Annotated in this window: 45 protein-coding genes; 9 read left to right on the top strand and 36 right to left on the bottom strand. The window is 32.1% G+C overall.

The window, feature by feature from the left end:
* Positions 1-869, top strand: an 869-nt coding sequence (locus tag ACI313_RS03720) for an NYN domain-containing protein (protein ID WP_439755293.1), incomplete at its 5' end; no start/stop codon positions are given.
* A 20-nt stretch (positions 870-889) separates the two neighbouring features.
* Here ACI313_RS03720 and ACI313_RS03715 read toward each other — a convergent pair.
* Positions 890-1711 carry a DegV family protein gene (locus tag ACI313_RS03715; RefSeq protein WP_439755292.1) on the bottom strand — a complete coding sequence of 274 codons (822 nt, stop codon included), beginning with the start codon at positions 1709-1711 and terminating at the stop codon, positions 890-892.
* Positions 1712-1820: 109 nt separating this feature from the next.
* Here ACI313_RS03715 and ACI313_RS03710 point away from each other — a divergent pair, with 109 nt between their 5' ends.
* Positions 1821-2342 (top strand): DUF1836 domain-containing protein, encoded by a 522-nt coding sequence (locus ACI313_RS03710; protein ID WP_320609005.1) that lies wholly within the window; start codon positions 1821-1823, stop codon positions 2340-2342.
* Here ACI313_RS03710 and ACI313_RS03705 read toward each other — a convergent pair.
* The 18 genes from ACI313_RS03705 to hrcA all read right to left on the bottom strand — a co-directional run bounded on the left by ACI313_RS03705 (position 2325) and on the right by hrcA (position 17758).
* Positions 2325-2783 (bottom strand): threonine/serine exporter family protein, encoded by a 459-nt coding sequence (locus tag ACI313_RS03705; RefSeq protein ID WP_320609006.1) that lies wholly within the window; start codon positions 2781-2783, stop codon positions 2325-2327. The two genes, ACI313_RS03710 and ACI313_RS03705, sit on opposite strands and share 18 nt — an antisense overlap.
* 1 nt (position 2784) lies before the next feature.
* Positions 2785-3531 carry a threonine/serine exporter family protein gene (locus tag ACI313_RS03700; RefSeq protein ID WP_320609007.1) on the bottom strand — a complete coding sequence of 249 codons (747 nt, stop codon included), beginning with the start codon at positions 3529-3531 and terminating at the stop codon, positions 2785-2787.
* Between the two features lie 40 nt (positions 3532-3571).
* On the bottom strand, positions 3572-4069 hold the full coding sequence (locus ACI313_RS03695; RefSeq protein WP_320609008.1) for a dUTP pyrophosphatase: 498 nt from the start codon (positions 4067-4069) through the stop codon (positions 3572-3574).
* On the bottom strand, positions 4066-4533 hold the full coding sequence (locus ACI313_RS03690; protein WP_439755291.1) for a DNA-deoxyinosine glycosylase: 468 nt from the start codon (positions 4531-4533) through the stop codon (positions 4066-4068). The genes ACI313_RS03695 and ACI313_RS03690 overlap by 4 nt, the downstream gene beginning before the upstream one ends.
* Positions 4518-5816 (bottom strand): 30S ribosomal protein S12 methylthiotransferase RimO, encoded by a 1299-nt coding sequence (gene rimO / locus ACI313_RS03685; RefSeq protein WP_439755290.1) that lies wholly within the window; start codon positions 5814-5816, stop codon positions 4518-4520. Before rimO ends, ACI313_RS03690 begins: the two co-directional genes overlap by 16 nt.
* On the bottom strand, positions 5813-6742 hold the full coding sequence (locus ACI313_RS03680; protein WP_320609011.1) for a 3'-5' exoribonuclease YhaM family protein: 930 nt from the start codon (positions 6740-6742) through the stop codon (positions 5813-5815). The genes rimO and ACI313_RS03680 overlap by 4 nt, the downstream gene beginning before the upstream one ends.
* On the bottom strand, positions 6735-8699 hold the full coding sequence (locus tag ACI313_RS03675; protein WP_320609012.1) for a glycosyltransferase: 1965 nt from the start codon (positions 8697-8699) through the stop codon (positions 6735-6737). Before ACI313_RS03675 ends, ACI313_RS03680 begins: the two co-directional genes overlap by 8 nt.
* 242 nt (positions 8700-8941) lie before the next feature.
* Positions 8942-9280 (bottom strand): hypothetical protein, encoded by a 339-nt coding sequence (locus ACI313_RS03670; RefSeq protein ID WP_320609013.1) that lies wholly within the window; start codon positions 9278-9280, stop codon positions 8942-8944.
* A gap of 73 nt (positions 9281-9353) precedes the next feature.
* Positions 9354-10169, bottom strand: coding sequence for a PTS system mannose/fructose/sorbose family transporter subunit IID (locus tag ACI313_RS03665; protein WP_320609014.1), 816 nt, complete (start codon positions 10167-10169; stop codon positions 9354-9356).
* A gap of 2 nt (positions 10170-10171) precedes the next feature.
* Positions 10172-11002 (bottom strand): PTS sugar transporter subunit IIC, encoded by an 831-nt coding sequence (locus ACI313_RS03660; protein WP_320609015.1) that lies wholly within the window; start codon positions 11000-11002, stop codon positions 10172-10174.
* 94 nt (positions 11003-11096) lie between these two features.
* Positions 11097-11588 (bottom strand): PTS system mannose/fructose/N-acetylgalactosamine-transporter subunit IIB, encoded by a 492-nt coding sequence (locus ACI313_RS03655; protein ID WP_439755289.1) that lies wholly within the window; start codon positions 11586-11588, stop codon positions 11097-11099.
* 49 nt (positions 11589-11637) lie between these two features.
* Entirely contained in the window at positions 11638-12066 is a 429-nt protein-coding gene (locus ACI313_RS03650; RefSeq protein WP_320609017.1) for a PTS sugar transporter subunit IIA, read from the bottom strand.
* A 148-nt stretch (positions 12067-12214) separates the two neighbouring features.
* Positions 12215-12544 (bottom strand): hypothetical protein, encoded by a 330-nt coding sequence (locus ACI313_RS03645; protein ID WP_320609018.1) that lies wholly within the window; start codon positions 12542-12544, stop codon positions 12215-12217.
* The gene (locus ACI313_RS03640) at positions 12537-13088 is read right to left on the bottom strand and encodes a hypothetical protein (RefSeq protein WP_320609019.1); all 552 of its coding nucleotides are present in this window, start codon (positions 13086-13088) and stop codon (positions 12537-12539) included. The genes ACI313_RS03645 and ACI313_RS03640 overlap by 8 nt, the downstream gene beginning before the upstream one ends.
* Positions 13089-13204: 116 nt before the next feature.
* Entirely contained in the window at positions 13205-14314 is a 1110-nt protein-coding gene (gene dnaJ, locus ACI313_RS03635) for a molecular chaperone DnaJ (protein WP_320609020.1), read from the bottom strand.
* A 60-nt stretch (positions 14315-14374) separates the two neighbouring features.
* Positions 14375-16165 (bottom strand): molecular chaperone DnaK, encoded by a 1791-nt coding sequence (gene dnaK, locus ACI313_RS03630; protein ID WP_439755288.1) that lies wholly within the window; start codon positions 16163-16165, stop codon positions 14375-14377.
* 14 nt (positions 16166-16179) lie between these two features.
* Positions 16180-16725, bottom strand: coding sequence for a nucleotide exchange factor GrpE (gene grpE / locus ACI313_RS03625; protein ID WP_320609022.1), 546 nt, complete (start codon positions 16723-16725; stop codon positions 16180-16182).
* Entirely contained in the window at positions 16718-17758 is a 1041-nt protein-coding gene (gene hrcA, locus ACI313_RS03620; protein ID WP_439755287.1) for a heat-inducible transcriptional repressor HrcA, read from the bottom strand. The genes grpE and hrcA overlap by 8 nt, the downstream gene beginning before the upstream one ends.
* 139 nt (positions 17759-17897) lie before the next feature.
* On the opposite strand from hrcA, the gene ACI313_RS03615 reads away from it, so the two are divergent.
* From ACI313_RS03615 to ACI313_RS03605, 3 genes are read left to right on the top strand one after another with little or no spacing between them, the layout of a single operon-like run.
* The gene (locus ACI313_RS03615; RefSeq protein WP_439755286.1) at positions 17898-18398 is read left to right on the top strand and encodes a flavin reductase; all 501 of its coding nucleotides are present in this window, start codon (positions 17898-17900) and stop codon (positions 18396-18398) included.
* The gene (locus tag ACI313_RS03610; RefSeq protein WP_320609025.1) at positions 18391-19143 is read left to right on the top strand and encodes a polyphenol oxidase family protein; all 753 of its coding nucleotides are present in this window, start codon (positions 18391-18393) and stop codon (positions 19141-19143) included. Before ACI313_RS03615 ends, ACI313_RS03610 begins: the two co-directional genes overlap by 8 nt.
* Positions 19144-19145: 2 nt before the next feature.
* Complete coding sequence (locus ACI313_RS03605) at positions 19146-19910, top strand: DeoR/GlpR family DNA-binding transcription regulator (RefSeq protein ID WP_439755285.1); 765 nt, start codon at positions 19146-19148, stop codon at positions 19908-19910.
* Here ACI313_RS03605 and ACI313_RS03600 read toward each other — a convergent pair.
* The 16 genes from ACI313_RS03600 to ACI313_RS03525 form a co-directional block, all read right to left on the bottom strand.
* The gene (locus ACI313_RS03600; RefSeq protein ID WP_320609027.1) at positions 19907-20731 is read right to left on the bottom strand and encodes a DMT family transporter; all 825 of its coding nucleotides are present in this window, start codon (positions 20729-20731) and stop codon (positions 19907-19909) included. The two genes, ACI313_RS03605 and ACI313_RS03600, sit on opposite strands and share 4 nt — an antisense overlap.
* 26 nt (positions 20732-20757) lie before the next feature.
* Positions 20758-21345 (bottom strand): class I SAM-dependent methyltransferase, encoded by a 588-nt coding sequence (locus ACI313_RS03595; RefSeq protein WP_320609028.1) that lies wholly within the window; start codon positions 21343-21345, stop codon positions 20758-20760.
* A 41-nt stretch (positions 21346-21386) separates the two neighbouring features.
* On the bottom strand, positions 21387-23384 hold the full coding sequence (gene glgB, locus ACI313_RS03590) for a 1,4-alpha-glucan branching protein GlgB (RefSeq protein ID WP_320609029.1): 1998 nt from the start codon (positions 23382-23384) through the stop codon (positions 21387-21389).
* Between the two features lie 65 nt (positions 23385-23449).
* On the bottom strand, positions 23450-24412 hold the full coding sequence (dusB, locus tag ACI313_RS03585) for a tRNA dihydrouridine synthase DusB (protein ID WP_320608407.1): 963 nt from the start codon (positions 24410-24412) through the stop codon (positions 23450-23452).
* On the bottom strand, positions 24405-25289 hold the full coding sequence (hslO, locus tag ACI313_RS03580; protein ID WP_320608408.1) for an Hsp33 family molecular chaperone HslO: 885 nt from the start codon (positions 25287-25289) through the stop codon (positions 24405-24407). Before hslO ends, dusB begins: the two co-directional genes overlap by 8 nt.
* A 25-nt stretch (positions 25290-25314) precedes the next feature.
* Positions 25315-27267, bottom strand: a complete 1953-nt coding sequence (gene ftsH / locus ACI313_RS03575; protein WP_320608409.1) for an ATP-dependent zinc metalloprotease FtsH — start codon at positions 27265-27267, stop codon at positions 25315-25317.
* A gap of 16 nt (positions 27268-27283) precedes the next feature.
* Positions 27284-27826, bottom strand: a complete 543-nt coding sequence (gene hpt, locus ACI313_RS03570) for a hypoxanthine phosphoribosyltransferase (RefSeq protein WP_439755284.1) — start codon at positions 27824-27826, stop codon at positions 27284-27286.
* Positions 27827-27840: 14 nt separating this feature from the next.
* Complete coding sequence (gene tilS / locus ACI313_RS03565) at positions 27841-29022, bottom strand: tRNA lysidine(34) synthetase TilS (protein ID WP_320608411.1); 1182 nt, start codon at positions 29020-29022, stop codon at positions 27841-27843.
* Between the two features lie 28 nt (positions 29023-29050).
* Entirely contained in the window at positions 29051-29578 is a 528-nt protein-coding gene (locus ACI313_RS03560) for a hypothetical protein (protein ID WP_320608412.1), read from the bottom strand.
* Positions 29579-29621: 43 nt separating this feature from the next.
* Positions 29622-30692: an MraY family glycosyltransferase gene (locus tag ACI313_RS03555; protein ID WP_320608413.1), complete on the bottom strand. Its 1071-nt coding sequence runs from the start codon at positions 30690-30692 to the stop codon at positions 29622-29624.
* Positions 30685-31605, bottom strand: coding sequence for a rod shape-determining protein (locus ACI313_RS03550; protein ID WP_439755283.1), 921 nt, complete (start codon positions 31603-31605; stop codon positions 30685-30687). Before ACI313_RS03550 ends, ACI313_RS03555 begins: the two co-directional genes overlap by 8 nt.
* A 2-nt stretch (positions 31606-31607) precedes the next feature.
* The gene (locus ACI313_RS03545) at positions 31608-31817 is read right to left on the bottom strand and encodes a DUF1146 family protein (RefSeq protein ID WP_320104473.1); all 210 of its coding nucleotides are present in this window, start codon (positions 31815-31817) and stop codon (positions 31608-31610) included.
* The gene (gene ispE / locus ACI313_RS03540; RefSeq protein ID WP_439755282.1) at positions 31814-32653 is read right to left on the bottom strand and encodes a 4-(cytidine 5'-diphospho)-2-C-methyl-D-erythritol kinase; all 840 of its coding nucleotides are present in this window, start codon (positions 32651-32653) and stop codon (positions 31814-31816) included. Before ispE ends, ACI313_RS03545 begins: the two co-directional genes overlap by 4 nt.
* Positions 32643-33503: a 16S rRNA (adenine(1518)-N(6)/adenine(1519)-N(6))-dimethyltransferase RsmA gene (gene rsmA / locus ACI313_RS03535; RefSeq protein ID WP_320608416.1), complete on the bottom strand. Its 861-nt coding sequence runs from the start codon at positions 33501-33503 to the stop codon at positions 32643-32645. Before rsmA ends, ispE begins: the two co-directional genes overlap by 11 nt.
* The gene (rnmV, locus tag ACI313_RS03530) at positions 33478-34026 is read right to left on the bottom strand and encodes a ribonuclease M5 (RefSeq protein ID WP_320608417.1); all 549 of its coding nucleotides are present in this window, start codon (positions 34024-34026) and stop codon (positions 33478-33480) included. Before rnmV ends, rsmA begins: the two co-directional genes overlap by 26 nt.
* A complete protein-coding gene (locus ACI313_RS03525; RefSeq protein WP_439755281.1) occupies positions 34013-34876 on the bottom strand; it encodes a YitT family protein in 864 nt (287 codons plus the stop codon). The genes rnmV and ACI313_RS03525 overlap by 14 nt, the downstream gene beginning before the upstream one ends.
* 72 nt (positions 34877-34948) lie before the next feature.
* Between ACI313_RS03525 and deoD the strand changes: the two genes are divergently transcribed.
* Entirely contained in the window at positions 34949-35653 is a 705-nt protein-coding gene (deoD, locus tag ACI313_RS03520) for a purine-nucleoside phosphorylase (RefSeq protein ID WP_320608419.1), read from the top strand.
* A gap of 42 nt (positions 35654-35695) precedes the next feature.
* Here the strand turns inward: deoD and deoC are convergent, their stop codons facing one another.
* Complete coding sequence (gene deoC / locus ACI313_RS03515) at positions 35696-36331, bottom strand: deoxyribose-phosphate aldolase (protein ID WP_320608420.1); 636 nt, start codon at positions 36329-36331, stop codon at positions 35696-35698.
* 134 nt (positions 36332-36465) lie between these two features.
* Here deoC and ACI313_RS03510 point away from each other — a divergent pair, with 134 nt between their 5' ends.
* Genes ACI313_RS03510 through ACI313_RS03500 form a run of 3 tightly spaced genes read left to right on the top strand, consistent with a single transcriptional unit; the run spans position 36466 to position 43483 of the window.
* Positions 36466-38961 (top strand): PD-(D/E)XK nuclease family protein, encoded by a 2496-nt coding sequence (locus ACI313_RS03510; RefSeq protein WP_439755280.1) that lies wholly within the window; start codon positions 36466-36468, stop codon positions 38959-38961.
* Positions 38961-42107, top strand: a complete 3147-nt coding sequence (locus ACI313_RS03505) for a UvrD-helicase domain-containing protein (RefSeq protein ID WP_439755279.1) — start codon at positions 38961-38963, stop codon at positions 42105-42107. The genes ACI313_RS03510 and ACI313_RS03505 overlap by 1 nt, the downstream gene beginning before the upstream one ends.
* A 50-nt stretch (positions 42108-42157) precedes the next feature.
* Positions 42158-43483 (top strand): NCS2 family permease, encoded by a 1326-nt coding sequence (locus tag ACI313_RS03500; RefSeq protein ID WP_439755278.1) that lies wholly within the window; start codon positions 42158-42160, stop codon positions 43481-43483.
* Positions 43484-43529 lie beyond the last annotated feature (46 nt).

Genomic DNA, 43529 nt, shown 5'->3' with positions numbered 1-43529 from the left:
TAGATGGAACTTTCACTGTATCAGGTAGAGGTCCTGTGCGTCTATTGATGAATTATCAAAATGATGTAGTTGCGATGACAAAAGGAAAAGGTGTCTTTACTTGTCAGTTAGATGGCTATGATGAATGTGTTGATGCCGATAAAATCATTGAAGAAATTGGTTATGATAGTGAACAAGACTTTAAAAATCCTACGGGATCCGTTTTCTGTACCCATGGTTCTGGTTTCTATGTTCCTTATGATGAAGTTGAAGAATACATGCACATAAAACCAAAAAGTGAAAGTACAAGTCAATCGTATTCAAGTCGTAAATATACAATTGATGAACAAGAAGTACAGCGTGTTTTTAATATGATTTCGGGTCAGAATAAGAAAAAGGAAGAAAAGAAACCAAAAAAGAAAACCGATATTTCATATCAATCTGTTACGGTTAAGGAAAAACTACCTGAGTGTTTAATTGTAGATGGCTATAATCAAATATATGGATGGTATTCTTTAAAAGAATATGCTCATAGTGAAATTGACTATGCCCGTTCGGTTTTAATTAGTGCTCTACAAAATTATCAAGGATATAAAAATATAAAAGTAATCTTAGTATTTGATGCGTATCGTGTTAAAGATTCTACAAGTCGTAATTCTAAATATGGAGATATGGAAGTCATTTATACAAAATATGGACAAAGTGCTGATAGTTATATTGAAAAGCTAGTTCATGACTACAAAGGAAAATATAAAATGGTTGTTGCCAGTTCCGATGGTTTAATTCAAAATTCTATTCTTGCCAGTGGTGCCATTCGCATGAGTGCAAGAGAATTAGAGTGTCGAGTCAATAGTGTCAACCAACAAGCATTTAACTCATTAAAAAAATAAGGCCTGCGCCTTATTTTTTTTTATAGATCTTCAAAACCAATAATTAATCCACCTGCTTCAGCATAGAAACTACATAATCCTTTACATGTTCCTATTTCAATTTGTGCTGATGGGAATTCATTTAAAATTGCTTCCTTTAATTGATTTGCCAATTCTTCATTATATACATGATCAATTCGAAGTTTCTTTCCTTTATATCCTAATTCACTAATTGTTGATACTAAAGTTTTAATTGTTTTCTTTTGTCCTCTTGCCTTAGAAATAACTTCGATTGTTCCTTGATCGCTTGCTTTTCCGATAAGACGAATTCCAATTAAACCAAGTCCTTTAGCTAATATAGGATTAATACGACCATTGTTTGCTAAGTTTGTCACAGATTCAAGAGCAAATAATAAATGAGTATGTTTTTGATATTCATGAACACTATCCACAACTTGTTCAAAAGTTATTCCTGATTCAGCGCATTCAATGATTTTTTGAATAATCAACATCATTTCTGCTCCTGTACTTAAAGAATCAAAGATTTCAATTTTTTTATCTGGGAAATCTTGCTTGGCAATACAAGCTGCATTATAGCTTCCTGATAAATTGGAACTAATTGTTACACCAAAACCATAGTCAGCTCCTTCAAAAGCTTCCATCCATTCTCCTGCATTTGGACATGATGTTGAACTTTTACTTGTTAAGGATTTTAAGTCATCCACCATTTCTTTTACATTTAAATCAGGATTATCAATATACTCTTTATTTTCTGTACGAATGCGTAAAGGAACACTTTGATAAGGAACATCTTTTAGAAAATACTCATTTGATGATGAATCCGATACAATTTTATAATTCATATTTAATACCTCTCACCATCATATTAAAAGTTATTGATTATGTTGTCAAGAGTTTTTGAAAAACCTTTAAAAAGATATTCAATAGTGTTATAATTGATATGGTGATAACATGAATCAAAAAATTCAAGATGAAATAAGAAACTTTTATTTTCCTTCTTATCAGGAAATACCTGATGTTGGTTTATATTTAGAACAAACAACAGATTACATTAATGCGATTTTATTTCCCTTAACAAATGAAAAAATCACAAAATCAATGATTAGTAATTACGTAAAAAAAGGACTAATTTCTAGTCCTATAAAGAAAAAATATAATCGCGATCAAATCGCTATTTTAATTTATTTAGCATTAGCCAAGACCATTGTTTCATTAGAAGACATTCAATTATTACTTGAATTAAAAGATTTATCTTATGACAATCAAACGGCTTTTGATTATTTTAAAGTTGAATTTGAAAATGTTTTACATTATGTATTTGGAATTAAAGACTCGCTTGATAGTGTTGGAAAAGATGATACGTATCCTAAGTCTTTACTTCGTAGTACCATTATTGCCTTTGCGCATAAAATATATCTTAATAAGAGTTTTAAACTTCTTCATGAACAAATGGAATCATCCTCTAAATTGTAAGGCTTTTCGCTTAGCTTGTGAGTAAATACGAAATATCGTTGAAACAATTAAGATACCCACTGCCAAGCTTGCAGCTACTCCAATTAAATGACAAAAATGTTCCATTGATTTTAATAATGATCCTCTTATCGCATATAACATCATTCGATAAATAGAAGCTCCCGGTACTAGCGGAATTAAAGCCGCTACTAAATATGTTGTAACGGGGCTTTTATATTGTCTTGCCAGAATTTCAGCACAAATTGATATTCCTACCGCTCCTAAAAAATTACAAATATAATCGTTTACTTCAAAGAAGCATCCTGTCTTATATACAAGTCCTCCAATAGCTCCGGTAATACTTGCCAAAATTAAGTTTTTACCTTTTATATTAAATAAAATTCCAAATCCAAGTGTCGCAAAAAAACTGGACACAAATCCTTTTATCATTGCTTCTATCATATTACACCACACTAAATACCACAAACACACCCAAGGCAATCGCTCCAGCACACACAAATGTTTCCATAATTCTTGATACTCCTGATAAATAGTCTCCAGCAATGGTATCTCGAATCGCGTTGGTAAAAGCTAATCCTGGCACCAACAACATAATTCCGGAAACAATTAAAATATTCACATCCATTGATGGTACTAGATCCACCGCAACGATGGAAAGAAATGCCAATACGATTGATGCCAATACGTTATTAATAAAGTCATTCATTTTCATCATACTTAAAAAACTAATTAATAAACGAACCACAACTCCAATTAAAAAAGAAGTAATAATTTCTAAAAGTCCACCTTCAAAGAATAAAGCAAAGCCTGCGGCTCCAATTCCTCCAAATAATGTTGTCATCCAAATTGAATATTTAGGTTCTTTTTCAATTCGGTCTAAGTAAGAAGAAATTTCATCTAATGTATAATCATGTTTTTGAACATCTCGACTCAGCGCATTAATACGAACCACACAGTTTAAATTCACATTACGACTACGAACACGACAAATCTTAGAGAAAACTTGTCCTTCATATCCAATCGATAACATAATTCCTGTTGAAGTCACATAGCTATCTACTTCTTGGGTATTGGCTAAAGCTGTACAAATACGAATCATCGTATCTTCTACACGATAAACTTCAGCTCCACTTTCTAATAATAAACGCCCTGCTCTCGTTCCAATATCTAATAATTTTTCTATTTCCATGCGACTAGTATAACATAAAAAACACATAAAAAAAGAAGTTCTATTTTCCAGAACTTCCTAATCTTCCATCCATTCGTTTAGATTCAATTTGTTGTAGCTGATCATATGAAAGTGTTTCACATTCTAATTGTGGCATTTGTACTAAAACACCTTGGCATACAGCTTTTTCATATGGATAAATGATAAATTGTGCTTTTTGTGTTTCATCCCATTGTGCTAATATTTCTTTTTTCACAATACGAATGGGTTTGTCATTTACATTTGTGATAGGAGCCATATATTCCCCACGATAACCAGAATCAATAACACCCGCTCTTTGTGCCATTCCTTTGGTTCCCGTTGAACCTCTTTCCTTCAACAACATTACATAGTGTTCATCAAAAGCACTAGCAACCCCCAAAGGTACTAAGACAGTGTGTAGTGGTTGAATTTCTAAGTAGTCTTGTTCAAAACATGGATATAAATCATATCCCGCATCTTCGTTTCGTTTACTTGGGATAATGGCTTGTTCTTTTACTTTTGCCCAATATAATTTCATTTCAATACCTCTTTATATATTTTCACTAAATCATCTAAGCGCATACTTGCGTTTGCACTTGAAGTAGATGGACAACTAATCGCATCTAAATCAAAATACTTTTTTAATAATTTATAGCTTGTTTTCCCATTACATATAATACGTTCAATCGATGGATTTTCTTTTAATAGCGATACAATATCATTGGGAACAATTTCTTTAATATGACTATCCAAGCTACCTGGTCGAATACATGAATGACATATATCCCATAGGGCAATATGATTTTTTTCTAGTATTTGTTTCTTTTGTTCATTGGTTTCTATGGGCATATGATAAATTGCTTGCAACATAGGCCAAAACCGATTATTAGGATTGGCATAATACATTTGTTCTTGTAGACTTTTTACACTTGGCATTGATCCCAATATCAATACTTTATCGTTTTTATGTACAATGGCATCAAAGCCTATAATGCGACACATGTTCCCATCAAATCATACGCATTGGCATCTTCAATCAACACTTGTACAAACGATCCTAATTCAATGTCTTCATCGCATTTAAAAATGACTTTTCCATCGATTTCATCGGGTGCATCTGCTTTTGATCTTCCACGATATACATTGCGTAATCCTTCTTTTTCTTCCACAAGAACTTCAATTGTTTTTCCAATTTTATTTTGATTTAATTCAAGGGAAATTTGATTTTGAAGCTGCATTAAACGAGCTAAACGATCATCCATGACTTCTTGATCAATTTCTGGTTTCATATCATAGGCTTTTGTATCTTCTTCTTTTGAATACGTGAAAGCTCCCATACGATCCCATTTCACATTTTTAATAAATTCTTCTAATTCTAAGTATTCTTCTTCTGTTTCGGATGGGAATCCTACAATCATTGTTGTACGTAATGTTACATCATCAAACATTGAACGAATTTTATCAATGATTTCATATGCATGTTCTTTTGTTCCTCTTCGATTCATCGCTTTTAATAAACGATTATTCGCATGTTGCATAGGAATATCAAAATAAGGAACAACTTTTTTACTTTGTTGCATCGCAACTAATACATCATCCACAATTTCATCTGGATACATATATAAAATACGAATCCAATGAATTCCATCAATTTTATCGATTTCACGAATTAAGTCCCCTAATCTTAGTTCTCCATATAAATCCAATCCATATTTTGTTGTATCTTGAGCAATCAAAGTAAGTTCTTTTACGCCATAACTTGCCAATTGTTTTGCCTCAGCAACAAGATCTTCAATTGGACGCGATACTTGATCTCCTCGAATTAGAGGAATGGCACAGTATGTACAATGATTTGAACATCCATCACTAATTTTAAGATATGCACGCCATGGTTGAGTAGAAATTACTCGATCAAATTTTTGATAAGACATCGGTGTATTTAATACTTGTTCTAAGTGTTGAGCAAAATGGTCATAATCTTTAATAGGAATAATCGCATCAATTTCCGGAATTTCTTCTTCTAATTCTTTTTGATAGCGTTGAGCTAGACATCCGCATACAATTAATTTTTCTAGGTTTCTTTCTTTATATTGTGCCATTTCAAAAATGGTATTAATGGATTCTTCTTTGGCACTGGTAATAAATCCACATGTGTTAATAATAATGGCTTGAGCTTGACGAGGATCAGATACAATTTCATGGTTATTTCTTTTAAGCATCCCCATAATTTGTTCTGAATCCACTAAGTTTTTACAACACCCAAGTGATACAAATCCTATTTTCATTGTTCGTCCTTTCTGTGATATATCATTCGATTTTCTAAGGCAAAGATACGTGGTCCAAATTCTCCTGGTTGTGTGGCATCAATGCTTTGTTTCATCATAAATAAACGCGAATCTAAATTATCAACCATTGATAATACTTCAGCTTCTGGAATCATTGGTAATACCGGTGAACCGTATTCATTTTTACCATGATGTGATAGAATCATGTGTTTTAATAATAAAATAGATTCTTTATCTTGTAAGCCCAATTCATAGCTTATACGATCTAAGTATGAAGCAAATATACTAATGTGTCCAATTAAATTTCCTTTAGCCGTGTATTCAGGTAAAACCGGTGAAGAGAATTCTTCAATTTTACCAATGTCATGTAATAAACAAGCACTTATTAATAAATCAGCATCTAAATATGGATACAATTCACATATTCTTAATGATAAACGTACCATTGAAAGCGAATGAAAAGCCAATCCTCCTACATAATTATGATGATTTTTCTTAGCTGCCGAATATGAATAATATTCATCTTCCACGTTTTCTAGAATTGTTTGTGTGATAAGAAATAGGTCTTCATTTTTAATTTGAGATACATAGCCATCAATTTCTTCTTTCATTTGTTCAACACTCATAGGTGCTTGACGTACATAATCCGTAATTTTTTCGTTTTCTAATTCTTTTAGCGTACGAACTTTTAATTGAATCGCATTTTTATGAATGATAATATCTCCTACAGCTTGTACGATCATTCCTACTTTATAGGATTCGACTTGTTCATCTGTTAAATTCCAAAACTTCGCATCTAATACTCCACTTGCATCTTCTAATGTCAATGATAAGTAAGGCGTTCCTTTTACCGTTTTCGCTTTATCACATCGACTAATCAAACAAGGAAGAGATACTTTTCCTTCTGCTACTATATCTTTAATCATTTTCTAACTCCTTTAATTTTCGATCAATATTGTCACTTGAAAAGCCTTTACGAATACAGTACATTCGTATTTTATATAATCGCGTACTATCTTCAAAACGAGCATACATGCGATTGGCTTTTTGAATTGATTGTTCTAAAGAAGCTTCATCAAAGTCTTCTTTAAATTCAATTTGGTCAAGGGCATACTGTGCATCTTCATAACTGAACCCAGCATACATACATTTACGAATTGCGGTTTTTTGAAATAAACTAAGTGATTGAGAATTTTTTGATTGTTGGCAAATCTTATTCATAAACACAACCGCATTTTCTCTATCCTTATCTTTATCTAATTTAGAAATAGCTTCTTGTATAAAGTCCTCCGAAATATGAAATGAACGTAATTTAGAAGCTATATCATTAATACTTTTCCCAGTGTGCTGCCAATAATTAGCTTTTTCAATGGCATATAGACGATCATCCAACAACAAGTTATGTTGAAGCATATGAACAATCACATCACTGTCTTCGTCATTTAAATTCAGGTTTCGTTTACAATATTGTTGTACAGTATATGTACAACAATCTATTTTTAATATATGTTTTTTAGCTTTCAAATAAGCTGTATAAATAGATTGAAGTTCTAAATAATTGTTGTATAAATCAATATCAATAATCGAATCAATACTCATTTGAAGGTCAATGTAATCTTCAAATGGAACAAGTAAAGTACTTTCTTGTCCTTCGCGTTCGAAGGTAATATTCACAAAATCATCAGAATTCACAACTCGGATAATTTTATATTGTTTTTGATATTGATTTAAAGCGTATTCATACACATTTAATATACTTTTTCCAAATGTTTCCGTATCATAGGATAATGTCTTTTCAATGCATTGTTGACTAGTTGCTTCTCTGATTTCTTTTGGTTTAGTAAAGAATTCATCAAATTTTTTAGCTAGTTCTTGTTCATCATCAAAATAATAACCCGTTGTTCCTTCTTCAATTAATTCCTCTAATACTTCATCACGACGTCCAAAAATACATAAACCACTAGCGAGTGCTTCAATATAAGTCATTCCTTGGGTTTCGGATGTTGAGGCGGATACAAAGCAATCAAATGCGGAATAGTAATATGGTACCATAGGTTTATCAATCATGCCGGTAAAATGAACACGATCGTCTACTTTTAATTCTTTTGCTAAGTTTTGATAGAATTCTAAATCTGTTCCTTTTCCAACTATTACCAAATGAATGGATTGATCTTTACATAAACTTAACGCTTTGATTGGAATATCAATTGCTTTTTCTTTGGCAATACGACCTACAAATGTCACAACATGATCGTCTTTTGTTAGATTTAAAGAAGATCGAATAGATGCCAATATCGATGGGTCTAATTTACTTCGATCGAAGTGACTTAAATCTAATCCTGTTGGAACTACAAAAATAGGTGAAGTAGCACCGTATTCCAATAATCTATTTTTAGTTTTTTGACTTGGAGCAATAACCGCTTCACTGTGATTTACCCAATATTTGGAAAACTTACGAATAATAAGTTTCTCTCCTTCGTCTACTAGTTCAATGTCTAATGGATTTAAATAATGTGTATAGTCTTCATACATTGTATGATATGTATAAACAATAGGAATTTGGCATTGTTTAGCCATAAGACGAGCAAACATTCCAATTCCTGCTTCTGTATTTATATGAATGATATCTAAATTCATTTCATGAATATATTCGGCTCCTTTAAATTGAATAGGACTCGATAATTTATATCCATAAAACTTCTTTAATTCAATTCCTGGTAACCGTAAAATATGATCGGAATAATCAATATTTGTACCTTTATGATTACTAATCACAAATACGGTATGTCCTAATTTCTCAAGTGCATCTTTTAGTGTTGCCACACTAGATACAACCCCATTAATATCGGGATAATAAGCATCTGAAAATAATCCTATGCGCATAGTAACACCTCTTTCAAGTATAAATAATATAACAAAATACTCTTAACTTTCAATGAACAAAATCTTAAAAAAGAACAAAACCGGCATAGCCGGCTTTGTTCTTTAAGAAAGGGAATTTGATTATGAAGGGTTATATTAACCCCGTCTCAATTATTGCATACAAAAGTGCGATTGTAAATGCGAAATATTACATTTTCGACAAATTTCATACAAAAAAGTACAAAAAAAAAGACCTATTGGCCTTATTTTGTCGTTTTTCTTTTCTTACTATCATCGAACATTTTTATTTTTCTTTGTACGCTTTTTTTACCATTACGATGAGATAGAAAAACTAGTAAAGTAAATACACCACACAAAATAGATCCAATTAATCCAGCCCATTTTGCGAATGTTCGAAAAGCTTCTGGTGCATTAGGAATTAGTGGATCAACCATTCCAGTCCAACCATAAATTGCCAAGGCAATGAATACGACTGTAAAAATACAACCATTACGAATCCAGTTTCCTAATTGTTTTAGTAATTCATATTCTCTTTGAATATCCGATGAAAGCATTTCTCTTTCTTTTCTTGATAATTGCATACAATACCTCATTTCTAAAAAAGAGAAGGGGTGAGTCCTTCTCTTCAAGTTAAAATTATCTTTGTTTAGTCTATTATCCTAAAATTCCGATTACAGATCCAACGAATCCTACGACTACCATCAATAATAAACATTTAACAGGTGACATACCTTTCTTAGCCATTAAGTACCAGCATAATAATACGAATACGCATGTCAATAATTTTGGATAAGCTTCATCCAATTTTTGTCCTAATGTAATGTCTACACCTTCTGAGTTTTGAGCGATAACAATATTAGTTGAAATGTTAACCCAAGCAGCAGCCATAGCACCAACGATAACTTGACCCATTGTGATTACAGCGTTACGGAATGCAGTAGCACGATCCCCAACTAATAATTCAACAGCAGATCCACCTAAGTTGTAACCTAAGAAATAAATGTAGTGTTGGAACCAAATAGAAGTAGCGTTCCATACAACGATATAGAAGATAGGACCGATAGCAGATCCACCTTCAGCGAATCCTAAAGCAATACCTAATAAAATTGGAATATATGTACCAACGATTAATGAGTCACCGATACCAGCTAAAGGCCCCATAAGACCAGCACGGATACCATTGATCATTTCATCATCGATTCCTTCAGCACCATTAGCACGAGCTTCTTCCAAACCAGCAGTAATACCAACTACGATACAACCAATTTGTGGTTCAGTGTTGAAGAATGGATAGTAAGTTTGCATTTTTTCACATTGTTCTTCATGTGATGGATACAATTCTTTAATGATAGGTAACATTGACCACATGTATCCAAATGTTTGCATGTGTTCGTGAGAGAAACATGTTAAGTTTCCATACCACCAACGCCAGAAGGAACTATTTAAAGTTTTCTTAGAGATTTTTTTCATGATTAAATGTCCTCCTCTTCATCTTCAACAACAGCTGTAGCTGCTCCTAATTTAGCCATTGACATTTCGTATTTAATTAATGCGAATACAGCACCGATACAAGTAGCACCGATTAATGTTAATCCCATTGAAGCTGCCAATGTGAATCCAAATAAGAAGTATAATAAGTCAGTTGTTTTGTCGATAACTGATTTTAATAAGATAGCGATACCAACAGCAGGTAATACTGAACCAACTGTTAAGATAGCTTTAACGTACCAAACATCAGTTGATAAGTTTTCGAATAATGTAGCAACGGCACCAGATCCATAGTAGCATAATAATGTACATGGTAAGAAAGATAATACGAAGTGTGAAATTAATGGGAATAAAGCATCAACTTTACCAACAACTTCTAAGTTACCTTTATCTAATTGAGCCCATCCATAGTGTTGCCAGATTAAGTTCATCATAGCAGTACCATAGAATAATGTAATACCGATAACACCTGTCATAGCTGAAATAGATGATGATAATGCGAATGCTTCATCTCCACCTAAATCAAGACCAGCAGCTTTAGCTCCAACGTAAGCTAAAGGAATACCGATGTAAGAAACAGCACGTAAGTCAGATGCAACAGTTCCACCAGGTGTAACTAATGCGATCCACATAACTTGCATTGGGATACCAATTTGAATAACACCAGAAACATCGCCCATGATTAATCCAACGAATAATGAAGCAACCAATGGTCTGTTTAATGTGTAGTTACCAACAGTAGTTCCTAAGCAAGCAATTGTAGAAGCAGCTGTACAAGACATAATACCAATTAAAATTGCTTGAAGTAAACTCATAAATCTTCTCTCCTTTTTCTATAAGTTTTATATCAAACCCACTATTCCACTCACCTTCATAGCGGTATCTGACCAATTAAATTATTTTTTGGGACTAGTAACCAAATTTACCTTTGAATTTATCCCAAGTTCCAATTGAACTTTCTTTAATTAAAGCGAATTCAATTTCATATCCTTTTTGAGAAATAGCTTCTAATGCATCCGCTTCTTCTTGAGTAATTGATTGGTTTTGACCTAATTTTGTAGCACCTGGACGATCATTACATGGTCCAATGATTAAACGTTTAACATCATTTGGTACAAATCCAAAATCAACTAATAATTCTTTCATATCAATTGGGTTTTTAGTGATTAAGAAATATTTTTTTGGAGAATCAAATACTTTTTGTGCACTTTCTTTGAAGTGTTCTTTTGTCCAAACAAATACTTTTTTATCTGTACTAGCTTTAAATGATTGTGCTAATACTGGAGTAGTAGCAGCTTTATCGTTTACTGCTAAGATTCCGTCACAAGGATATTCTTTTGACCATCTTGTAACGATTTGACCGTGGATAATACGATCATCAACACGCATAAATGTAATCATTATTTTTCCTCCTATAGATGATTATGTTAACGACTTGCGTTAATGCCTATTATAGATCTTCATCTTCGTCGTTCGCTTCAACAACGAAATCAGTTAATCCCATTCGACCTTCGCTTAATAATACTTCTTTTAAAGCAGCTAAGTCATCAAAATTATCTTTCATTAATACAGCTGTAATAGCTAATGGCATGTTCATTCCAGCGATGATTAAAGTATTATCTAACATACCTTTGTCACTTAATACATTTAATGCATTTGTAAATGGAGAACCACTTAAGATATCTGCTAATAAAATAATTTGATCATCAGCATTAATATCTTTTACTAATTCTTTGAAGTTTTCGGCAAATTGATCTGCACTCATATCTTCTTTTAAACTAGTAGATAATACATCTTCACGGTTTCCAGTCATCATGCGAACTGCTGAATGTAAACCTGGTGCAAATTCACCATGAGATACCATAATTACATACTTCATATTATTTTCCTCCGAAATCTCTTTATCCTAAGTATAGTGCACTTGAGATGATTAATCAAGCGCTTTCATTTATTTTTCACATAATTCACACAATTTGTGATTTTCTTAGCGTTTGCTATTTGTTACATAAACTTGTAAAATTTTTGCATTACGCCATCATTTTTTGAATTATGAAAACAATAATAATAGCTACAATCGGAATCACAAAGATAACCGCATATCCTCTAAACACTCGCTTTGAAAGTTTTTGATATCCTGCATCATCATAGTAATACAAATCATTATCAGTATGCCCTACAACACCTTGTTCCACCAAGTTGGAAATAGTATAACTGATTGTAGCTGTAGTAAGTTTTAAATCTTTAAATTTAGAAACTGGAATGGCTGTTTGTTCACTAACAGCTCCATTTTTCTTAAACACATCTAAAACCATTGTTGCAGCCGTAGCCTTAGCACTGGTCCCTCTTTTTTTAGACATTATGTTTCTCCTTTTGTTTACTCTTTTTCTTTTCTCTACGAGTATGAGTACATTCCTCAAGTTTTAATCCTAATTTCTTAGAAACCTCGAATTTTTCTCCATCGGCCATTAAAATACGAATGTTCTTAAACAAACTTCTCTTTCTAGCTTCAAAGCGAACCATAGAACGGAAACGATAAATCTTATCAACATAGAAGATACCTTCTTCAATAAAGAAACAACGTTTACGTACATACGTTTCAAAAGCCAATCCCACAAAAATAATACCAATACAAAAATAAGCCAATACCACATAAAATCTTTGATCTACTGTTGTATTTGCATAACAATAGAACGCCATCACAAAAGAAAAACCAGCTAATACTCCTGAAGCAATCCATAAAAAGCCATTATCAACGTATAATGTATATTTTTTATGAACTTCTTTAAAGTTCGCAAATTTCTTTTGGAAGGTCACAAATAAGCGAATGCTTTTATAGGTAGTATATCCTGTATATCCAACAAAGATCAGACCCACTACTAACTTCACCCATAAAGCGTCCATACTCTCTCTCACTCCATTCATTTTTTACGTTTCAATTGTGAATATTATAACATTTATAACGAACACTGTAAAACGATATTACTTTTTGAAAATACAAAAAAAATAGGGATGACTCCCTATTTAAAAGCACGTTTAAAACGATCAAAAACAGATTCTGATTGTCCATCACGAAGTTCTTCATATAATTCACGTTCTTTACGAGTAAGTTTCTTAGGAATTTCAATTGAGACTTCTACAAATTGATCTCCTGTACCACGTGCTGTTTTAACACCTTTTCCAGCTAATTTAAAACGTGTATTAGGTTGTGTTCCTTCTGGAATATTTAATTCACATTCTCCATATACAGTTGGAACATCAATTTTACATCCTAAAATCGCATCTAATGCACTAATAGGAACCGAAATATTGATATTATTTCCATCACGTTTAAATGTAGGATGAGAACGAACTAAGATTTCTACATATAAATCTCCGTTTGGGCCACCATTTTGTCCACGTTCCCCTTTTCCACGAATACGAAGTTGTTGTCCTGATTGAATTCCAGCTGGAATTTTGATATCCACTTTAACTTTCTTGTGTTCATATCCCATTCCATTACAAGTATGACACTTACGTGTAACACGTTTTCCTGTTCCTTTACATTCTGGACAAACACTTTGTTGTTGAACAACACCAAATAAACTTTGTTGTTGCGTTACAACATATCCAGAACCATTACAACGACTACAAGTTACAATGTCACTTGGACTTTGTGCTCCTGTTCCTTTACAATTTGGACATTGTTCATCTACATCCAAAGAAATTGTTTCTGTCTTTCCTTTAATCGCATCCATGAAATCAATGTGCAATTGCATATAGCGATCTTGACCAGCTCGAGGTGAATTCGAAGCTCTTCTTGAACCACCAAAACCAGATCCACCAAAGAAGGATGAGAAAATATCATCAAATCCACTGAAATCAGAAAACCCTTGATTGAATCCTTGTTGTCCAAAAGATCCATCGACTCCCGCAAATCCATATTGATCATATGCCTTACGTTTTTGTTCATCACTTAAAACTTCATATGCTTCATTGATTTCTTTAAATTTATCCTCGGCACCTGGTTCTTTATTTCGATCTGGATGATATTTCATGGCCAATTTACGATAAGCCTTTTTAATTTCATCTTGTGAAGCTCCCTTAGATACCCCAAGAACCTCATAGTAATCTCTTTTATTATCTGCCATGTTTAATCCTCCTTTAAGCACCACAAAGTTCTAGCAAAGCTAGAACTTTTTTAATTTTTATTAGTGTTTTTCTGTAAATTCAGCATCAACTACATCGTCATCTGGATTTGATCCTTGACCTTGATTTTGTTGATACATTTGACTAGCAGCCATTTGTGCAGCTTGTTCCAAAGCATCTAATTTAGATTTAACTTCATCCATGTTGTTTTCATCTAATGCTTTTTGTAAATCATCACGAAGTTGTTTAACTTGTTCAGCTTGGTTCGCATCGATTTTGTCTTTGTTGTCTTCTAAAGTTGAATCAACTTGAGCAATGAAACCTTCTGCACGGTTACGTAAATCAATTTCTTCTTTACGTTTGTCGTCTTCCGCTTTATGTTCTTCTGCTTCACGAACCATACGATCGATTTCCTCATCACTTAAACCACTAGAGTTTTGAATAGTGATTGATTGTTCTTTACCAGTTCCTTTATCTTTTGCAGAAACATGTACGATACCATTGGCATCAATATCAAATTTAACTTCAATTTGAGGAACCCCACGACGAGCAGGAGCAATACCATTTAATTGGAAGTTACCTAATTCTTTGTTGTCATTTGCCATTGGACGTTCACCTTGTAATACACGAATATCAACGGCAGGTTGGTTATCAGCTGCAGTAGAGAATACTTGTGATTTACTAGTTGGAATTGTTGTATTACGTGGAATTAATACAGTCATAACTCCACCCATTGTTTCAATTCCTAAAGATAATGGTGTTACGTCTAATAATAATACATCATTTACATCACCAGAAATAACTCCACCTTGAATAGAAGCACCCATAGCTACAGCTTCATCAGGGTTAACTGAATGATTTGGTTGTTTTCCTAACGCATTACGTACAGCTTCTTGAACAGCAGGAATACGTGTAGAACCACCTACTAATAATACTTGATCGATATCATCTTTAGATAATCCAGCATCTTTTAATGCGTTGTTGATTGGGATTAATGTACGATCAACTAATGATTTAGTCATAGCATCGAATTTAGCACGAGTTAATGTTGTATCTAAGTGTAAAGGACCAGCAGCTCCCATTGAAATGAATGGTAAAGAAATTTGAGTTTGTGATACACCACTTAAATCTTTCTTAGCTTTTTCAGCTGCTTCTTTTAAACGTTGCATTGCCATCTTGTCTTTAGATAAGTCAACACCGTTGTCTTTCTTGAACATATCGATCATCCAGTCAACTAATACATTGTCGAAGTCATCTCCACCTAAATGAGTATCTCCGTTTGTAGATAATACTTCAAATGTACCATCAGCCAAGTCTAAGATAGAAACATCAAATGTTCCTCCACCTAAGTCATAAATTAATACTTTTTGTTCTTTATCTGTTTTATCAATACCATATGCCAAAGCAGCAGCAGTTGGTTCGTTGATAATACGTTCAACTTCTAATCCAGCAATACGACCTGCATCTTTAGTTGCTTGACGTTGAGCATCGTTGAAATATGCAGGAACAGTGATAACAGCTTTTGTGACTTTTTCACCTAAATAATCTTCAGCATATCCTTTTAAGTATTGAAGAATCATAGCAGATACTTCTTGTGGAGTATAGCTCTTTCCTTCAACTGTAACTTTTTCATTTGTACCCATTAAACGTTTAATAGAACTAATTGTATTTGGATTTGTAACAGCTTGACGCTTAGCAGCATCTCCGACAATACGTTCTCCATCTTTAAAAGCAACAACACTAGGAGTTGTACGATTTCCTTCTGGGTTAGGAATTACTTTACAATCTTTTCCTTCCATTACTGCAACACAACTATTTGTTGTACCTAAGTCAATACCAATAATTTTTGCCATATTAATTTCCTCCTTTATTCACTAACCTTTACTAAGGCCGGTCTTAAAATTCTATCTTTTAACATGTAACCTTTTTGTAAAACTTCTAATACGATACCAGATTCTGTTCCTTCTTGTTTTTCTTGCATAAGAGCTTGCATCGTATTGTGATCAAAAGGTTTTCCTTCTGCTTCAATTTCTTTAACGCCTTCTTTATCAAGTACAGAAAGGAATTGATTATAAATCATTTCAAATCCCTTTACATAATTCAATAACGTTTCATCCTCTGTTTGTACTTTCAAAGCCATTGCCATGTTGTCGACAATTGGAAGAAGCTCTAAAGCCGAATCCTTGAAACGATATTTCTTGGCATTATCTGCTTCCTTTGTTAGGCGTTTCTTTAAATTTTCTGTATCTGCATATGCACGAGCAAAATCATTTTTTAATTTTGAAACCTCTTCTTGAAGGCTTTCAATCAAAAGATCTTTTTCATCTTTTTCAACTGTTTCTTTTGTTTCTTCTTTTATTTCTTCAGTTTCTTTTTCAACTGTTTCTTTTACATCTTTTTCTTTTTTACTCATTCTTTCCACCTCCCTTTTTTTGATCATCGTCAAATATATCTTCAATCACATTTGTCATATAATCCATCAAACCAACAACCTTTGAATACTGCATACGATTTGGTCCAACTACCATCAATTCACCTTCTTCACCTTGTGAATACTTGAATTTAGCACGAATAACTGAACAATCACCAATTTGTAAAAGCTCTTTTTTGTTTCCAATGCTGATGGCATTTTGTTCCTCCGAATGCGTCCACTCACGAATTAATTGACCATTTTCCAATGTGTTCAAGAATTCTTTAAGTCGATTCATATCACTAAATTCTGGATGATACAACATATTTGAACGACCTGAGACTTTTACTTTTTCTTGCGCAAATCTCATAAACGCTGTCACAAACGCTTGAAATAAAACTTCATGTCTTACCAAATTAGCCGCCATCAAAGGATGAATTTCATTCATTTTTTCTTCAAGTTGACTAATTGGCGTTCCAATTAATTGATCATTCAATAAATCCGTACACTTACGAATATCTTCTAGTGAAACATCTTCTTTGAACTGGAATACTTTGTTTTCCGTATGTCCTTGATCTGTCACAAATATCGCAACAGCACTTTTTGAATTAATAGGAATTAATTGAATGTTTTGAAGTTTTTGTTCTTCACATTCAGGACCCAGTACAATACTCGTTAAATGCGTCATCTGCGATAAAATATCACAACTCTTATCAATGACATCATCTATTGAGTAATGACGATTTGAAAAATAAGTCTGCAATGTCTGTTTCGTTGGAACATCCAAATCCGTTTCCATTAAGTTTTCGACATAATACCGATACCCTTTAGAACTCGGAATACGACCACTTGAAGTATGTGTTTTTTCTAGTAAACCACATTTCTCCAAAGTTGCCATTTCATTTCGAATTGTCGCCGACGAAACCGGGAAATCCAATAAATTCATCAAAGTTTTCGAGCCAATCGGTTCTGCTGTACGAGTAAATTCTTCAACAATTGTTTTAAAAATAACATTTTGTCTATTTGTTAGTCCCATACGCTCCTCCAATCTAGCACTCATTACCTTTGTCTGCTAACAGTATAGCATATTTTTTAGCACCGTCAATATTTTAGTGCTAAAAATTATTTTTTTCTTTTTCCATCTGATACAATAATAAAAAAAGGAGGAATTTATTATGTTTAAAGAAACAAACATATCATCTTTATCATTTAATCCATTTGATAAAATCGGAAAAGAATGGTGCTTGATTAGTGCTACCAGCCAAGGAAAAACCAATACCATGACTGCTTCATGGGGTGCTTTAGGTCATTTATGGAACAAAGACATTGCCATTATCTTTATTCGTCCACAACGATACACCAAAGAATTCATTGACGCTTCCGATACTTTTTCTATTTCATTCTTTGAAGGTCATCATACAGAATTATCATACCTAGGAACAAAATCAGGAAGAGATGAAAATAAAATTGAAAACGTACACTTTGATGTCATTGATTTAAAAGGAACACCTACGTTCAAACAAGCAAAAGAAGTTTTCGTTTGTCGTAAACTATATGTTGATTCCTTAAAAAAAGATAGTTTCTTATTTAAAGAAATATATGATAAAAACTATCCAAATGATGATTTACATATTGTATATATAGGAGAAATAGAAAAGGTATATATCAATGAATAAAATCATTCACCTTAACACGAATATATATGGAGCCACAACACTAAAAGATATAAAAGCCCCTGAACAAAATAATATGGCCCTTCATGTTTGTTTAAACAGTGAAGACGTTATGAAAAATCGAAAAGAACTCGAAAAAGAAACACTTCCTTTAGAAAATTGGGTTTTACCATGGCAAAAACACACAGCCAATGTACAACGTGTTTCTATTTGTGATCATGGTAAAGGTGCTTATACAAAAGAAGATAGTATTCTAAACGTAGATGCTCTATATACCACAGAACCTAATACTTTAATTGGTGTCTTCACAGCGGATTGTGTTGGTGTATTAGTTGTCGATGAAACCACTCCTTGTGTTTGCGTAATTCATTCTGGTTGGAAAGGCACTGCACAAGGAATTGTGGACAAAGTTGTTAAGGAGTTAATATCAAAAGATTTACTTCATCCCCAATTCACCAAAGCTTATTTTTCTCCTAGTATTTTATTTGATTCTTTGGAAGTTGGTATGGAAGTCATTGATTTGATTCATAATTTAGACTTTGATGTCGAACCATTTATTCGTTATATGCCCCATCAAAAAGCTTATTTAGACAATCAAGGTCTTTGTATACAAATGTTAAAAAACAATGGAATTACCCAAATTGTACCTAGTACAATGGATACTAAAAAAGAAATTGAAACTTGTTTTAGTTATCGAAATAATAAACAAACCGGTGAGCATTTTACTTTTGGTTTTATAAAGGAATAAATATGTCAAAAAGAAAAGATGAACGTCAAGTTAAGATTCGTAATATATTATTAAAAGAAAATCGTATCAAAATATCTGAACTTGCCAAGCTTTTAGATATTACACCAGAAACACTACGAAATGATTTAAATGAATTAGAAGATCAAAACATTGTCATTCGCGAACACGGATATGCTCGTTTAGACAACTCATTAAGTGAATTACCTGTTTATCTTCGTTGGCAAGAAAATCAAAAAGATAAAAAGATGATAGTTTATCGTGCTTTTCAAGAATTAGAAGACGGTCAAGTTGTTTATTTAGATTCTGGAAGTACCATTCTTTTAGGAATTCCATATATTTCTATGAAAAAAGATTTAACCATCATTTCCAATTCCCTTCCCTTAGCTTTAGAATGCGCTAAGATGAATTTAAATATTATTTTTGCAGGTGGAAGTGTATTAAATGAAGGGCTTCGTTGTTATGGTCACTTTGCCGAAGAAATCATAAATCACATGCACATTGATGTTGCGATTCTTGGAACCGATGGCATTTTAGGAAGTAATGGTTTTACTACAAATACAATTCATGAAATTGGTTTTAAAAGACATATTATTAATCAATCTAAGAAAATCATAACGGTATGTGATCAATCTAAATTTGAAAAAGAAGCTCCTTTTAAATATTGTAGCTTCAATGAAACCGATTTATTGATTACCAATCAAATCACAAACGAACAATATCAACGAGTCAAAGATATTAAAAATATTATACAAGTAAAGGAGGCTTAATTAGCCTCCTTTGCACTCCATATCGTATTTAACACAACTGCTAAAATAATAACAGCTGAACCACATAACGCATAAGCTCCTACGGTTTCTCCATAAAATAAGAATACCCAAATTGGATTCATTACCGCTTCTAATAAACCAATTAAAGAAGTAGTAACAGGATTGGTAAGCTTAGATCCTTTAGAGAAGAAAATATAAGCCAATCCAACTTGGAAAACACCCAAACAAAGTAAAGAAATTATCGATGTTGTATTGCCATAATCAATTTGATTTAAGAATGGAATCGAAATCAAAAACGACAACAAGAAACCTAACATACTAGCGTCTTCACTACTTGCCTTTGGTAAAGAGTTAATAAAGAACACTCCTGAGAAACTAAGTCCTGCACAAATCGCAAGACAATTTCCAATAAGTTTTCCACCATCAATTTGATCAAAAAAGAATAATACCATTCCTGAAAAAGCCATGACAACTAATAAGAATTCTCTTGTTGATGGTAACTTCTTTTTATATAGACAATCCCATATCAATACAAAAATGGGAGCTAAATATTGTAATACAATGGCATTGGCTGCAGTCGTCATTTTATTTGCCATAACATACAACGTATTGGTCAACATTAAACAAATTCCTGCGGATACAACATAGCGATTGATCTTGATTTTAAGTCCTTTCTTATAAATAAAAAATAAAATTAAAGCTATTAAAGATCGTGCTCCATTAATCGCAATGGGATTTCCTGTGATATATTTGATTAATATACCACCTGTAGACCACAAAAAAACCGTAATTAAAATATATACATACCCTCTATTTTTCATAGAAAAAATTTTATCAAAAACATTTTCTATTTACAATAACACTTTAAAACCCAATATCCTTTATCTCTTACAATTCTTTCCACAACACATCCCTTTTCTTCTAAATAATTCATAGCACTTTGAGCACCGTGTTGTTTACGAATCACAATATATAAATTTCCTTTTAAGTGTTCAATGCATTGATCAAATAAAGAATAAATTACTTTTTTTCCTGTTCGAATAGGAGGATTTAATACAATGCAATCAAACATTCCATCTTCTGTACAAATTCCATCTTGGCATTTAATTGTAGCTTTACAATGATTGTTTTTAATATTTTGCGAAGCTAAAGAAACCGCTCTTTCATTAATATCAATCATCATGATTTCACTGTTCCAATTCGAAGCTAAAACAACTCCCACTGGACCAATTCCACATCCTAAATCTAGACAACGAGATGGATTTTTTTCTTCTTTTAATACACTTTCTAATAATATTTTTGTTCCCGTATCTAATTTATCTTTTGAAAATACGCCTGTATTTGATTGAAGTTGATATTCTTTGTTTTGAATTGTGAAATGAATTTGTATTGGTTCATCTTTTAAATTTTTATCATTTTCAAAATATTGACTCATGGCTTGATTATACCAAATAAAAAAGAGGATATACAATCCTCTTATTCAGCTTTTGATTTTTTAGAAGTTGTCTTTTTCGTTGCTGCCTTTTTAACCGTTGTTTTTGTGGCAGTTGACTTTTTAGTTGTTGCCTTTTTCACTGTTGTTTTCTTTGCAGTTTTTTTAGTTTCAACTTCTTCTACTTTTGGTTTTGGTCTTTGATGACGAACTTCATAAACACAAGCTCCTAAAGATGGTACATCCACTTCAATTGTATATGGAAGATTATGCATCTTCATTTTCATTGATTGATATACTTGTGGTTCACTATTTGGGATGTTTCCATTGTATTTAGCCCATTGTGTATTGATAATTTCTTTATATTTTCCTTTGCGTTCAACACCAAATTGTTGATTTTTATACGCATTTGTAGAGAAATTCAAAATCACAACATAGTCACGAGTTGATCCTTTACGAATATAAGAATACATATTTTGTTTATTATTATCCGCATCAATCCATCTAAATGATTCCCAACTATAATCATTTTCAAAGAACGCATCATTTTTAGTATATAAAGCACCTAATTCCATAAATAATTTTTCAAAACTATCATGCATAGGCATTTCACGTAAGAACCAGTCACAAGTCTTGTTTTCATCCCATTCACGCATTTGACCAATTTCATTTCCCATGAAATTTAATTTTTTACCAGGATGCGTAAACATGTAAACATATAAAGCACGAGCTTGGGCAAACTTATCATTGTAATTTCCCCACATTTTATTCACAATAGTTGCCTTGCCATGAACATTTTCATCATGACTAAATGGTAAAATGAATCGTTCTGAATAGAAATAAGCCATTGAGAAATTGATTTTATTATGATGCCATTGACGATAAATAGGATCCATTGCCAAATACTTCAAAGTATCATTCATCCATCCCATATCCCATTTATAATCAAATCCAAGTCCACCTTCTGAACTAGGACGCGTAACATTTGGGAAATCCGATGAGTCTTCGGCAATCAACATAATTTGACCGTTATGTGCTTCATTTAATAAATAATTCATACGTTTCAAGAAGAAAATAGCTCCTTCATTTGCGCCACGGTCTTTATTTCCTTTCCAATAAATGGCATTACTAATGGCATCCATTCTTAATCCATCAAAATGGAATTCTTCTAACCAATAGTTTGCGGCACTCATTAAGAAAGAACGAACTTCTTCACGCCAAAGATTGAAGTTTAATGTACCCCATTCTGAATATGCATCTTCCGGTTTATCGTATTCATACAAAGGAGTTCCATCATAATAACGAAGCGCAAAGTTATCAGTAACAAAATGAACAGGCACAAAGTCCATAATGACACCAATTCCCGCTTCATGTAACGCATTAACAAAATGTCTTAATTCACTAATTGTTCCATATCGTGCAGTAGGTGCAAAGTAACAAGTACATTGATATCCCCATGAACCATCAAATGGGAATTCACATAATGGCATAAATTCAACATGTGTAAATCCATGTGTTTTACAGTGTTCAATTAAATTTTGTTCAATTTCATGGTAGTGAAGGAAATGATCAATTGGTTCCCCTTCTCTTGTTCCATCGCCTTTCATCCATGAACCTAGATTAAGTTCATAAATATTAATTGGTTGATCAAATCCCTTTGAACGTGTTTTCATCCATTTTTGATCTGTCCAATTGTGTGTTTCTAAAGAAGCAACGATACATGCATTATTAGGTCTTAATTCTGAGCGGAATGCATATGGATCGATTTTATCAACGATTTCACCACTTGCTTGTTTTACTCGAAATTTATATTTATCTCCTTCTTTTGCTTCTTTAACAGTACAATGCCATACCCCATTTTTTTCTTTATACATGTAGTCTTTTGTGCCATCCCAATTATTAAAATCACCGACTACTGCAATTTCTTGAGCATGAGGGGCATATACACGAAATGTAACGCCTTCTGATTCAAGGTGTGCTCCAAAATATTTGTAGGCTTGAATATCTCTTCCTTGAAAAAAAGCCTCTAAGCTATACTCCATATTTTTTCTCCTTCTTTTATTAAATTATATAACAATTTGTATCTATCGCAAAATAAAAAGACAATTTAAATTGTCTCTTTGAATTGTTTTAAAATATTTTCTAAATCTTGTAGTGACTCCATATTCGAACACAAATTTTTGAAATAATGTGAATTAGGAAGTCCTTTTAAATACCAAGAAGCTAAGCCTCTCATTTGATGAATCGCAACTTTTTCACCTTTACTTGCACATAAATCCTGCGCATGTTGCATACAAATCGCAATGCGATCATCAATGGTAAAAGTATGATGTTGTCCAGTAAGACGATCATTGATTTCTTGAATTAAGAAAGGATTTCCAATGATTCCTCTTCCAATCATTACACCATCACATCCAGTTTGTTCCATCATCAAAAAGAAATCATCCACCGTTTTAACATCACCATTTCCAATCACTGGAATGGAAACCGCTTCTTTTACTTGTTTAATATAATCCCAGTTAGCTTTTCCTTCATACATTTGACTGCGTGTACGACCATGAATCGTAATGGCACTAACACCTGCTTCTTCCATAGCCTTGGCCATTTCAACACAGTTAATATGCGCTTCATCAAATCCTAGTCGCATTTTTACTGTCACTGGTTTAGATACAGATTGTACTACTTGACTCATTAATTCTTTTGCATAGTCCACATCTTTCATTAAATAAGAACCTGCTTTTGCTTTAATGACCTTATTAACAGGACATCCCATATTAAAATCGATAATATCACAATCCGTTTGGGTATCTAAATACTTAGCACCATATAATACCGTTTCAATGTCATGTCCAAATAATTGAAAACTTAAAGGATGTTCATATTCATCACTTACACACATTTCAATTGTTTTTTTAGATTGATAAAACAAAGCTTTATCACTGACCATTTCATTGCATACTAAACCCGCACCAAATTGTTTGGCAATTTTACGAAAGGCAATGTTGGATACCCCGGCTAAAGGAGCAATCACAATGGGATTATCGATGTGTACATTCCCAATATCAAACATGTTTCGACTCCAATATTTTCATTAAATCTTCTTTCGTGAATGTATATCTTTCGTTACAAAAATTACAAGTGACCTCGCATCCATTGTCTTTATCAATCATATCTTGTATGTCTTCATCTTTTAATACCGCAAGTCCACTTGCCATTCTTTCTTTTGAACATGGACAAGAATAATGGATTTCTTGATTTGATAGAATATTAACTTCTCCAAAAATATCAATTAATAATTGTTCCAATGTTGAATCATCGTATTCAAGCATTAAAGTAGACATTGGTTTTAAACCACCAATAATATTTTCACAAATTAAAATATCTTCTTCCGTTGCATCTGGTAACATTTGGATAATTAATCCCCCCGCGCTGGCAACTCTTCCATCGGTTCCCATTAATACACCTACACTTACAGCGGTTGGTGTTTGTTCCGAAAGGGCAAAATAATACGCAAAGTCTTCGCCAATTTCTCCACTTTGAAGTTGTACTGTACCTGTGAAGTTATCTTGCATATGAAGATTTTTAGTAACTGTTAAATATCCATCACATCCTACAACCGCTCCGACATTTAATTTTTGTTCATTGTATAAAACATCTTCCACATGTGGGTTTGATACAAATCCACATACATTTCCATTATAGTAAGCATCCACCATAATTGTTCCAATTGGACCATGTCCATTAATGGTGATATTCAACATTTCTTGTTCATCCTTTAACATGACACCCATCATGCTTCCTACACTTAACGTACGACCTAAGGCAGCACAAGCACATGGATGTAAGTCAAAACGATCTTGTGCTTCTTGGACTAAATCCGTAGTATGACATATAAATACACGTACACGATTTTCTAATACTAATGCACGTACTAATTGATCTTTCATTTCTTTTCCTCCAAAAGAAAAGACGCTATGCGTCTTTTTTCTTTGTTAATTCGTTCATGGCATCATCCAAATCTTTTTGATCTACGCTTGTTGGAATAGGAGGAAGTTCTTCTTCCGGTTCTTGTTCTACTGCTTGAGCAACCACTTCATTTGGATTAGTGATTTGACCATATTCCATCAAGTTCATGATTTCTTCATTTGTTAATGTTTCATATTCATATAATGACTTCGCAATTAAATCCAATAAATCGCGGTTTTCTTCAAGAATTTGACGACATTGTTTTTTACATCCATCTACAATATTACGAACTTCTTTATCAATTTCTTCAGCTACCCCAGCTGAGTAATTACTTCCTTGTGTATAATCACGACCAAGGAATACATTTCCTTGTGGATCTGCATATTGAATAGGTCCTAACGAAGACATTCCATATACACGAACCATATTTTTCGCAATTTTCGTTAATTTTTCGATATCATTGCTTGCTCCGGCACTAACCGCATCTTGTCCAAATACGATTTCTTCGGCAACACGTCCTCCAAGTAAACCAGTGATTTCTGCTAAGAAAGCAGATTTAGTCGGGAACATTCTTTCTTCACGTGGCATCATCAAGTTATATCCACCTGCTTCTCCACGAGGAATAATTGTTACTTTTTGTACTGTATCGGCATCTTCAACTTTCAATCCAATAACAGCGTGTCCAGCTTCATGGTAAGCCACAAGCATTTTGTCTTTTTCAGTGTATTTACGACTTTTCTTAGCAGGTCCCATCATTACACGGTCAATGGCTTCATCTAAGTCATTCATTGTAATTACTTTTTCTTTATTACGAACCGCTAAAATAGCACCTTCATTTAATACATTGGCTAAATCAGCTCCTGAGAATCCAGGTGTACGTTTTGCTAAGTTTTCTAAATTGACATCCGCAGCTAGTTTTTTATTGCGTGCATGTACATTTAAAATTTCTTTTCTTCCTTTTACGTCTGGTAAATTAACAGTAATTTGACGATCGAATCGACCAGAACGAAGAAGAGCTGGGTCCAATACATCAGGACGGTTTGTTGCCGCAATAACGACGATTCCTGTATTATCAGACATACCATCCATTTCAACTAATAATTGGTTTAATGTTTGTTCACGTTCATCGTTTCCACCACCCATACCGGCTCCACGTTGACGTCCTACGGCATCGATTTCATCGATGAAAATAATACATGGGGCATTCTTTTGAGCGTTCTTGAACATATCACGAACACGGCTTGCTCCAGTACCAACAAACATTTCTACGAAATCAGATCCTGAAATAGAGAAGAAAGGCACATTTGCTTCTCCGGCAACGGCTTTTGCCAATAATGTTTTACCTGTTCCAGGAGGTCCTACCATTAAGATTCCCTTAGGAATATGGGCTCCCATATCCGTAAATTTCTTAGGTGTTTTTAAGTAATCAATAACTTCTTTTACTTCTTCTTTTTCTTCTTCACAACCCGCAACATCTTTAAAACGAACTTTTACATCGTTTTCCATACGAGCTCTTGACTTGGCAAATTCAAAGGCTTTGGCATTGGATCCTCCACCCATTTTTGACATCATCATGAAGAAGACAACACAAATAATAATAAATGGTACCATTTGTGCTAATAAAGTAATCCACACTGAATTGGCATCCGGATTAATAACTGAGATTTCTCCTCCATCTTTTGTCAATGTTTCATCTAACCATTCAATATTCGCATCTGTATTTGGAATAATCACGCTATAAGCTGTTGTTTTACCTTTTGATTTATATGTTCCTTCTACTTGAATGATAGTTCCATCAATTGTCACAGATGAATCTTCAAAATCAACTTTTTGAGCTGTTTTCTTGAATTCTGTGAAATTTAAATGTTCGCTTGATGCTGATGTGTTATACATCATCAAAGAAAGAACAATGCAAATAATGAAAATAGTTGGTAAATAATTCAACCATTTTTTCTTCATTCTACATCCCCCTTATTTATTCATATACACTTGGGCTTAATACCCCAACAAAAGGAAGGTTTCTATATTTTTGATTGTAGTCTAAACCATATCCAACTACGAATTCATTAGGAATTGTAAATCCTACATAATCTGCTTCAATGTCTACTTTTCTTCCTTCTGGTTTATCTAATAAAGAAACAATCTTAACATCCGTTGCTCCTTTATTATAAAATACTTGTTTTACAGCCTTAATTGTTTTACCTGTATCAATAATATCTTCAACAATTAATACACATTTTCCATCACATGTGTCATCTAAGTCTTTATTGATTTTTACATCACCAACTGACTTAGTTCCTACATATGAACTCACTTTCATAAAATCAATTTCACAAGGAATTGTGAAACGTTTCATTAATTCCGACATAAAAGGAACACTTCCTTTTAATAATCCTACAATTAATAAAGGTTCTTTAAATTGACTATAATAACTTTCTAATTCAGCTGCTAATTCTTTACAACGATTAGCGATTTGTTCTTCTGAAATTAAAACTCTTTCAATATCTTTGTTTTCCATAAATTACTCCTAAGTTACAAGTTGTATTGTATCATAAACAAATTCGAATTCACACTAAAATGTTCTACATCACAACCGATTTCCGGTACAAAAATAATGTGCTTTTCTTTATTTTCAACAACCAGCCAATTTTGTCTAATATGTCTAGGAATTTTACGATCAATAAAAAAGCGATGGATGTTTTTGGTTCCAAATCGTAATTGAATACAATCTTTTTCTTGTACATTTCGAATTACCAATGGAAAATCATTTTCACTTACTTTCATTCCTTCAATTGTTTTTCCAGAATCCAATAATTTAAATCGATCAAATTCTTGGTAGATTAACGAATCCAATTGAACATAAACGTTCTCTTTTCTTTTGCCACAATACAATTGATTTTGATATCGTTCTAAATAATATTCATTTAATTCAAGATAAATATCTTTTTTTAATTTTTCACATAAATCCAATAAATGCTTTCTAGATAAATGTATATTCATATATTGATATAAATATACATCTAAATAAAACCAGTTATCAGACAAGGAAATCAAATCATCTACTTTAAAAGATTGAAGAAAATACAATGCTTCTTTTCTTTTTTGATTTAAAGCTTCATTTTCAACTTTAATTTGATCACAAATCTTTAATTTATCTTCTTTTGTCATAAAGTCAATTTGACTGTGACGAATTTTATTACGTGTATAATCATTTGTTAAGTTGGATTCATCGATTCCATAACAAACATGGTGTTGAATACAATATTGTTCTAATTCCTTTTTCGTATAAGACAATAAAGGACGCACAATTTCATATTCATTTCGGTTCATTTTTTCTTGAAGTCCATATGCATCGCACAACATATGACGATTCTTTTGAAAGAAATAAGTTTCAATGTGATCATCCATATGATGAGCTACATAAATTTCTTTACAATGATATTGTTGACATAACGATTCAAAAAAATGATAACGAACATTTCTAGCCCAAGCTTGAAAGTTATCACTGTGATCATATATTGGTTTAAGCACATGAAGTAACAATTGATTTTGTTCACAATATTCTTTTACGTATTCTTCATCTCGAAGGGCACTTTCTCTTTTTTGATAATTCACATGGGCTACTACAATATTATATATATGTTTTTGATTCATCATGTCTAACAGAGCCATACTATCGGGTCCACCAGAACAAGCTATAATAATTGTTTTCATGGAAGAATGATAACAAAAAAAAGGGTATTTATCCAATACCCTCGTGAATTCTTTGTTTGATAGCTAAAAATAAAGGACTATCAACGGGAATATGTGCTTTTACATCAATAATTCTTGATGAATTGATCCATTTTGAATCATTTAAATAACACGCACTGACTTTACTCATTCCTTCTATTTTACCTAGCTGCATAATATGGTCTTTTCCATAAATCACTTTTGAATTTGCTCCCGTAATGGGTACTACAAATACTTTTCCTCTTTGAATTGATAAAATCAAACCAAAGTGTAAATACCCAATTTCAAATAAATAAGAATGTCCAAAATCAATGTAACAAATATCCCCGCAACGAATATTCACATTTAAATCCTGACAAGAAAAAACTTCTTTTCTTCGACAGTAATTTAGTTTAGAAACCATATAATCAAATACTTCATTTTCTGATAACGAATTACATAATTCATTTTCTTCTTTTTCTGCCTGCTTTTTTAGAAGTTCTAATTTCTGGTTTTTTAAAACAGTTTGTTTATTCATCATCCATTCTTTTGGTTCCATGCATCTATGATATCAATATAAAATTATAAATATCTTATAATTGTTAATGAAAATAAAATTTTGCTTTAAATTTAGTTACTTTTTCTTTGATACGACGATGTAAACTCAATAACGGATGAAATTTCTCATTAATCATTCCCGATTTTTCAATAAATAATTCTATTCCCAACAATAAAATTAAAATAACAACTAAACCAATGGCACGATTCAACATATAAATAAAAGCACTTAAACCAAATAAAGCAGTAATGGCACACATAATGATAACGGTATTGCCATGCCCAAATTGTTTCATCAATAAATGATGAAGATGACTTTTATCTGCTTGCATGAACTTCATTCCTTTTAAGGTTCGTCTTAATATAGCCGATAAAGTATCAATAATAGGAAGCATCAACAATAAAATAGGAAGTCCTAAGGTCACAATGGTTGAACTTTTAAATCCTAATAAAGAAATAGCAGAAATCATAAATCCCAAAAATAAAGATCCACAATCTCCCATGAAAATACTTGCTGGATGGGCATTATATACTAGAAAACCAAAAGTTGCACTGGCTAAGATGAACGTAATTGTCACTACATCAATGCGTCGTTCGACTAGGGCAAGACATCCTATGACAATTAAAATCACAACGCTCATTCCACCTGCTAATCCATCTAATCCATCAATTAAATTAACGGCATTGGTAATACCGGCAATCCAAATAATTGTGAATAAAACAGTGATAATAGGAATATTAATGGCAAATCCAAATACACGAATCACATCAACGGATACACCATAATAAATCAATACAATGGCTGCTATGATTTCAAGGACAAGTTTAACGCTTGCTTTTAAGTCCACTAAATCATCAATTAATCCCGCAAAGAACATGATACTTCCACCTATGATAATTCCATCCAAGGCTCGATCACATGACACAAACAAAGCCATGGTAATCATAAACGCCAAGTAAATCGCAACTCCACCAATACGACTGATTTTACCATGGTGAACGGTTCTTTCGTTTTCCTGGGCATAGGATTTCGCAATTATTGAGTATCGTTTTATCACTGGGGTAAGGCATATGCTTAAAACCAGTGGCACTATAATAATTTTATAATCAATCATTTCGTCTTTCCTTCATTTTATTCATAATATCGTATTGTGGTGTATTTGTGCAAATGATTGGACATTTGAGTTCATATTTCAAATAAGGTTGTAATCCAAAACAATTTGCCAAGCCCCCACTTAAATAAATACCATTTTCTAATATTTTTTCTTGTAGTTCTAATGAACAAGTTGAAATCATTTGTTTGGTCCATAAAATAATTTGTTTTTCTACTGCTTCAATACAAGGCCATAAATCCATCGAAGATACTTGCACTTTTTCATATTGATTGTATTTATTCATTCCAAAACAAGACAATTTCGCATTTTTATTTTTTAATAAACTCTTAGAACATGCTTCTTTCAACATACGAGCATCTTCCATAGAAATAAAACACTTTGTTTTCTTTAAAACAGTTTGCACAATAGCTTCATCAATTTGATATCCCGCAAAAGGAATCACCTTTTGAAACGATTGTTTGCCATCAATGTTTAATCCAATCAAAGTATAAGAATGACCCGAATGAATATAAAAATGAATGTGTTCTTTCATTAAATCCGCAATTGTAATAAATTCAACACGATAAATTCCTAATTCCTTGGCATAAGAAATCCATTTTTGTTCTTCTTGTTGACTTCGATTCAATAAACAAATCAATACACATGGACGCTTCCATATATGTTTTTCAATATTTAATCCATATTTTAATAATGGCATAATATCTGATAGGATTTTACCTTCACAAAATGGATACTTTACTTTAATTGAATTATTTCGATGGTATACGTATTCTGTAGCTTGCGAGGCAACGGATACAACTTCATTATTTTTATACGCAATAATGCTTTGAAATTGTATTAATTCATCTTTTGATTCATCAAAAATCCGAATTTGATATGCACCGGCATCGATTATATACCATCTATTGAACATACTTATCCTCCAAATCCATTAAATATCGTCAAATCAAGAATGGCTTGTGTTGATAAATACGCAAGCACAAAAGAAAGTAAAAACATTAAAGTAATGACTTTTCCACTCTTTTGAACTTTACAAATTTTTTCAAATTGAATGGAAGAACAAGCATATACACTAACAATAAAACATAGAACAAAGACAATGTACTTCACAAGTGAGTAAATCATTTTCTTCCTCCAATCGATACTAATTTCACAAAATTATATTTCTTTTCTAATTCTTTTTGCGCTTTTTCTAAAATAGAAATATCTTTAGAAAATCCCATCATTGTTGAACCAGAACCAGACATCATAACTCGTTCGATGCCACATTGCTCCATATCATTTTGAATAGTATTTAAAATTGGTTCCATTTCTTTGGCTACTGGTTCTAAGGTATTATTCATGACCTTAAATAACGAAGAAATATCTTTTTGTTCGATTGTTTCTTGAATTAAATTCACATCCACTGACAATGGCTTTTGTTCATGCCATTTTTTAAAAGCTACAGGAGTTGAAATCCCTACTTCTGGTTTTACAAGTAGACAAGGTAAAACTAAATCCGTATCAATGGGTTTAATGATTTCTCCAATTCCTTGTACTCTTGCCCATTGGCTATAGACACAAAAAGGTACATCGGCTCCAATTTGTTTGGCAAGAGATAATTGTTGTTCAAAAGAAATCGATAATTGTTCCATTTCCATAATGGCTTTTAAAACAGCTGCCGCATCGGTAGATCCCCCAGCCATTCCTGACATCATAGGAATATTTTTATGAATTGTCACATGAAAACAAGAAGAAATAGAATATTCTTTTTTTAATAATTGAATCATTTTTGATACGGTATTATTTTCTGGAATCGCATATGTATCACATTCTACTTTATCTTGTGAACTATATACAATTTCAATTTCATCGTATAAAGAAGTCGGTGCCATAATCATATCTAAATCATGGTATCCATTTTCCATAACACCTACTATATCAAGTGCTAAATTAACCTTAGCATATGCTCTAACAATCATAATATCCCTTTCCCACTTCATATAAACGAATAAAGTCTTCTAATGTACATTGTTGTGCACGCGTAGATGGTTCAATATTCGCTTGAATTAAAAGATTTTTAGCTAATTCTTTGTCTTTAACAAAATCTTGGAAGTTATTATAGATTGTTTTTCGTCTTTGTGTAAAACATGATTTGACCATCTTAAAGAACACATCTTCATTTTCTAAGCGATATTTATGATGAAAAGAAAATTGGACAACCATTGAATCTACATTTGGTTTAGGCCAGAATACGTGACGTGAAACATCCATCACTTTTTTCACATCACAACGATATTGAGTAATAACACTTAGAGCATTGTATTCTTTTTCGTTTTCTTTAGCCAAGAAGCGTTCTCCCACTTCCTTTTGCATCATGACCGTAATTCTTTCAATTTTTTCTTTTGCTTCAAACAACTTAAACAAAATTGGTGTTGTGATATAGTAAGGCAAATTTGACGCGAATACGACTTTTTGGTTTTCTTTTCGATATTTTTGAATTTGTTGATCAACATCCACTTTCATAAAATCTTGTAAAATAACTTCTAAATGATCAAAACCAATTTCATTTTCTAAAACCATTGGCAAGCGATCATCAATTTCAAACGCAACCACGTGATTGCTTCTTTCACATAAACACTGTGTTAAAGCACCAATTCCTGGACCAATCTCAAAGACAAGTTCATCTGGGCTTTCAATAGCTGCTTGAGCTATTTTTTCAACGACTTTAGGTTCGATAATAAAATTTTGTCCATATGTTTTCTTTGTGAATACATTATATTTTTCTTGAATTTCTTTTGTTTTTTTAATTGTTGCGATTCGCTGATTCATTTAACTTTTCCTCGATTTCTTGTTTGGAAACATTCATTCCATTTAATCTTTTAAAACATGTTTTACCGTTGCATGGTCCAATATGGAAAAGCTCACAAACTTTAAAACGCTTTTGTGAATTTCCCATTAATCCTAAATCTATAAATTCATCAAATGATAAACTTTCTTGTTGGTTAATAAAAGTAACACAGTTCATTAAAGAATCCCATAAATCTTCTTTACTTGCGTGTTCCACTCCTACTTTTTTTTCTGTGCGTGCTTTTTTCTTATCAATAAACGCATTTTTACATCCTGGTACATATTCATTTATTTGACGGCGAATGTGTTCTCCTGGTGTATCGGGATCGGTAAAGATAATAACGCCTCTTTTTTCTTGTGCATATTTTACTCTTTGAAGCGTAGTTTCATTTACTTGATCGCCTCCTGTTTCAATGGTGTCACATTGAAAATAGGTTTGTAATGTATTGGTATCGTTTTTTCCTTCGACAACGATGATTTCTTTAATTTTATTATTCAAGTCCATATGTAAATCCCTCACCATGTGCTTCGTTCACATTATTTACGATAATAAATGCCGACGAATCAATTTCCATAATTTTTGATTTTAATAACGATAATTGTTTTTGTTTAATTACACACATCACAACAGGATGATATTGTTCTGTATATCCGCCAATTCCATCTAAAATGGTAACGCCTCTTTCCATTTCATTAACTAAGTAATTACGAATATCAATCCATTTATCGGATATAATCATACAATTCAAAGCATTTTCTGTTCCTAATAATACAGCACGATTAATTGCTACACTTGATGTGAAAACCGATAAAATTCCAATTAAAGCTGGCTCTAAGCCATGGATGACTAGACCCAACAAAATTGTCAAAACATCAATAATAGCTACACTATTTCCACTAGAAATATGAGTATATTTATGTAAAATCAAAGCTGGAATATCCATTCCTCCTGTGCTCGCATTTACTCTAAAACAAATTCCTAATCCCAATCCACAAATTAAACCCGCATAAATAGATGCCAAGTATGGTTCCATGATAAAGGTTCCTTCTGGAAAAAAGTCATAGACAATTGAAAATATAGAAATGCCCACTGGATAAACAATCGTTGATAATAGCGTTCTTGCCGCAAATTGTTTTCCCAAAAACAAAAATCCGAGCAAAAATAAACTAACCGTTAAAATATCAATTAATATTACAGAGTCAATCGGAACCAATGGCTGTATGGCAACAACAACTCCGGCAACTCCACCTGTTAAAATATTATTAGGTAATATAAAAAAGGATACTGCTATTGCTACCAGTAAATTTCCAAATACAATCATTAAATATTCAAATATTTTATTTTTATTCTCCATATCAAAAAGATTATATCATTATTTTTAATTTGATGGTATTCTTTAAATAAGAGTGAAGAAAGGAGAAAAATTATGTCTACACCACATAATCAAGCCAATAAAGGTGAAATTGCTTCGGTGGTATTAATGCCAGGAGATCCTTTACGTGCCAAATTCATTGCGGAAAACTATTTAGAAGATGTTGTTTGTTTCAACACCGTAAGAAATATGCTTGGCTATACAGGAACTTATAAAGGAAAGAAAGTATCGGTCATGGGTTCAGGTATGGGAATGCCTAGTATTGGTATTTATTCATATGAATTATATTCTCAATACGATGTGGATACGATTATTCGTATTGGATCAGCAGGAGGATATACACCAGATTTAAAATTATTCGATGTAACTTTAGCACATAGTTCTTATTCAAAATCAAGTTATGCGCAAGTTCAATCCCATGATTTCAATGAAATCCAATATCCTGATGAACAATTAAATCAAAAAATCATGGATTGTGCTAAAAAATTAAACATGGAAATTAAATCGATTCGTATTCATTCTTCTGATGCGTTTTATTGTGAAGATGATTCTTTAATGAAAGAAGCTATTCAAAATGGATGCCAAGCCGTAGAAATGGAAAGTTTTGCTTTATTCCATAATGCCAAAGTATTACATAAAAAAGCAGCTGCCATTTGTACCATTTCAGATTCCTTTGCGTTTGAAGAAATCACGACTCCTCAACAAAGAGAACAGTGTTTTAATGACATGATGAAAATCGCATTAGAAGCTTGTTTATAATGAAAAAAACCAGGTGAAATAGAATCATCTGGTTTTCGTTATTTACATTAAGCTAATTCCTTTTGAAGTTCCAATACGATTGGCACCTGCTGCAATCATATCATCCATATCTTGTGGTGTACGAACCCCACCAGCTGCTTTAATTAATGCTTGATCACCAACAGCTTTTTTCATAACTTCAACAACATGAACATTGGCTCCAGCACTATTAAATCCAGTTGAAGTCTTCACAAAATCCGCTTTGGCTTCTACACATAATTTAGAAACACGTGTAATTTCTTCGTCTGTTAATAAACAAGTTTCAATGATTACTTTTACTGTTTTATCACCTGATGCTTCTACAACGGCTTTAATATCATTTAAAACAACCTCATCATTTCCAGCTTTTAATTCACCGATATTAATAACCATATCAACTTCATCAGCTCCATTGGCAATCGCATCTTTTGTTTCAAATGCTTTGACAGCACTTGTATTGGCTCCTAGTGGGAATCCAATTACAGTACAAACCATAACATCACTGTCTTTCAACAATTCAGCACAATAAGATACCCAATATGGATTTACACAAACCGATGCGAAATCATATTCAATTGCTTCTTCACACAATTTTTTAATTTGTTCACGAGTAGATTCTGGTTTTAATAAAGTATGATCAATATATTTACTTCTTTTCATAAGTACCTCCATCTGTTGTTATTATACTTTATATAAGAAAGGGATTCCAATACATTCAATTGCATTTATTCATACAATTTTTTAAATGACATTCATATTGTCAAAATAAAAGATATAATAAATATGGTGATAAAATGAAAACAATACTCGTACCCGCAAATCTACATTTGCCTATGTATCAAAAACTATTAAAAGAAAATCAAAATCAAATTGATGTTCAAATTATTTCTTTGAATTCTTTTATTTATGATTTAAAAGAAAAACAATATCAAATTTTATATCAATATCAATTAAGAAAAGACATCATATCAAAATCCAACACATACTATGAAAGTATGAATGATTTAACTTTCCTTAAGTCTTGTTTATCTTTTATTCGTTGGTGTAAATTATATGACATTCATAAATTCCCAAAAGATACAAAAAAAGAACAAGACCTAAATGAAATCATTCAAGTGCTATATCCAATTGATACAAAAGAAAATCATATTAAAAAAATAGAAGATATTTCATCGATTCAAATTCTTCGTAAACCTTATTCTGATATGGAAATGATATGGATTCAATATTTATTAGAACACGGTGCATCGTATTATGATACAAGTATAAATCAACACTTTGAATATCATACTTGTGCGAATTCTCGAAAAGAAGCGGAATTGATTTGTCTTGAAATTCTTGAACATGATTTATATGCCAATGATTGTTTTGTATGTACAAACAATGAATCACAAAACCAAGTATTAGCACAAATGATGGACCAATATCATATTCCTTATACTTTTTTGAATACATCTATTTATTCATCCATTGTTCAAGATTTTTATATGATTTTTGATTGGATTTTAAATCCCTCATTAACTACTTTTTTAAGTATGATTCAACTTGTTTTTCCTGCCATTTATAATGATATGAATTTATACTATACAAACTTTCCAGAAAACTTTAAAAATGAATTTCATATGAAAGATTTAGACTATGAATTCAATAATATCATTGATGAATATGATTTTAATCGTTTAAAAAAGGCAGAACAAAGAATTATTGAATGGAATGAAGAACATCAAGAAGTCTATGATTGGACAATTTATGACTTTACTTCAATTTGTCAATGCATTCAAGATCGTCATCCTTTTTACCAACAAGAAGATGTCAATATTTATAAAGCAATCCAAGAAGTATATCGTCAATCTTTGCCTTATTTAAATCAACCTTCTTTATTTCTACAATTCATTGAAACAATGGAAGTCCAACAAACTTCAAGTGAAATTAAAGGGGTATTGATTGGTTCTTTAAAAGATTGTAACGCCATTCGTTCGCATGTATTTATTATGGGAGCGCATACTAAAAACTTCCCTGGCATTCAAATTCATACGAATTTATTTGATGAAGATTATATTCGTCATACCGCCTTGCCTTCTTTACAAGAGCGTTTAGCTTTTCAATTAGATGAAATGAAAAATACTTTATTTTCTATTGAAAATCTATATATTTCCTATGCGCAATCTGATTATGAAGGAAAAAATTATGAACCAAGTCCAGAAATTGAAGATTGGTTTCATAAAAAAGCAGAATTTGTGAATTTAAAAGAAAGTTCCGTGAATGAAAAAATGAAAATGGAAATTCATCCTCAACAAGCAAATCAATTATTCTTTAAAAACACTCGTTTTAGTGTTTCAAGATTAGAAAGTTTTGCGCGTTGTCCTTTTTCTCATTATCTAAAATATGGTTTAAATTTACGTGTTCCTACTTTAGATATTGCCATGAAAGGAACGATTCTTCATTCCATTTTAGAGACATTAACTAAGAAATACCAAAAAGAATATGTTCATGTAGATGAAAAAGAAATTGAAATGGTCATTTCACATGAATTTGATTTTTATCGTAAAGTATATCCAAATCAAAGTAGATGGATTCATGAACAAATTCTTGAATATAAAGAAAAAGTTATCTTAATCTTAAAACAACTTTCTTATTTTGAAGAAAAATGGCATATGAATATTAAAGACGAAGAATATCATATTCAAAAAGAAATTGAATTCGAAGATATGAAGTTAACTTTTACAGGATACATAGATCGCATCGATAGTTCAAATACTAGTTTTTGTATCTTCGACTATAAATCAAGTAAAAAAGAATTAAAACAAGATAATTTTCAGGCTGGTTTATCTTTACAATTATTAACTTATACCATTTATATCGAAGAACAAGAACACCTTCATCCAACCGGATGTTTCTATGTTTCTTTATCGAGTCCATGTATAACGGATTCTGCTTTAAAAGTAAGTTATCCTAGAAGTAAACCAGGTATTGTCGAAGAATCTAAACTCAATTGTTTTAATGAATTCACAAATCAGAAATTCATCAATGGATGGGCATTTGATGGATTCGATAATTATATGGACGATAATTCTTTAGTGGGTATACGAAAAAATACACCGTCTTTTTCAGAGTGTAAAGAACAATGGAATACTGTTATTAATGGTTTATTAACAGATATGAAAAAAGGAAACATTCAATCCCAAATATCTGATCAAAGTGCATGTTCCCTTTGTTCGTTTAGAAGAGTTTGTCGAAACAATCGTCAAATTGTCGCCCAAGTATCTTATATTGATCAGGAGGAAGAATAATGCCTTTTTCACAAGCACAATTAAATGCCATCAACATACGAAATAAAAACGTTATCGTTTCTGCGAGTGCCGGTAGTGGAAAAACAAGTGTATTAGTAGAACGATTAAGTACATTGGTAATTAAAGACCGTATTCCAATTAATACGATTTTAGCTATGACTTTTACGAACGATGCAGCCAGTGAAATGAAAGCTCGTCTAAAAAAAGATCTTCAAAAAAAGAAAGAAGAAAATCCAAGTGATGATTATATTGCCAATCAATTAACACTATTAGAAACTTCTTCTATTTGTACGATTGATAGCTTTTGTCAAAGTTTAGTTAAAAACTATTACTACAAAATTCCTATTTCATTGACAATGGCCACCAATGTTGGTTCCGAATCGGATTTAATGCATGCCTTTAGTATGGCCTATAATCAAGCCGTACAACAATTAGATAGTAAAAGCTATACGCAATTAAAGTTATATTTTAAAGCTCTTGGAAAACAAGAAGAAGACATTAAAAAAGTAATTGAAACTTTAATCAATGTTGGTAAATCTAAACCAAATATGAATGAGTGGTTTAATGAAATCTTAAGTCATTATGATTCTTTAGACATTCAAAGTGAAACTTGGTTTTTCCAATTCTTTAAAGAGAGAATCCAAGCTATGTTGGATATTCTTGATAAATCGATTTCAGAAGTTGAAGCAATGGAAGTTAAAAGCGAGACAACACGAAATAAGAAATTAGATTCTTTTCATATAAAAAAAGAAGACTTATCGATTTGTTTAGAGGAACTCGTTAAGAAAGATTATGTATCTTTTAAAAAAGCTTTTATCCGTTATATAGAACACAGTGATAAATTCCCTGGTACATATAATGGCTATACATTTGATAAAAATTATCTTTCGTTTCAAGAAGAAATTCAAAAGAATTTATTTGATTTAGATACATTTGAAATGGATATTAAAGATAATAAAACAATTGCGAATTCATTGATTCAATTGTGTATTCATACTGATTCTTATTTTGCCCAAATCAAAAAAGAAAAAGAAATCATTGACTTCTCTGATATGGAACACTTTGCTTTACAATTACTTGAAGATAAAGTCATTCAAGAAGAATTAAGAAATAAATACAATGAAATCTTAATTGATGAATTCCAAGATACCAATGAACTACAAGAAACCATTGTTTCGAAATTTTGTCGTGACAACAATGTTTTCCGTGTAGGTGATATTAAACAATCGATTTATGGTTTTAGACAAGCGAATCCTTCTATTATGAAAAATCATATGAATTCAACTTCATTCTATGATTGTTCTTTAGTTCTAGAAGAAAATTATCGTTCGAATAAAAGTATCATTGACTTTAATAATGATTTTTATCAAAAGATTATGAATACAGATTTATTGGGTTCTCAATTTGATGATATTGATATTGCCAAAGTGGGTACTGACCAACAAGTGGATTCTTTAGAACATCCAATTCGTTTTATTTATTGTAGTTCGGAACAAATCAAAAATGATTATCAAGTTAATGGTACCCAAGCTAATAAAATCTGTGAAAATAATCGTTATCATTTTATTGCGCAATCAATTTTAGAAGACATTAAAAAAGGAAAACAATTCAAAGATATTTGTATTTTATTAAGAAGTCGTACACATTTAGAAGATATTAAAAACTGTTTGGAATCGTATAATATTCCTGTTTTTGGACAAGTGACAAATGGTTTCTATACCAACAATGCGATTCAAATTGTTTGTGCCACTTTAAATGCTTTAATTAATCCATACGATGATATTCAATTAATGGCTTGTTTGTGTTCCCCATTGTTTAATGTTTCTTATCAAGAAATCAGTGCAGCTTGTGTACATAAAGAAAAGAATCAATCTTTATTTGAAACCATTCGTTCTTATCCTTTTATGAATGATTTCTTAGATTTTAAGAAAAATAAAGAACACACAGTTGCGTCTTTAATTCGTTCAATTTATGAATTTAATGATTTCTATGTAAGTCATACTACAAGTCAAGATAAAACAAATTTAGATTATTTATTAGAAAAAGCTTCTAATTATTTGTATCCATATGATATTGAAGGATTTATTGAAATGATTGAAAATGAATCTCAGTTAGATCGTACAGGACAAGCCAATGCCTTTGGGAAGGAAGAAAACGTCGTTCGTATTATGACGATGCATGCTTCCAAGGGATTACAATTTCCTATTTGTTACATATTAAGTGATCATAAAATGAAATCACAAAAAGATGCAGTTATGATTGATGCGAACTTAGGATTGGCTTTATCGCATGTGGATTATAAAAACCAAACAAGGCGTCCTTCTTATTATAATATTGCGTTTCAATCAAAAGCGATTCACGATAGTTTAATGGAAGAAATGCGTATTTTATATGTGGCAACGACAAGGGCAAAAGAAGAAATTGTGTTTGTTGATTATGTTTCAAATGAAGAAGAATATAATTTTCCATTAAATACTAATGCACTATTAAATATGAAATCCTATACAAGCTGGTTATTTCATACGTATCGAAACGATGATCGCATTCAATTTATTAATCGCAATATTATTATTGAAGACAAAGAAAATGACATTTGTAATCAAGTTGTGAATCGTAAATATTATCAAAAAGAAGATGAAGTGCTTCGTTCTTTTTCCGCAAGTCAGGCAAAAGCTAAATTGGTTTGGCCTTCGTTTGATGTGAATGAAGGTGCTATGGATCGTGGTACTTTATTTCATGAAATGGCTGGAAATTGTTCATATCCATATCAATTAGAGGATGTTCTAGAGTATGGTAAAGCCCATAATTATGTTTTCTCACAAAAAGATTTAGATCAATTTATGTCTTTAAATAATTGTGTTGAATATGCACAATGGATGAAATTACCTCATCAATTTGAGTTAAGTTATATTGTACAAGAACTTGAACAAGTGGTTCATGGATATATGGACTTCGTTGTTTTTGATGATGAAATTACTATTTTAGATTTTAAAACGGATTCATTAAGTGAAGAATCTTTAGTTTCTAGTTATCAAAATCAATTAATTACCTACAAGAAATCATTACAAAAAGTATATCCAAATAAAAAAATAAATATGGTTCTATATTCTTTCTATCATAGAAAATTGATTAATATAGTTGAATAATTTCTTTAAAAACAATAAAATAATAAGGTATTTTTAAAGGAGAGAAAGAAATGGAAAAATACTTTAAAATCAACGAGAAAGGTTCTAGTGTAAAAACTGAAATTCTTGCTGGTATCACAACATTCTTGGCAATGGCCTATATTTTAGGTGTTAATCCAAGTGTTTTATCTGCTGCTGGTATGAGTCCAACAGCTGTATTTACAGCGACAGCAATTTCAGCTGGTGTGGCTTCTATTATTATGGGATTGATTGCCAACTATCCAGTATCACTTGCTCCTGGTATGGGAGTGAATGCTTTATTTGCTTATACTGTATGCGGTGCAATGGGATATAGCTGGCAAGCTGCTTTAGCTGCTGTCTTTATTTCTGGAGTCATTTTCGTCATTATTTCCGTAACAGGTGTACGTAAAGCAATCATCAATGCGATTCCTGTGCAAATGAAATTTGCGATTGGAGCTGGAATTGGTTTCTTTATTGCCTTTATCGGATTCAAAAATGCTGGTATTATCGTGGCAAGTGATGCGACTTTTGTTTCCATCGGAAACTTAGCAGAACCTACTGTTTTATTGGCTTTATTCGGTTTATTAGTTACTATCGCTTTAGTTGTTAAGAAAGTACCTGCTGGTGTATTTGTGGGAATGATCGTAACAGCTGTTGTTGGTTTAATTTTAGGTGCTTTTGGAATTGAAGGAATGCCTGCTGTTCATCAAGTTGTTTCTTTTAACTTAGATTTTTCAGCTGCTGGTCAATTCACAACAGGATTTGGTAAATTATTCTCTCATCCATTCCAAGCCATCGTTATTTTATTCTCATTCTTATTCGTAGATTTCTTTGATACAGCTGGTACTTTAATTTCAGTTGGAAATAGCTGTGGATTAGTTAATGAAAAAGGTGAATTAGAAAATGCCGAACGTGCTTTATTAGCTGATGCGGTTGGTACTGTCATTGGATCTTGTTTAGGAACTTCTACTGTAACAAGTTTCGTTGAATCAACTTCTGGTGTTGGAGTTGGTGGTCGTACTGGTTTAACTGCTGTTACAACAGGTATCTTATTCTTATTAGCGACTATCTTCTCACCATTCATCTTATCAATTGCGAAAAATGCGGTTACTGCACCTGCTTTAATTGTTGTTGGTATTATGATGGCTCAACAATTAGGAAATATTCATTGGGATGATATTGTCATTGCAGCTGCTGCCTTTACAACTGTTATCATGATGGTATTGATGTATTCTATTTCAGATGGAATTGCTTGTGGATTTATTGTTTACACAATTGGAATGTTTGCGAGTGGTCGTAGAAAAGAATTAAATCCTATTGTCTATGTTTTAGATTTACTATTCGTAATTTACTTTATTAGTTTATGTCTATCATAACCACTAATAAAAATTAGTGGTATCGTAAGCCCTATAAGGGCGTGTT

Source organism: Floccifex sp. (assembly GCF_051873495.1).
GTDB lineage: Bacteria > Bacillota_I > Bacilli_A > Erysipelotrichales > Erysipelotrichaceae > Floccifex.
The sequence above is the reverse complement of the archived record's forward strand: the minus strand, read 5'-3'. Positions and strand labels throughout refer to the sequence as shown.

What these genes read in the sequence shown, in the direction of transcription:
- ACI313_RS03640 (WP_320609019.1), bottom strand. Translation starts at nt 13,088, where the DNA reads ATGGACGCTTTATGGGTGAAGTTAGTAGTGGGTCTGATCTTTGTTGGA.
- ACI313_RS03695 (WP_320609008.1), bottom strand. Translation starts at nt 4,069, where the DNA reads ATGAAATTATATTGGGCAAAAGTAAAAGAACAAGCCATTATCCCAAGT.
- ACI313_RS03655 (WP_439755289.1), bottom strand. Translation starts at nt 11,588, where the DNA reads ATGATTACATTTATGCGTGTTGATGATCGTATTATCCACGGTCAAATC.
- hpt (WP_439755284.1), bottom strand. Translation starts at nt 27,826, where the DNA reads ATGGAAAACAAAGATATTGAAAGAGTTTTAATTTCAGAAGAACAAATC.
- hrcA (WP_439755287.1), bottom strand. Translation starts at nt 17,758, where the DNA reads ATGGGACTAACAAATAGACAAAATGTTATTTTTAAAACAATTGTTGAA.
- ACI313_RS03560 (WP_320608412.1), bottom strand. Translation starts at nt 29,578, where the DNA reads ATGGAACCAAAAGAATGGATGATGAATAAACAAACTGTTTTAAAAAAC.
- deoD (WP_320608419.1), top strand. Translation starts at nt 34,949, where the DNA reads ATGTCTACACCACATAATCAAGCCAATAAAGGTGAAATTGCTTCGGTG.
- ACI313_RS03600 (WP_320609027.1), bottom strand. Translation starts at nt 20,731, where the DNA reads ATGAAAAATAGAGGGTATGTATATATTTTAATTACGGTTTTTTTGTGG.
- ACI313_RS03610 (WP_320609025.1), top strand. Translation starts at nt 18,391, where the DNA reads ATGAATAAAATCATTCACCTTAACACGAATATATATGGAGCCACAACA.
- dnaJ (WP_320609020.1), bottom strand. Translation starts at nt 14,314, where the DNA reads ATGGCAGATAATAAAAGAGATTACTATGAGGTTCTTGGGGTATCTAAG.
- ACI313_RS03650 (WP_320609017.1), bottom strand. Translation starts at nt 12,066, where the DNA reads ATGAAGTATGTAATTATGGTATCTCATGGTGAATTTGCACCAGGTTTA.
- ACI313_RS03660 (WP_320609015.1), bottom strand. Translation starts at nt 11,002, where the DNA reads ATGAGTTTACTTCAAGCAATTTTAATTGGTATTATGTCTTGTACAGCT.
- ACI313_RS03715 (WP_439755292.1), bottom strand. Translation starts at nt 1,711, where the DNA reads ATGAATTATAAAATTGTATCGGATTCATCATCAAATGAGTATTTTCTA.
- ACI313_RS03525 (WP_439755281.1), bottom strand. Translation starts at nt 34,876, where the DNA reads ATGGAGAATAAAAATAAAATATTTGAATATTTAATGATTGTATTTGGA.
- ACI313_RS03605 (WP_439755285.1), top strand. Translation starts at nt 19,146, where the DNA reads ATGTCAAAAAGAAAAGATGAACGTCAAGTTAAGATTCGTAATATATTA.
- ACI313_RS03680 (WP_320609011.1), bottom strand. Translation starts at nt 6,742, where the DNA reads ATGATTAAAGATATAGTAGCAGAAGGAAAAGTATCTCTTCCTTGTTTG.
- ACI313_RS03665 (WP_320609014.1), bottom strand. Translation starts at nt 10,169, where the DNA reads ATGAAAAAAATCTCTAAGAAAACTTTAAATAGTTCCTTCTGGCGTTGG.
- ACI313_RS03555 (WP_320608413.1), bottom strand. Translation starts at nt 30,692, where the DNA reads ATGATTGATTATAAAATTATTATAGTGCCACTGGTTTTAAGCATATGC.
- rsmA (WP_320608416.1), bottom strand. Translation starts at nt 33,503, where the DNA reads ATGAATCAGCGAATCGCAACAATTAAAAAAACAAAAGAAATTCAAGAA.
- grpE (WP_320609022.1), bottom strand. Translation starts at nt 16,725, where the DNA reads ATGAGTAAAAAAGAAAAAGATGTAAAAGAAACAGTTGAAAAAGAAACT.
- deoC (WP_320608420.1), bottom strand. Translation starts at nt 36,331, where the DNA reads ATGAAAAGAAGTAAATATATTGATCATACTTTATTAAAACCAGAATCT.
- ACI313_RS03510 (WP_439755280.1), top strand. Translation starts at nt 36,466, where the DNA reads ATGAAAACAATACTCGTACCCGCAAATCTACATTTGCCTATGTATCAA.
- rnmV (WP_320608417.1), bottom strand. Translation starts at nt 34,026, where the DNA reads ATGGACTTGAATAATAAAATTAAAGAAATCATCGTTGTCGAAGGAAAA.
- ACI313_RS03710 (WP_320609005.1), top strand. Translation starts at nt 1,821, where the DNA reads ATGAATCAAAAAATTCAAGATGAAATAAGAAACTTTTATTTTCCTTCT.
- ACI313_RS03675 (WP_320609012.1), bottom strand. Translation starts at nt 8,699, where the DNA reads ATGCGCATAGGATTATTTTCAGATGCTTATTATCCCGATATTAATGGG.
- dnaK (WP_439755288.1), bottom strand. Translation starts at nt 16,165, where the DNA reads ATGGCAAAAATTATTGGTATTGACTTAGGTACAACAAATAGTTGTGTT.
- ACI313_RS03615 (WP_439755286.1), top strand. Translation starts at nt 17,898, where the DNA reads ATGTTTAAAGAAACAAACATATCATCTTTATCATTTAATCCATTTGAT.
- glgB (WP_320609029.1), bottom strand. Translation starts at nt 23,384, where the DNA reads ATGGAGTATAGCTTAGAGGCTTTTTTTCAAGGAAGAGATATTCAAGCC.
- dusB (WP_320608407.1), bottom strand. Translation starts at nt 24,412, where the DNA reads ATGTTTGATATTGGGAATGTACACATCGATAATCCCATTGTGATTGCT.
- ACI313_RS03505 (WP_439755279.1), top strand. Translation starts at nt 38,961, where the DNA reads ATGCCTTTTTCACAAGCACAATTAAATGCCATCAACATACGAAATAAA.
- ispE (WP_439755282.1), bottom strand. Translation starts at nt 32,653, where the DNA reads ATGATTGTTAGAGCATATGCTAAGGTTAATTTAGCACTTGATATAGTA.
- ACI313_RS03595 (WP_320609028.1), bottom strand. Translation starts at nt 21,345, where the DNA reads ATGAGTCAATATTTTGAAAATGATAAAAATTTAAAAGATGAACCAATA.
- rimO (WP_439755290.1), bottom strand. Translation starts at nt 5,816, where the DNA reads ATGAAAATAGGATTTGTATCACTTGGGTGTTGTAAAAACTTAGTGGAT.
- tilS (WP_320608411.1), bottom strand. Translation starts at nt 29,022, where the DNA reads ATGAAAACAATTATTATAGCTTGTTCTGGTGGACCCGATAGTATGGCT.
- hslO (WP_320608408.1), bottom strand. Translation starts at nt 25,289, where the DNA reads ATGAAAGATCAATTAGTACGTGCATTAGTATTAGAAAATCGTGTACGT.
- ACI313_RS03670 (WP_320609013.1), bottom strand. Translation starts at nt 9,280, where the DNA reads ATGCAATTATCAAGAAAAGAAAGAGAAATGCTTTCATCGGATATTCAA.
- ACI313_RS03690 (WP_439755291.1), bottom strand. Translation starts at nt 4,533, where the DNA reads ATGTGTCGCATTATAGGCTTTGATGCCATTGTACATAAAAACGATAAA.
- ACI313_RS03645 (WP_320609018.1), bottom strand. Translation starts at nt 12,544, where the DNA reads ATGTCTAAAAAAAGAGGGACCAGTGCTAAGGCTACGGCTGCAACAATG.
- ACI313_RS03500 (WP_439755278.1), top strand. Translation starts at nt 42,158, where the DNA reads ATGGAAAAATACTTTAAAATCAACGAGAAAGGTTCTAGTGTAAAAACT.
- ACI313_RS03545 (WP_320104473.1), bottom strand. Translation starts at nt 31,817, where the DNA reads ATGATTTACTCACTTGTGAAGTACATTGTCTTTGTTCTATGTTTTATT.
- ACI313_RS03705 (WP_320609006.1), bottom strand. Translation starts at nt 2,783, where the DNA reads ATGATAGAAGCAATGATAAAAGGATTTGTGTCCAGTTTTTTTGCGACA.
- ACI313_RS03550 (WP_439755283.1), bottom strand. Translation starts at nt 31,605, where the DNA reads ATGTTCAATAGATGGTATATAATCGATGCCGGTGCATATCAAATTCGG.
- ACI313_RS03700 (WP_320609007.1), bottom strand. Translation starts at nt 3,531, where the DNA reads ATGGAAATAGAAAAATTATTAGATATTGGAACGAGAGCAGGGCGTTTA.
- ftsH (WP_320608409.1), bottom strand. Translation starts at nt 27,267, where the DNA reads ATGAAGAAAAAATGGTTGAATTATTTACCAACTATTTTCATTATTTGC.